This is a genomic window from Clostridium algoriphilum, from assembly GCF_020443705.1.
Taxonomy (GTDB): Bacteria; Bacillota; Clostridia; order Clostridiales; family Clostridiaceae; genus Clostridium_AD; species Clostridium_AD algoriphilum.
Window position 1 is genome coordinate 1 of the sequence record NZ_JAIZZK010000032.1, and the last position, 43,781, is coordinate 43,781.

General features: G+C 31.7%; 37 protein-coding genes, 1 other RNA gene and 1 riboswitch. Of the genes, 8 read left to right on the forward strand and 30 right to left on the reverse strand.

Annotation, left to right across the window (positions count from 1 at the left end):
* Nucleotides 1-399: 399 nt before the first annotated feature.
* The 5 genes from LGK95_RS22520 (at nucleotide 400) to LGK95_RS17865 (ending at nucleotide 5,029) form a co-directional block, all read left to right on the forward strand.
* Nucleotides 400-522 (forward strand): hypothetical protein, encoded by a 123-nt coding sequence (locus tag LGK95_RS22520; RefSeq protein ID WP_264174598.1) that lies wholly within the window; start codon nucleotides 400-402, stop codon nucleotides 520-522.
* Between the two features lie 33 nt (nucleotides 523-555).
* A complete protein-coding gene (locus LGK95_RS17850; protein ID WP_319001940.1) occupies nucleotides 556-1,521 on the forward strand; it encodes a LacI family DNA-binding transcriptional regulator in 966 nt (321 codons plus the stop codon).
* 228 nt (nucleotides 1,522-1,749) lie between these two features.
* Nucleotides 1,750-3,171, forward strand: coding sequence for a PTS transporter subunit EIIC (locus tag LGK95_RS17855; protein WP_226126270.1), 1,422 nt, complete (start codon nucleotides 1,750-1,752; stop codon nucleotides 3,169-3,171).
* Nucleotides 3,164-4,633, forward strand: coding sequence for a glycoside hydrolase family 32 protein (locus LGK95_RS17860; protein ID WP_226126271.1), 1,470 nt, complete (start codon nucleotides 3,164-3,166; stop codon nucleotides 4,631-4,633). Before LGK95_RS17855 ends, LGK95_RS17860 begins: the two co-directional genes overlap by 8 nt.
* A gap of 90 nt (nucleotides 4,634-4,723) precedes the next feature.
* Entirely contained in the window at nucleotides 4,724-5,029 is a 306-nt protein-coding gene (locus LGK95_RS17865) for a hypothetical protein (RefSeq protein ID WP_226126272.1), read from the forward strand.
* A gap of 184 nt (nucleotides 5,030-5,213) precedes the next feature.
* Here the strand turns inward: LGK95_RS17865 and ssrA are convergent.
* From ssrA to LGK95_RS17900, 7 genes are all read right to left on the reverse strand, one after another.
* Nucleotides 5,214-5,565, reverse strand: a transfer-messenger RNA (tmRNA) gene (gene ssrA, locus LGK95_RS17870).
* Nucleotides 5,566-5,780: 215 nt separating this feature from the next.
* Nucleotides 5,781-6,248 carry an SsrA-binding protein SmpB gene (smpB, locus tag LGK95_RS17875; protein WP_226126273.1) on the reverse strand — a complete coding sequence of 156 codons (468 nt, stop codon included), beginning with the start codon at nucleotides 6,246-6,248 and terminating at the stop codon, nucleotides 5,781-5,783.
* Between the two features lie 214 nt (nucleotides 6,249-6,462).
* Nucleotides 6,463-8,673: a ribonuclease R gene (gene rnr / locus LGK95_RS17880; RefSeq protein ID WP_226126274.1), complete on the reverse strand. Its 2,211-nt coding sequence runs from the start codon at nucleotides 8,671-8,673 to the stop codon at nucleotides 6,463-6,465.
* Between the two features lie 493 nt (nucleotides 8,674-9,166).
* On the reverse strand, nucleotides 9,167-9,883 hold the full coding sequence (locus LGK95_RS17885) for a pseudouridine synthase (RefSeq protein WP_226126275.1): 717 nt from the start codon (nucleotides 9,881-9,883) through the stop codon (nucleotides 9,167-9,169).
* A gap of 113 nt (nucleotides 9,884-9,996) precedes the next feature.
* Nucleotides 9,997-12,003: a triple tyrosine motif-containing protein gene (locus tag LGK95_RS17890; RefSeq protein WP_226126276.1), complete on the reverse strand. Its 2,007-nt coding sequence runs from the start codon at nucleotides 12,001-12,003 to the stop codon at nucleotides 9,997-9,999.
* A 312-nt stretch (nucleotides 12,004-12,315) separates the two neighbouring features.
* Nucleotides 12,316-12,756: a YaiI/YqxD family protein gene (locus LGK95_RS17895; RefSeq protein WP_226126277.1), complete on the reverse strand. Its 441-nt coding sequence runs from the start codon at nucleotides 12,754-12,756 to the stop codon at nucleotides 12,316-12,318.
* A gap of 4 nt (nucleotides 12,757-12,760) precedes the next feature.
* Nucleotides 12,761-14,110, reverse strand: a complete 1,350-nt coding sequence (locus LGK95_RS17900; RefSeq protein ID WP_226126278.1) for a glucose-6-phosphate isomerase — start codon at nucleotides 14,108-14,110, stop codon at nucleotides 12,761-12,763.
* 276 nt (nucleotides 14,111-14,386) lie between these two features.
* On the opposite strand from LGK95_RS17900, the gene LGK95_RS17905 reads away from it, so the two are divergent.
* Nucleotides 14,387-15,667, forward strand: coding sequence for a glycosyl hydrolase family 18 protein (locus tag LGK95_RS17905; RefSeq protein ID WP_226126279.1), 1,281 nt, complete (start codon nucleotides 14,387-14,389; stop codon nucleotides 15,665-15,667).
* A gap of 214 nt (nucleotides 15,668-15,881) precedes the next feature.
* Here the strand turns inward: LGK95_RS17905 and LGK95_RS17910 are convergent, their stop codons facing one another.
* The 6 genes from LGK95_RS17910 to LGK95_RS17935 all read right to left on the reverse strand — a co-directional run bounded on the left by LGK95_RS17910 (nucleotide 15,882) and on the right by LGK95_RS17935 (nucleotide 22,860).
* Nucleotides 15,882-16,400 (reverse strand): hypothetical protein, encoded by a 519-nt coding sequence (locus LGK95_RS17910; protein ID WP_226126280.1) that lies wholly within the window; start codon nucleotides 16,398-16,400, stop codon nucleotides 15,882-15,884.
* 317 nt (nucleotides 16,401-16,717) lie between these two features.
* Entirely contained in the window at nucleotides 16,718-16,978 is a 261-nt protein-coding gene (locus LGK95_RS17915; protein WP_226126281.1) for a hypothetical protein, read from the reverse strand.
* Between the two features lie 460 nt (nucleotides 16,979-17,438).
* On the reverse strand, nucleotides 17,439-18,968 hold the full coding sequence (gene guaA, locus LGK95_RS17920) for a glutamine-hydrolyzing GMP synthase (protein ID WP_226126305.1): 1,530 nt from the start codon (nucleotides 18,966-18,968) through the stop codon (nucleotides 17,439-17,441).
* A gap of 35 nt (nucleotides 18,969-19,003) precedes the next feature.
* A complete protein-coding gene (guaB, locus tag LGK95_RS17925; protein ID WP_226126282.1) occupies nucleotides 19,004-20,458 on the reverse strand; it encodes an IMP dehydrogenase in 1,455 nt (484 codons plus the stop codon).
* Nucleotides 20,459-20,614: 156 nt separating this feature from the next.
* Nucleotides 20,615-20,712, reverse strand: a riboswitch (purine riboswitch).
* Nucleotides 20,713-20,879: 167 nt separating this feature from the next.
* Nucleotides 20,880-22,505, reverse strand: coding sequence for a chaperonin GroEL (gene groL / locus LGK95_RS17930; protein WP_226126283.1), 1,626 nt, complete (start codon nucleotides 22,503-22,505; stop codon nucleotides 20,880-20,882).
* Between the two features lie 67 nt (nucleotides 22,506-22,572).
* Nucleotides 22,573-22,860 carry a co-chaperone GroES gene (locus LGK95_RS17935; RefSeq protein ID WP_226126284.1) on the reverse strand — a complete coding sequence of 96 codons (288 nt, stop codon included), beginning with the start codon at nucleotides 22,858-22,860 and terminating at the stop codon, nucleotides 22,573-22,575.
* A 313-nt stretch (nucleotides 22,861-23,173) separates the two neighbouring features.
* Here LGK95_RS17935 and LGK95_RS17940 point away from each other — a divergent pair, with 313 nt between their 5' ends.
* Complete coding sequence (locus LGK95_RS17940) at nucleotides 23,174-23,851, forward strand: TIGR01906 family membrane protein (protein WP_226126285.1); 678 nt, start codon at nucleotides 23,174-23,176, stop codon at nucleotides 23,849-23,851.
* 32 nt (nucleotides 23,852-23,883) lie between these two features.
* Here LGK95_RS17940 and LGK95_RS17945 read toward each other — a convergent pair whose 3' ends face one another.
* The 13 genes from LGK95_RS17945 to LGK95_RS18005 all read right to left on the reverse strand — a co-directional run bounded on the left by LGK95_RS17945 (nucleotide 23,884) and on the right by LGK95_RS18005 (nucleotide 36,870).
* Nucleotides 23,884-24,597 carry a TVP38/TMEM64 family protein gene (locus tag LGK95_RS17945; protein ID WP_226126286.1) on the reverse strand — a complete coding sequence of 238 codons (714 nt, stop codon included), beginning with the start codon at nucleotides 24,595-24,597 and terminating at the stop codon, nucleotides 23,884-23,886.
* Between the two features lie 70 nt (nucleotides 24,598-24,667).
* The gene (locus tag LGK95_RS17950; protein WP_226126287.1) at nucleotides 24,668-25,549 is read right to left on the reverse strand and encodes a DNA-3-methyladenine glycosylase family protein; all 882 of its coding nucleotides are present in this window, start codon (nucleotides 25,547-25,549) and stop codon (nucleotides 24,668-24,670) included.
* Between the two features lie 20 nt (nucleotides 25,550-25,569).
* Nucleotides 25,570-25,983, reverse strand: a complete 414-nt coding sequence (locus tag LGK95_RS17955; RefSeq protein WP_226126288.1) for a C-GCAxxG-C-C family (seleno)protein — start codon at nucleotides 25,981-25,983, stop codon at nucleotides 25,570-25,572.
* 213 nt (nucleotides 25,984-26,196) lie between these two features.
* On the reverse strand, nucleotides 26,197-27,237 hold the full coding sequence (gene gap, locus LGK95_RS17960) for a type I glyceraldehyde-3-phosphate dehydrogenase (protein ID WP_226126289.1): 1,041 nt from the start codon (nucleotides 27,235-27,237) through the stop codon (nucleotides 26,197-26,199).
* 323 nt (nucleotides 27,238-27,560) lie between these two features.
* Nucleotides 27,561-28,943: an NADPH-dependent glutamate synthase gene (gene gltA, locus LGK95_RS17965; protein WP_226126290.1), complete on the reverse strand. Its 1,383-nt coding sequence runs from the start codon at nucleotides 28,941-28,943 to the stop codon at nucleotides 27,561-27,563.
* On the reverse strand, nucleotides 28,943-29,815 hold the full coding sequence (locus LGK95_RS17970) for a sulfide/dihydroorotate dehydrogenase-like FAD/NAD-binding protein (protein ID WP_226126291.1): 873 nt from the start codon (nucleotides 29,813-29,815) through the stop codon (nucleotides 28,943-28,945). Before LGK95_RS17970 ends, gltA begins: the two co-directional genes overlap by 1 nt.
* 135 nt (nucleotides 29,816-29,950) lie before the next feature.
* A complete protein-coding gene (locus LGK95_RS17975) occupies nucleotides 29,951-31,117 on the reverse strand; it encodes an iron-containing alcohol dehydrogenase (RefSeq protein WP_226126292.1) in 1,167 nt (388 codons plus the stop codon).
* 119 nt (nucleotides 31,118-31,236) lie between these two features.
* On the reverse strand, nucleotides 31,237-32,082 hold the full coding sequence (locus tag LGK95_RS17980) for a 3-hydroxybutyryl-CoA dehydrogenase (protein ID WP_226126293.1): 846 nt from the start codon (nucleotides 32,080-32,082) through the stop codon (nucleotides 31,237-31,239).
* Between the two features lie 141 nt (nucleotides 32,083-32,223).
* On the reverse strand, nucleotides 32,224-33,231 hold the full coding sequence (locus tag LGK95_RS17985; protein ID WP_226126294.1) for an electron transfer flavoprotein subunit alpha/FixB family protein: 1,008 nt from the start codon (nucleotides 33,229-33,231) through the stop codon (nucleotides 32,224-32,226).
* A 19-nt stretch (nucleotides 33,232-33,250) separates the two neighbouring features.
* On the reverse strand, nucleotides 33,251-34,033 hold the full coding sequence (locus LGK95_RS17990; protein WP_226126295.1) for an electron transfer flavoprotein subunit beta/FixA family protein: 783 nt from the start codon (nucleotides 34,031-34,033) through the stop codon (nucleotides 33,251-33,253).
* Between the two features lie 13 nt (nucleotides 34,034-34,046).
* Entirely contained in the window at nucleotides 34,047-35,186 is a 1,140-nt protein-coding gene (locus LGK95_RS17995) for an acyl-CoA dehydrogenase (protein WP_226126296.1), read from the reverse strand.
* A gap of 75 nt (nucleotides 35,187-35,261) precedes the next feature.
* A complete protein-coding gene (locus LGK95_RS18000; RefSeq protein ID WP_226126297.1) occupies nucleotides 35,262-36,041 on the reverse strand; it encodes a short-chain-enoyl-CoA hydratase in 780 nt (259 codons plus the stop codon).
* A gap of 190 nt (nucleotides 36,042-36,231) precedes the next feature.
* On the reverse strand, nucleotides 36,232-36,870 hold the full coding sequence (locus LGK95_RS18005) for a redox-sensing transcriptional repressor Rex (protein WP_226126298.1): 639 nt from the start codon (nucleotides 36,868-36,870) through the stop codon (nucleotides 36,232-36,234).
* A 347-nt stretch (nucleotides 36,871-37,217) separates the two neighbouring features.
* On the opposite strand from LGK95_RS18005, the gene LGK95_RS18010 reads away from it, so the two are divergent.
* A complete protein-coding gene (locus LGK95_RS18010) occupies nucleotides 37,218-39,143 on the forward strand; it encodes an ABC-F family ATP-binding cassette domain-containing protein (RefSeq protein WP_226126299.1) in 1,926 nt (641 codons plus the stop codon).
* A gap of 111 nt (nucleotides 39,144-39,254) precedes the next feature.
* Here LGK95_RS18010 and LGK95_RS18015 read toward each other — a convergent pair whose 3' ends face one another.
* The 4 genes from LGK95_RS18015 to LGK95_RS18030 all read right to left on the reverse strand — a co-directional run bounded on the left by LGK95_RS18015 (nucleotide 39,255) and on the right by LGK95_RS18030 (nucleotide 43,649).
* Nucleotides 39,255-40,526 (reverse strand): M14 family metallopeptidase, encoded by a 1,272-nt coding sequence (locus LGK95_RS18015; RefSeq protein WP_226126300.1) that lies wholly within the window; start codon nucleotides 40,524-40,526, stop codon nucleotides 39,255-39,257.
* 95 nt (nucleotides 40,527-40,621) lie between these two features.
* Entirely contained in the window at nucleotides 40,622-41,875 is a 1,254-nt protein-coding gene (gene kamA / locus LGK95_RS18020; RefSeq protein ID WP_226126301.1) for a lysine 2,3-aminomutase, read from the reverse strand.
* Nucleotides 41,876-42,311: 436 nt separating this feature from the next.
* On the reverse strand, nucleotides 42,312-43,205 hold the full coding sequence (locus LGK95_RS18025; protein ID WP_226126302.1) for a GNAT family N-acetyltransferase: 894 nt from the start codon (nucleotides 43,203-43,205) through the stop codon (nucleotides 42,312-42,314).
* Nucleotides 43,206-43,397: 192 nt separating this feature from the next.
* On the reverse strand, nucleotides 43,398-43,649 hold the full coding sequence (locus tag LGK95_RS18030; RefSeq protein WP_226126303.1) for a cysteine-rich small domain-containing protein: 252 nt from the start codon (nucleotides 43,647-43,649) through the stop codon (nucleotides 43,398-43,400).
* Nucleotides 43,650-43,781: the final 132 nt, after the last annotated feature.

A 43,781-nucleotide genomic window follows, 5' to 3' on the forward strand; every position in this document is an offset into this window, starting at 1 on the left:
ACTAAAAACAAAACTGACACCATATGAAAAACGGTGTCAGCTTACGTAAATTCAAGATATTCTATGGTAGGGGTTTATTTTTAGTGTCCATTAACCATGGTTCAGTTCAATCCATAGGGGGTGTGCATTTATTTTAATTTAACCCAAAAGCTAATGGTCCGAGCATAATTTCACCTTGCACTTTCGCCAAAAAAACAACGAAAACCTTTGAATTTCAAGGGCTTTCCATTGTATCAAACTTGTTGTTCTTTTATGGTGGAGGCGTACCATCTCTAACAATATCACTGTCCATTGATAGAACAACATTATACAATGGTCTTCGACAGTTTCTAACGAGCATGTTAATATAAAAGTATGCAATGGAAGTTACCTTCTTGATATAGATTTTATATCATATCTTTGAATCCCTTTGTTGCTATGAGAATTGTCGTTAGTAATAGTTATGATAATATGAAATATGAAAGAGATATTAAAATGATGATAAAAGATAGTAAGATTAAAAATAAATATACTAGTGATTGAAAAGAGGAATAAACTATGGCAAATATGAATGATGTGGCAAAGCGAGCAAAGGTTTCTAGAGGAACCGTTTCAAATTATATTAATAATGTGAGCATAAAAGAAGCTTCCCGTATTAAGGTAGAAGAAGCTATTAAAGAATTAGCCTATATCCCTAATGTAGCTGCGCGAGAATTTAAAACAAATAAATCTAGTAATGTGGTGTTTATTTTGCCCACTGTCTGGAATCCATTTTTTTCAGAGTTAACTTACCAATTGCAAATGAAATTAAAACAAAAAGGAATGAAATTGATATTATGTAACTCCCAAGATGACTATCGTGCAGAAATAGAATATCTTGAAATCGCCCAACAAAACAAAGTTTTTGGTATTATTTCAATATCTTACAGTGATATTATGCCTTATCTAACTTCTAAAATACCATATGTCGCTATTGAGCGTTACTATAATGACGATATTCCGTATGTGACAAGTGACAATGAGGGTGGGGGGAAAATGGCTGTAAACGAACTAATAAAAAAAGGTTGTCAAAAACTTCTTCACATAACGAGACAAGTGGATGGTAATAATGCTTTGATAGCTAGAAAAAAAGGTTTTGAAGAAGCTTGTAAAGAACAAAAGGAGGATTATGAGATATTTAGTCCAAAGACTTCTTCTGCAGCATTCCACGAGGATATAGCCATATTTTTGAAAGAAGCGTTTATAAAAGAAAAACAATTTGATGGTATTTTTTGTGCTACAGATCGTTATGCAAGTTATTGTCAAGATGCATTGATGGATATGGGAATTGCTATTCCAGAGGATGTTCAACTAATTGGTTTTGATGGATCTCAAAGCTATGCAACAGAAAAGTTGAAAATCTCAACTATTCGTCAACCTGTTGAGAAAATTGCAGAAGAAGCGGTTAATCTTCTAATTGCTGTTGTTAATAAAGATAAACAAAAGACTAGTATAGTCCTCCCTGTAACATTTCTTGATTTAAAAACTACTAAATCTAACTAAAATATTTATGGAAAGTTATAAAGATTGGTTGATGATTTGATTATCAGACAATCTTTTTTTGAGCTATTTTTTAAACTTAAGAAAAATGACTTCTGTATAAAAAGACTTCTGTAAAAACGATTTCAAAATAAATGAATTCGTTTTCAAAAAAACATTGTATTTTGGAAAAATTTATATTATAATGAAATTAATGGAACGTTCCAATAAATAATATTAAGGAGTGTAGATATGGATTACAACAAAATTGCAAGAGAAGTTTTAGAAAATGTTGGAGATAGAGATAATATCGCAAGCGCTGCTCATTGTGTTACTAGACTTCGCCTCGTGTTAAAAGATACATCAACATATGATAAAACAGTTCTTGAAAACATTGAAGGAGTAAAGGGTGTTTTCTTTAATAGTGGTCAATTGCAGGTCGTTTTTGGAACTGGTTTAGTCGACCAGGTTTATGCGGCATTTGTTGAAGAAGCAGGTATCAAAGAATCTTCTTTAGAAGACGTTAAAACAGAAGGTAAGAAAAATGTTGGAAAATTACAAGAAATGTTTAAAGCTTTTTCAGATATTTTTGTTGCGTTGATTCCAGGAATTGTTGGTTGTGCCATGATATTAGGCCTTCGTGCAATTCTTATGACGAGTGGATTATTTGGTTTAGAATCAACTTTAGCTGATACTTACAAATGGGCTAGTGATCTATCTTCATTTTTTAATATTATTGCAACCGGTTTAAATTTCTTACCCGTATTTATTATGTATTCAGCCACAAAAAGATTTGGTGGAAATCCAGTTTTAGGTATTATTATCGGGATAGTCCTTATTCATCCTGAATTAGGAAATCGTTTTGATTATTTACAAGGGAAATTGCCCGATGTAAATTATTGGAACTTTTTAGGAATCAATATTCCTGAAGTAGCCTTCCAAGGTGGTGTTTTCCCAGCTATCCTAACTTCTCTATTCTTAGCAAAGTTTGAAAAGTTCCTTACTAAACGAGTACCTCAGATATTATCCTTTATTCTAGTACCAACGTTAACAATTATTGCGTCAGCAGGTGCACTCTTCTTAGTTTTTGGACCTTTAGGAGATGTTATTGCATCAGGTTTAGGATTTATTATTGAGTTATTGTATACAAAAGGTGGAATCGTGGGAGCGTTTGTTTTTGCCGCAGTTTTACAGCCACTCGTAATCACAGGCACACATCATGCCATTGGAGGCATAGAAGCTCAATTGATTGCCAGTACAGGGTTTAATTATATACAACCTTTGTGGGCAGTATCGATTATTTCTCAAGGTGGAGCTTGCGTAGGTATGTTTTTATTAGCAAAGAAAAAATCAAAAAGAAGAGAAATAGCGATATCTAGTTTTGTGCCAACACTGGTAGGTGTTTCAGAACCCGCTATTTTCGCCGTAAACATAAAAGATTCGATTATCCCCTTTGTTTGTGCGGTACTTGGTGCAGGTTTTGGTGGAGCTTATATGAGAATTTTTGGCGTAAAGGCCCTTGGTTTCGGATTAACGGGTATTCCAGGTGTGACTATTGTAAATCCTCCTGTTATGATTCATTACATTATTGGAAATATAGTCGCCTTTACATTGACTATCATTTTGCTATTAATTTACGATAAATTAAAAGGAGTGCCAGGAGCACATGAATAAGAGAAGTTATAAAAATGAAATAGAATTCCAAACATTTGAGCCTTACACCTATTTACAAGACAAACATATATCTTATTTAAAACAATTAGAAAATTTCGTGCAAAAAAGTCCTTTTTTACCTCACTATCATCTTTATCCAAAAACAGGATTGATGAATGACCCCAATGGTATTGCTTATTTTAATAAGCAATACCAGTTTTTCTATCAATGGTTTCCATTTGAACCAAATCACGGCATGAAACATTGGGGACATTGTAAGTCAAGTAATTTGGTTCATTGGGAAGATAAAGGAATTGCACTTATTCCGGATCAAGAGTATGAAAAGAATGGCTGCTACTCTGGTAATTCCATTGAAAAAGACGATCTATTGTATCTATTTTATACCGCAAATTATAAAACACCTCAAGGTAAAATTCCTAAACAGGCAGTGTCCATTATGGATAAAGCAGGTGTTATTCAAAAGTCAAAAAATAACCCGATTATTGATGGAGCACCAGAAGGAATGTCAGGAGAAATACGAGATCCATTTGTGTTTGAACGAGACGGAAGTTATTATATGTTGTTAGGGGCAAAAGATGAGCATGAGGTAGGTCAGTTATTGCTTTATACTAGTCAGGATTTAATTGATTGGGTATATCAAGGAATCATTTACCTTCCAATTGATAAAGGTTATATGCTGGAATGTCCAAGTCTCATTCAAGTTGAAGGAAAAGATGTATTAATTATTTCATCGATGGGACTTGAAAAAGAAGAAACTCGTTATCAAAATCAATTTTCTACGGTATACTTGGTTGGAAAATTAGATTTAGTAAATAAAGTTTTTTATGAGGAATATAGTGATGAAGTGGATTCAGGATTTGATTTTTATGCTACGCAATCATTTTATGGTAAGAATAATGTTCCAATGATGGTGGCTTGGTTTGGATGTGGGGAACAAGAACTTCCTTCCGATAAAGATATGTGGAAACATGGATTAACTATGCCATATGAACTAAAATTAAAACAAAATCGGTTAACTCATTTCGTTGTTCCTGAGTTACTGGAACAATTTAAAAAGAAACAACTGTTCCATAATGCAAAGATAACGACAGAGTCTAATACCTATCACCTTACTTTTGAAGTTTCTGATCATCAAGATGAGATGTCAATTCAATTTGGTTATTCAAAGGACTATTGGAAATTACAATTCGATTTTAAGCAGGACCAAATTTCTGTGGATCGATCTAATTTGGACATTCCTGTGGATGTACAAAATGGGGAAATTAGAAAAGCCACAGGATTAAATAAAAATAGATATCAAGTTGATGTATTTGTTGATAATAGTTTTGTAGAAATCTTTATCAATGAAGGTGAAAAATCATTTGCTTTTCGTACCTTTAACATGACGACCCAACACCATGACGTCATCTTTGACTGGGAAGCTATAGGTGAAATTGGTTACTATCAAGCAGTTAAGTCCTAAAATCAGGGTTAGAATGGGTTCTGGATGAACAACTAAAAAAGGTAATAAGGGCAAAAATTTTGAATAAGTTTCTGAAAGGAGTTTACAGTGATGAAAAAGAAATTGATGATTTTAACCTTATCGGTTGTAATCGTCCTTACTACATTGATACTTATGACGAACTATTCATTTGCCACTACCTACGGTGAAAAATACCGTGGACAATTTCATTTTAGTCCATCTTCTGGTTGGATAGGAGATGTATGTGGTTCTCTTTATTATCAAGGTAAGTATCATATGTTTTGGTGGGGGAAGGCAACATCCACAGACTTAGTTCATTATGATGAGGAAACTTTGAACGCAATGACAGGCGAGCCGCAAGGAATTCAATATTGGACTGGAAGCACTGTGGTCTAATGATTCATAAAATTTAATCAATCTAAACAAATTTCTTTTACTGTACCATTTACCATATTGTTCTGAAAATTCTTTTGCTATCTCTGAAAAGCAAGCTTACTTGTGGATCTTTATCATAACTCTACTCCTCTACTTCAAAGCATAAGAAAACCCTCGACTAAAATTAATTAGTCGAGGGTTTTACTGGTGGAGGCGAGGGGTGTCGAACCCCTGTCCGAAAGCAGCAACACCTAGGCGTCTACGAGCGTAGTCAATAATTTAACATTCCCTCTACTTAACCCCTACTGACCGGGTTTAAGTTTTAGTAGCTTCATAATTTCCGTTTCCAGGTCAAAGCTTTCCCGGACTCGGTTCACCGCTGTCGGCGCCCTATCCTAAGTCGCGGTAATCAAAGGTAAGACGTAGCAGACTAAGCTGCTAGTGCTAAATTATCGTTTGCGTTTAAATTGTTCCTATAGTTTTTTACGCGGGTCCATAGGTTCCCTCGGCTCGCTTCCTCGATGCAACGTACCCACGTCGAAACCAAGTACGCCCCCATATTGTCAAAAGATTTAATTCAAATCCTTTGCTTAGCAATAATATACAAAAACTATTGCATATATACTATAAAATATATATTTGTTTAATTTAAAATCAATTACGATATCAATTATTATTTTATTACTATCTACTGGGTATAGACATAATGATACACCATATTATATGCTTTTTCAAGTACTAATATTATCAGGTTTTAGTGTATTATTTCTTGTTATCTCATTCTTTCTTTTATTTGTCTATCCATGTCTCTCTTAGCATCTTTTTCAAGCAATGCATCTCTTTTATCGTAGTCCTTCTTACCTCTAACAACCCCAAGATTAACTTTTACTTTGGTATTCTTAAGATAAAGTGACAATGGAACTAGTGTATAACCCTTTTGAGCAGTAAATCCTACTAGTTTATTTATTTGCTCCTTATGAAGCAATACCTTTCTAACTCTTAATGGATCAGTATTAAATTGATTTCCATTTTCATAATGGCTTATATGCATATTTTTAATAAATACTTCACCATTTATAACATCAGCGTAACTATCTTTTAAATTCGCTTTTCCAGCCCTAATAGACTTAACCTCTGTTCCAACAAGCGCTATTCCAGCTTCCATTGCTTCTTCTATAAAATAATCATGTCTCGCTTTTCTATTTTCAACTAATGTTTTATTACCTGTTACTTTTGCCATAATTTCACCTGCTTTATTCTTATTAAATAGTATAAGAAATTCAAATTATTATACTATATATAACATATATTATTATACTATACTATACCTTCTTTTTCAATAATGCATGTTATATTTTAACATTAAATTCCCAAAATATAATAAATGGAAGAGGTAATTACACCTCTTCTCATTTATGCTTTTTTTATTATAAGACATAGTCTTCCTCTTTTGTCTAATCTTCTTTTATAAGTTTATCTAGATCACTAGCTGAGTATTCTTCTTCTATTTCCTCATTGTCTTTCTTTTCTTCCTCGACTTCCTTTTCATCGACCCCTTCAACCATTTCAAAATAAATTTCATGAGAGGTTAAATCAACTTTACTAACTACAATCTTTACCTCTTCTCCTAATTTATACGTTTTATTAGTTCTCTCACCAATAAGCGTTAAGTGTCTTTCATCAAAGACATAATAGTCATCATCGAGGCTAGTCATATGGACTAATCCCTCTATAGTATTAGGGAGTTCCACAAACAAACCGAAATTAGTTACTGAAGAAATAATGCCATTAAATTCTTCTCCAATCCTCTCACTCATGTATTCTGCTTTCTTTAAGTCATCAACATCTCTTTCAGCTTCCATGGCTACTCTTTCCATATCTGATGATTGTTTTGATGCTACTTCTACTTCCTTTTGTAATCTTTCCGTTCTTGCTTCACTTAACCCTCCATTTATAACCTCTTTAATTATCCTGTGGATCATTAAGTCAGGGTATCTTCTAATTGGTGACGTAAAGTGACAGTAATACTTGGCTGCTAAGCCAAAATGCCCAACACATTCTGGAGAATATTTTGCTTTCATCATAGAACGTAGTAATAAAGTACTTACCACCATCTCTTCTTTTTTCCCTTTAACTTTCTTTAGTATATCCTGAAGCATTCTAGGATGTACTTCATTTCCCCACTTTACCGCATATCCTAAGTTATGTGCAAATTCACTAAAGCGCATTAATTTTTCTTCATCCGGGTCCTCATGAATTCTATACACAAATGGCACGTTTAGCCAGAACATATGCTCAGCGATAGTTTCATTTGCTGTTAACATGAACTCCTCAATAACTCTATTTGCAATACCTCTTTCATAAGGTACAATATCTACAGGTTTTCCAAATTCATTTAATATTATCTTACATTCATCAAAGTCAAAATCTATAGCTCCTCTTCCCATTCTCTTTTTATTAAGAATAGAACATAACTCTTCCATATGTTTAAAGTCTTCATACAAGTAATCATACTTTTTAATTGTTTCTTCATCTTTATCTTTTAAAATTTTAGTAACATCAGTATAAGTCATTCTCTCATTAGTTTTTATAATACTTTCTACTATCTCATGATCTATACTTTTGCCGTTTTTATCAATTTCCATAATACAACTAAGTGCCAATCTTTCCACTTTAGGATTTAGACTACAAACACCATTAGATAATTTTTTAGGTAGCATTGGTATAACCCTATCAATTAGATATACTGAGGTTGCTCTTTTAAAAGCTTCTTTGTCTAAGGTATTTTTCTCTTTAACATAGTGAGAAACATCTGCTATGTGGACCCCTAATCGATAGTTGCCATTAGCTAATACTTCAATAGACACAGCATCATCTAAATCTTTAGCGTCCTCTCCATCTATAGTTACCATTCGTAAGTCTCTTAAATCTGTTCTTCGCTTGTATTCTTCTTCTGGAATTTCTTCATTTATATTGGCAGCATATGCTTCTACATTTGGTGGAAATTCTTCTGGCAACTTATGTTTTTTAATTATGGCTAATATATCAATGCCAGTATCCCCTTTGTTTCCAAGGATTTCAATAATTTTTCCTTCAGGGTTTCTTCTTTGTTCTGGCCACTGAGTTATTTCAGCTATTACTATCTGACCTGTTTTAGCACCGCTTCTTTCTGATTTAGGAATAAATATGTCCTGAGCTATTCTCTTATCATCAGCTACTACAAATCCAAAGTTACTACTATCCTGATAAATTCCTATTATTGTTTTATTAGATCTTTCTATTACTTTTGCAATCTCGCCTTCACATTTTTTACCTTTATTTTCTTCTTTTAAAACTTTCGCAAGAACTTTATCACCATTCATTGCTCCATTTACGTTATCTGCGGGGATAAATATATCCGGTCTTTCTATTTCTGCTATTACAAATCCAAACCCTCTTTGGTGACCTTGGAATTTACCAACTACAAGACCCATCCTCTCTGGGATACCATAATATTCAGTTTTGGTTTTAACTATATCACCATCTATCTCCATCTCGGCTAATACTGCTGCAAAACCTTTAATATCTTTCTTTCTAATATCAAACACTCTACAAAGTTCTCCTATATTCATAGGTTTGTATGCTTCCTCTGTCATAAAGCTCATTAAGTTTTCTTTTATCTTCATCAAGTTTCCTCCTACATATTTTTATATTATATTTTTTATATTTCCCTAAAAAATATTTATTTTCACTTTATTTTTTTCTCATTATTATGTTAATCTTTTCTTGTGTTTCTATAATTGCTCACTTTATTATAATCTAAAAAATACATCTAGTATATACTATGTACTTATATACTTCCCTATATCCAATAAAAGATGCCCACATTAAATAGTTCTATTTAATGTGGGCATCTTTGTCGAAACATGATATATAAAAATTTCTTCACAGAAATCGACTTTTTTATACAAAATAAAACAGCCCTTGGGGTCGGGCTGCTCTATAATAAATAAAAAGGGGGCTATTTATCTCTTTATTTATCTTTGCATCTTAATTATATTAAATTTGATTAATGTTTGCAAGTGTTTCCACTAATTTGGTTGTAAATAATTTTTAAAATAAGGATGTTTTATTCATGTTTTATTTACTCTTACCTATTTTACGATATTTTTGTCTAAATTAAATTTCTTTTAATAAACTTATCTCTTGTTCCGACAATTCTCTGCATTGTCCTTCAAGTAAATCCTCATCTAATTTCAATGGACCAAAGCTAACTCTTCTTAAAAATACAACTTTCTTATCAATACTCTCAAACATTCTTTTTACTTGATGGAATTTACCCTCTTGAATAGTAATCAATACTTCAGATCCATTTTCATCTGCATTTATTATATCTAATATAGCCGGCATACATTTATATCCATCATCTATTACAACACCTTTCTTAAAGGTATTTACATTCCCTGCATCTACAAATTTATTAATTTCAGCATAATATACTTTATTAACATGATTTTTAGGTGCTATTAATTTATGATTTAATTCACCATCATTAGTAATTAGAAGTAATCCTACTGTGTCTTTATCCAACCTACCTATAGGAAATGGATCAAACGCATGATATTCATGATCTATTAAATCTATTACAGTTTCATCATGTTTATCTACAGTCGCAGAAACCACACCAGCAGGTTTGTTCATAATTAGGTATATATATTTTCTATAATTAATTTCTTCTCCTGATACCTTTATTACGGCTTTATCTGGGTCAACCTTCGTAGCACTATCTGACGCTATAACTCCATCTATCTCTACAAGGCCTTTTTTAAGTAATGCCTTTACTTCTTTCCTTGTTCCATGACCTAAATTAGACAATATTTTATCTATTCTTTCCATATCTATTCATCTCCTCAGCTATTTCTAAAACTTCATATACAATATATACAATATATAAAATATATAAAATCCTTGACTCATAAAAAAAACAGCCTTTAAAAGCTGTTTTATATTTATTCTTTTACTTCTATCTCTATTATATCATAATCTTCATATGAAATACTCTTATAAGAGCTTTTTGATAATACTAGCATTTTGTAATTACCTTTAGTAAACGGCATAAAAATATAATCATTTTTTATGCTAAATTTTTGTACTAAGCTCCAGTCGCCTTTTTCCATAAGATAGAACTCATATAAGACTTCCTTACCACCCATACTTTGCGCAACAAGTGTTATCGTTTCATTAACCCTAAAGTTTGATGCTCCACACAAAATTTTTGTGTCTGTTATTGGTAGTGTTTCATGTACATGTATTTTTATCTCTCTTTTACTATCATATTCAACTGTACTCATTTTACTTTTTGCTAATAGCTCTATTACATATCTCCCACTACATTTAGGTTTTATTTCATAACTCTTATGTTCAACAAAATCTGTTTGTTCTACTAAATGACCATCTATTTTTAAAACAAAATTTACAAGAGTATCCTTTGTATTTTCAGATATAACTTGGAGAGAAATTGTATCTCCCACCATAAAGTAATCTTTTGTAGGCATTAGAACGTAGTCTATTTGGGCAGGAATACATTCTAAGGCTTGGATATATACTACTGCATGACTATCATAATCCCTTTTAGAGTACTTATCCTTTACCCTTACTTCCAATTTGAATTTGCCTTTTTCCTCTGGCGTGAAATTCACAAAATCTCGCATTCCAAATTCAATTTTCTCTTTTTCTTTATCATTTTGAGAAACTATAAAACTATATCTTAATGAAGTTCCCCCTGTTGCTTTAACTTTAACATTTACAGTTTCACCTATAAGTACAATATCTTTCGTGTCTACTACTATATCCTCAATAACCACATTTACATTACCAATATCATCAATTATAAAATTCAAGTTATTTTTTTTCTCATAATCACCTTGAAAAGATGAATCTTTAACACATAAATTTACTTTATATTCGCCTGCTTCTTTTGGTGTCCATAAATAGCTATTATCTCTAGTATAACCAAAATCCTCTGGGCATTCTCCATCGATCTTAAATTTATACAATAGTTCTTTCCCGCCTCTCGCAATACATTTAAAAACAATAGGAGTATCACATAACTGCGGCGAACTTAAATCACTAGTAAAACTCCGTATAGTTATTTCATCATAAGGGTTTACACTATAATGAATTAATGCTCTATCATCAAATTCATGAAGTGAATACATATCCTTTGCCATGCATAATAGCTTATAATCACCTTTATTTTTTTCAACATAACTAATTAGTTTCTTAGTTGAATAATCTTGTATACATATAGCATTTCCATTAGAATCAATTTTAACAAATTTGTATAAAACCATTCTATTATCCTCATAGTTTGCCTCTACCTCGAAAACTAGTTCTGCTTCTTCTAATATATCCTCAGTTAAGCATTTAAAACTAACAATTTCTAAAGATTGAATGGCTTGTACATTAAATGGCAATTTCATAAAGTCATCAAATGTATTTTCCGAGTCTATGTTTCTACATTCTACCAAAAACTCTTGCTTCCCAGAATATTTTGAAGCCCAGGTTAATTTGTTCTCTGGTGTATAATCTTTTATAAGTAACCAATTTTCATGCTCGCGCACCCAATATCTATACATAATAGGATTTTTTATGGCGTCAACCGTTAAGGTAATTTTTTCACCTATCATTATTTCTGTTTTATCTATGTAAATATCATTTATTAACTTCTCTTCAATCTCTCCTACTATATAATCTATTTTTGACATAAAATCAAAGGGCTTGTTACTTTCTTTTCTTTTAGCTTGTACCATTATTGAGTACTTACCATCTGTCTCTGGTTTCCACATAGCTTCACTAGCTCCACTTAATTTCTTCAAAGTAGTCCACGTTCCATCCATTCCTACAAGAAATTTATAGTTTAAATTATCTTCTAATTTATTTTCAACACTTATTTCAATTTCTTTATATTTTTCCTTAGGATTCTCTAAGCTAAACATTATGTTCATTTCATTCATATAAATTCACCTACCTTTATAAATAAGCTAAACAATACAAAAGTATTATTAAAAAATTAGCCTCTATACTGTTATATTATACTATAATTCCATTATTTGTAACAGTGTATGCTTCAATTTTTTTCTTTTATTTATAGACATAATTTTTTATCATTTTAATTTAATATAGTAATATATTGTATATTATAGTTTTTTATAGTATTAAATATAGTATTATAAATTTAATACTGATTCAAACTTATGAAAATAGACTAGTAACAACGTTACTAGTCTATTTTATATATTCTATGTCTAACAAAAATCTTCTTTATATTAGCTTTGCGCTTTTAGAATAAGCCTAATTAAACTGTTATAAAGCTTATCATCGTCTTCGTTTGTTCGTTTTTTAGGACCAAAGGTTTTGCCCCCACTCCGTCTTAACTTACTAGACAAATGCCTTTCAAATAACAATTTATCAATATTGCCATCATCATATATATGCCCTTTAGGTCCCATCGCATACGCGCCTTTGGCTAAAACCATAGCAGCTACCCCAAAATCTTGAGTTATTACTATATCTTTAGATTTTGCCTCATTAGCTACTTTCATATCAACACTTTGAAACCCACTATCAACATACCTTATTGAAGCATAATCACTATTTAAAACATGATTAATATCACAATACATAATAAGCTCTATAGAGTTTTCCTTAGCTGCTTTTTCTATAAGATGTTTACCAGGGCATCCATCTGCATCTACAATAATTCTCATTTATCTAAAGTCTTTTTTCAAGTTCTGCTTTGAGTTCTTCGTAACCTGATTTTCCAAGAAGAGCAAACATATTTTTCTTGTACGCTTCAACACCTGGTTGATCAAAAGGATTTACACCTGACAAGTATCCACTAATTGCACAAGACTTTTCAAAGAAATAAGCCATATGTCCAAAATTATATGCTGTTAATGCTGGTACATTTAAAATTATATTAGGTACATCCCCGTCATTATGAGCAAGTACTGTTCCTTGAAAAGCTTTTTTATTTACAAAATCCATAGTTTTTCCTGCTAAAAAGTTCAATCCATCTAAATCTTTATTGTCCTTTTCTACTACAAATTCTGTTCTTGGCTTTTCAACATTTATAACTGTTTCAAATATATTTCTTACGCCTTCTTGAATATACTGTCCCATAGAGTGTAAATCTGTAGAGAAATTAACTGCTGCTGGGAATATTCCCTTTTGATCTTTTCCTTCACTTTCGCCATAAAGTTGTTTCCACCACTCACCGAAATATTGAAGTGCTGGCTCATAGTTAACTAAAATCTCCGTAACCTTGCCTTTTCTATATAGTGCATTTCTAGCTGCTGCATATTTATAACAATCATTTTTATTTAAATCTTCATTGCTGTAAGCTATTCTTGCATCCGCTGCGCCCTTCATCATTTCATCGATATCAATACCCGCTGCTGCAATTGGAAGCAGTCCTACAGCTGTTAACACTGTGAATCTCCCTCCTACATCATCCGGAATAACAAATGTTTCATAACCTTCTGCGTCTGCTGAATTTTTTAGAGCTCCTCTTGCTTTATCAGTGGTAGCAAAAATTCTTTCTTTTGCTCCTTCTTTACCATATTTCTTTTCTAATAAACCTTTGAATATTCTAAAAGCAATAGCTGGTTCAGTAGTAGTTCCTGATTTTGATATTACAATTATAGAAACATCTTTACCCTCAATTGTATCAATTAAATCAGCCATGTATGTTGAACTTATATTATTTCCAGCAAAATATATTGCTGGTGATTTTCTTTTTTCGCTTGAAAGACTGTTATGAAAACTATGACATAACATTTCTATAGCCGCTCTAGATCCTAGGTAAGATCCACCTATTCCTATTACAATCAAGACTTCCGAATTACTTCTTATCTTTTTTGCAGCCTTCTTAATTTTTTCAAATTCCATTTTATCATAATTTAGGGGAAGGTCTATCCATCCTAAGAAATCATTACCAGCACCTGTTTTATCTGTAAGCATTTTATGTGCGGCAGATACCATTGGTTGAAAATTAGAAATCTCATGCTCAGCCAAATATGGAATTGTTTTGCTCAAATCTAAAGATAAAATCTTTTCCATTAATATTCCTCCTTGTATACTATAAAGCAAATATTTAATAATTGTTTTGCTTTTGTATTCATCTGTTGTCGATAATAATTATAAACCAACTTCTACGCTTAAGTTACTATTAAAACAACATAAAATAATTTTAGTTTATTAAAGATAATAAATCAAGTTTTTTAATAAAATTTGTTATTTATAACATATTTTGTTGTAAATAAATAAATATAATACGTACTCCCTAGTATTCTGTTGCATATATTAAAATATATTACTATATGAGGCGTGATTTTTTTGATTATACATGTTGTAAAAAAAGGTGAAAATTTATATGAGATATCCAAATTATATGGAATTTCATATAATAAGATTGCTTCTGACAATGAACTTACAAACCCAACTCAACTTGTGGTAGGCCAAACACTTGTTATATTACAAGGTACTCGAAAACACAAAATCCTTGCTGGTCAATCACTATACATGATAGCTAAAATGTATGGCGTAACTATTGCAAACTTGTATGCAGCAAATCCTATTTTTAATAGTTCTATTATAATTTACCCTGGGGAAATTATTAATATACCCTCCTCGACTCAAAAATTAGGTTCTCTTGAAGTTAATGCTTATGCTCTTCCTGGTACTAATATGGATGTTCTTGCAAAAACTCTTCCAAACCTCACATATCTGAGTATCTTTAGTTATCAAGTGCAAGAGAATGGATCTCTAAAAGGCATTAATGATGTTCCTTTAATACAAGCTGCTAGGAGGGCTAGAGTAGCTCCTATGATGGTAATTACAAATTTAAGAGAGGGTGGTGGCTTTGATAGCGCATTAGCTCATACCATACTTACGAATGAAAATATACAAAATACATTATTAGATAACATAATTAATACATTGAAAACTAAAAATTACTACGGTTTAGATATAGATTTGGAATACATCTATCCCGAAGATAGAGAAAACTATAACAATTTTCTGCGTAAAACCGTAAATAAATTGAAACCTTTAGGCTATCCTGTTACTACGGCATTAGCTCCTAAACCATCTGGTGATATAAAAGGGTTGCTTTATGAAGCTCATGATTACCCAGTCCATGGAGCTCTTGTAAATCACGTTATACTAATGACCTATGAGTGGGGCTATACCGCTGGTCCACCACTTGCAGTATCTCCAATTAATGAAGTAAGAAAAATTCTTAACTACGCAGTAACTGTAATTCCAAGTAAAAAGATTTTCATGGGAATACCTAATTATGGTTACGATTGGACCTTGCCTTACGTAAAAGGCACTTCAGCAACAGCACTCGGTAATGTAGAAGCAGTAAATCTTGCACTGAAGGTAAATGCAGCTATTCAATATGACTATACCTCTCAAGCTCCATTTTTCAACTATTATGATTCTGCTGGTAAAAAACATGTAGTTTGGTTTGAAGATGCAAGGAGCATGAACGTGAAACTTAGAACTGCTAATGAATATAATTTAGGTGGAGTTAGTTATTGGACAATCGGTAAATACTTCCCTCAAGCTTGGCTAGTTCAAAATTCACTATACGATATAAAGAAATTGCTTTAATTTGAGTTTTTCTATATAAAATGAATGAGATCTGAAATATGGTCAATACTTTAAATATACCAACCTTACAATAATAAAATATATGCTTTATAAAAATACTGCACTGGGTTCCCCCTAAGTGCAGTATTTTTATTATCCCAAATCAATGTGCTATATTAGAATTTTATAAAAATCGTAACCACTTTGATATCTAATATAGAACTACTCGTCGAAGTCACATATTTTCATTAAAATTTTCTATCACATTATATCTGTTTATTATTAATTGCCATATTGTAAATATAGCAGTCTGTAATTTTATTAACGTATTTATTGGGTATTTATGTGTTCTCAAAAAAGATAAATATATATTCTTGAAATCAGGTGAAAATGTATTTTCAAGCTTTCTATACTCTTCTTCATTAAAATTATACTTAAGATTATGAGAATATGAATTTCTTATATGATTCACTTCCATAACTGTTTCAAATATATCAAGCGGAAGCAGCCCTAATGAAAATACTAATTTTGCCAACTGATTAAATGCCAACTTATCACATTCTAAAATTTCTGGATTCTTAAGGTGCTTCTTTAGCCTTTCTCTCAACGCATATTCTATATAAAGATTCCCTTTTAATATAATCTGCATTGGATTTTCAGAATTTATATCTAAGTGAAACTTTTCTAATTTGTTTTTAAATTCTAACACGTTATCTTCCATTTTTTTTAACTCAGTTTTATTCATTTCTTTCATCAATGATTCCTCCCTTAATAACTGATTTTTTAATCTGCACTGTTTACCGTGTTTAATCTAAGGCTATAATTAAGCTTAAATTATAAAATTTAAATTAACTTATATTGTATATTATAACATGTTTTTTTCATTACAACATCACTTATTATTAGAAATAAAATAAAGACTACCAATCAAGGTAGCCTCTTATATATTACTAATTATTAATTTTGTATGTCTGTTAATCTTGTATTTTCAAAATACAAGAAATTTATAGATCGCCATAGACCCATTGTTAACTTCAATTTTATCATTAGTTTATTTATTCTTTAAAAATTTTATTTCAATACCTTTAACATGGATTCCAGTATAGCAATACCTTCTTCTTTATATACCACTGACAACACGAATAGCTTTCTAACGGCTTCCATTGCCTTCTCTATGCTCTCTTTATTTTTAGTATTAATATAATACCAGTAGTTACCATCATTGCTTCTTAACTCTTTCATGTCCTTGCTAGGATGTTCATTTAGATTCCAGTAGCTTTTATTAGGTTGCTTTGTTAAATCATCAAGATGTTTTTTACCTGTTAATGGCATTCTAATTCCCCCTATTTTTTATTTTGTAATTGAATTTATAATTCATTTACTTTAGTAGCTTGGGAATGTCATGCAGATGACTGAATTAATAAAACTCCTTCTCCACATTTCTAAATTTGGAGTCTTCTATCTCTACACTATTATAAAATAAATCACTAAGTATAGATTCTATTATATATTATTCGACATAAATAATACATAAGCCAATAGTATATATATATAGTTAGCTATTGTTAGCCATTAGCTTAATCGTATATTAAGCTCGTCATCTGTTAGAATTTCTTTAAATGCCTCCTAAAACTTTACTTAAGGTATTTTAAAACTTTCTAAACTGTATCCTCGGTAAATACAAAAAAAGTAGTTATGAAGTACTAATTTAATAGCAACCTTCATAACCACTTTTAATTAACTTATCATATTTATATATCTAGGCTCTTCAATGGTTTCAGACCTAAACGACCTATTCCCACTCAATAGTCGAAGGTGGCTTTGAAGTTATATCATAAACAATTCTGTTTACTCCCTTAACTTCATTAACAATTCTCCTTGAAACCTTATCTAATACATCATATGGTATTCTAGACCAATCAGAAGTCATTCCATCAGAACTAGTTACAGCCCTTAGAGCAACTGTATGACAATATGTTCTCTCATCTCCCATAACTCCAACGGATTGGATGTTAGGTAGACATGCAAAGTATTGCCATATTTCACTCTCAAGTCCTGCTTTAGCTATTTCATCTCTGAATATTGCATCTGCTTCACTAGTTATAAATAATTTTTCAGGTGTTATTTCTCCAAGCACTCTTATAGCGAGTCCTGGTCCTGGGAATGGTTGTCTCCATACTAGGTAATGAGGAATTCCAATTTCTTCTCCAACTGCTCTAACTTCATCTTTAAATAATTCTCTTAAAGGCTCTATTAGTTTGAAGTGCATATCTTCTGGAAGTCCTCCAACATTATGGTGACTTTTTATAGTAGCAGAAGTAGAAGTACCACTTTCAACTACATCTGGATATATTGTGCCCTGAACAAGGAAATCTAATTGTCCAAGTTTATTAGATTCTTCTTCAAAAACTCTTATAAATTCTTCTCCAATTATCTTTCTCTTTGTCTCTGGATCACTTATTCCTTTAAGCTTACCTAAGAATCTGTCCTGAACATTAACTCTTATTATGTTCATTTTAAATTCGCCCTTGAACATTTTTTCAACTTGATCTCCTTCATCTTTTCTTAAAAGACCATGATCTACAAATACGCAAGTTAACTGATCTCCTATTGCTTTATGTACAAGCACTGCAGCAACTGAAGAATCTACACCACCAGAAAGAGCACAAAGCACTTTTTTGTCTCCAACTATTTCTTTTATAGCTTTAATTTTTTCTTCTGCAAATGATGACATTGACCAATCACCCTTAACTTCGCATACATCATATAGGAACTTTCTAAGCATTGCTTCGCCAAAAAGAGTATGTTTTACTTCTGGGTGAAACTGAACTCCATAGAGTTTTTTAGAAACATTAGCCATAGCTGCTACAGGACAATCTTTAGTAGTTGCAATTATCTCAAATCCTTTTGGAGCTTTTGAGATATGATCTGTATGACTCATCCAACATTGATTTTCTTCTATTCCTGTAAAAATAATAGCATCTTTATGTAAATCAACTTCTATTTTTCCATATTCGCGAACATTAGGTGTTATAACTTCTCCACCGTAAGCTTGTGCCATTAATTGAGCACCATAGCATATCCCTAAAATAGGAATACCTAACTCAAATATTCCTTTTTCCATTTTTGGAGCACCCTCTGCATATACACTGTTAGGTCCACCGGTAAATATTATTCCCTTTGGATTCATATTTTTTATTTCTTCAACAGTGCGTGTATATGGTATTATTTCGCAGTAAACATTATTTTCTCTAACTCTTCTTGCAATAAGCTGATTATATTGACCACCAAAATCAACTACTAAAACTAATTCTCTATTAATCAATGTTTTTCCTCCTGTATATTTAAGCCTTATAATTAGCTATTTACACTATAATTTGGTGCTTCCTTTGTAATTGATACATCATGTGGATGACTTTCTCTAAGTCCTGCTGAAGACTGAACAACAAAGGTTGAAGTCTCAAACAATTTCTCTAGTGTTTCAGAGCCTAAATACCCCATTCCAGAACGTATACCACCTATCATCTGAAATATAGTGTCTATAACACTGCCTTTAAATGGTATTCTTCCTTCTACGCCTTCTGGAACTAGTTTTTTATTTCCTTCTTGAAAATATCTGTCCTTACTTCCACAAGCCATAGCACTTAGAGAACCCATACCTCTATATACCTTATAACTTCTTCCTTGATATATTTCCATTTCACCTGGAGATTCTTCACAACCTGCAAACATAGAACCCATCATTACCACTTTAGCACCTGCTGCTAATGCCTTAACTATGTCTCCTGAGTATTTAATACCGCCATCTGCTATAACAGGTACTCCATATTTATTTCCTTCTTCAACACAGTCCATAACCGCTGTAAGTTGTGGAACACCTACTCCTGCTACAACTCTTGTAGTACAAATTGATCCAGGACCTATTCCAACTTTTACACAATCTGCACCTGCTTCAATTAAATCTTTAGTCGCTGCAGCAGTTGCAATATTTCCTGCAATTATCTGAAGTTCCGGGTAAACAGATTTAATTTTACGTACAGCATCTAGTACTCCTAAAGAATGTCCATGAGCTGTATCTATAGTTATTACATCTACTGAAGACTTTACGAGTGCCGCTACACGTTCCATCATGTTTGAAGTTACACCAACAGTTGCACCACATAATAATCTTCCTCTAGAGTCTTTAGCTGCATCAGGAAATTTTATAGTTTTCTCTATATCTTTTATAGTTATAAGTCCCCTTAAATAATTTTCTCTATCTACTAAAGGTAACTTTTCTATTTTATGTTTTTTAAGAATATCCTTGGCTTCCTGCATATTTGTTCCTTCTGGTGCAGTAATAAGATTTTTACTCGTCATTATATCTTTAATTTTCTTACTATAATCAGTTTCAAAAACTATGTCCCTGTTAGTAATTATTCCAACTAACTTACCGTCTATCGTTATTGGTACTCCTGATATTCTATATTTACTCATTAGTTCTAAAGCATCTTCTAAAATATTATCTGGATGTAAAAAGAAAGGATCCGTAATTACACCATTTTCTTGTCTTTTAACTCTGTCGACTTCAATGGCTTGGTCCTCAATACTCATGTTCTTATGTATAATCCCTATTCCGCCCTCTCTAGCCATAGCAATAGCCATTCTAGACTCAGTAACAGTGTCCATTGCAGCACTCATTAGAGGTATATTAAGTTTAATTTTTTTTGTAAGGTATGTAACTAGACTAACATCTTTAGGTAATATTTCAGACTTGTTTGGAACTAGCAATACATCGTCAAAGGTATACGCTTTTTTTAATATTTTTGCCATTATTCAACACCCTTTCACAATTCTATTTTAAGTATATTCTTTTTATAGTTAACATAAAAATATTTATATATACAGCATTTTAAAATAAGGTATAAAGTATAAAAAGGCATACTAATCCTACCTTATCTAAAGTAAAATTAGCATGCACAAAAATAGGTTCACACTAAGATTACTCATAGTCGGAAATTTGCGGCTTCCGGTAGATACTCCTTGCCATATTCAAGGGATATATGAGTTACACATTGTTTTCATATTATTATCATGATAGTTAATGTTTAATGATTTGTCAATGGATAATTCTTAATGTGACATATTTAGATAAAAAAAGTTAACTAGAGTAGACCCTAGCTAACTTTTACTTTTCTATATATATGTTATTTTAATAAATTTCTATATATAGCAATTATTACTTAAATTACTCTTAGTACATTCCATCCATTCCCATTCCTGGTGCGCCCATTGGTGCTGGATTTTTTTCAGGAATATCTGCAACTGCTACTTCTGTTGTTAAGAATGTCGCTGCAACAGATGCTGCATTTTGAAGTGCTGATCTTACAACCTTAGTTGGATCAACAATCCCTGCTTTATTCATATTAACTAATACTCCGTGCAAAGCATCATATCCAACTTCCCCAGCGCTCTCTCTTACTTTTTCTATTATAACTGAAGGTTCTGCTCCGGCGTTTGTAACTATTTGCCTTAATGGTTCTTCTAGAGCTCTTGTTATTATGTTAATCCCAACTTGAACATCTGGTATGTTTGATGTTAATTTGGCAATCTCTACAATAGCATTAATATAACATGTTCCACCGCCAGGAACGATTCCCTCTTCAACAGCTGCTTTTGTAGCCGCAAGAGCATCTTCTATTCTGAGTTTCTTTTCTTTTAACTCAGTTTCAGTAGCAGCTCCAACTTTAATTACAGCTACTCCACCAGCGAGTTTAGCAAGTCTTTCTTGTAATTTTTCTTTATCAAAATCTGATGTAGTATCTTCAATTTGTTTTTTAATTTGAGATACCCTATCTTTGATTGTAATCTTGTCACCCTTACCATTAACTATGGTAGTATTTTCTTTAGTTATTTTAACACTTTCTGCTCTTCCAAGCATTTCTAAAGTAACATCTTTTAATTCTCTTCCTAATTCTTCACATACAACTTCTCCACCAGTTAGGATAGCTATATCTTGAAGCATTTCTTTTCTTCTATCACCAAAACCTGGAGCTTTAACAGCTACGCAAGTGAAAGTTCCTCTTAGTTTATTAACAACTAATGTAGCTAATGCTTCACCTTCAATATCTTCAGCAACTATTAATAATTTTCTTCCTTGTTGAACAATTTGCTCAAGTATTGGAAGTATGTCTTGTATGCTAGTAATTTTCTTATCTGTTATTAAAATATAAGCTTCTTCAAGGTTTGCTTCCATTTTTTCTGAATCTGTAACCATATAAGGACTTAGATATCCTCTGTCGAACTGCATTCCTTCAACAACATCTAACTCTGTTCCCATAGATTTTGATTCTTCTACAGTTATAACACCTTCATTACCTACTCTTTCCATAGCATCAGCAATTAGAGCTCCTGTTACTTCATCACTAGCTGATATAGATGCAACTCTAGCTATATCTTCCTTACCATTAACTGGTTTAGAAGTTTTTTTAATTTCTTCAACTGCTTTATCAACAGCCATTTTTATACCAGTTCTTATTAACATTGGATTTGCTCCAGCTGTAACATTTTTTAATCCTTCTCTTATTATAGCTTGAGCAAGTAATGTAGCTGTAGTTGTTCCATCTCCTGCTACATCATTTGTCTTTGTAGCAACTTCTTTAACAAGCTGTGCTCCCATATTTTCAAATGCATCTTCTAATTCTATTTCTCTAGCTATAGTAACACCATCGTTGGTTATTAATGGTGATCCAAATTTCTTATCTAAAATAACATTTCTACCTTTTGGTCCTAATGTGATTTTAACGGTATTTGCAAGTTTATCTACACCTCTTTGCATAGATCTTCTTGCTTCTTCTCCAAACAATACATTTTTAGCCATTCAAAACCCTCCTATACGCTGACAATTAAATAAAAACTTATTTAATTGTTATTACGCTTAATTAAAATTATTTTTCAATTATAGCTAACAATTCTTCTTGTTTTAATATGATATACTCAATACCATCATATTTTATTTCACTTCCTGAATATTTAGAAAATAATACTACATCTCCTACTTTAACTTCCATTTTAATTTCTTTTCCATCTTCAACTTTTCCTGGTCCTACTGCAACTACTTCCGCCTCTTGTGGTTTTTCCTTTGAAGCTCCTGCAAGTAGTATTCCACTTTTTGTAGTTTCTTCTGCTTCTAATCTTTTTATTAATACTCTATCACTAAGTGGTCTAATGTTCATTTAAACCCCTCCTCATATATTTTTATTGCTTTTGTTAGCACTCAACACTTTTGAGTGCTAACATGATCTATACCTTACATGATAATTTATATTTGGTATAATATCAAGTTTATATATTCCATATATTATCCCATTTATAGTTAAATAAACATTATACGTCTATTAAGCACTCATTTTTATCGTTTTTCTCTAATTTACTATAATTTACTATAATTATTTAATATTGTTTCATTTTAATTATTTATATTATACATTTTGATAACTATTGAATATATTTCTAATTATTGTTAAAATTACTATCAGAGGTGATTTTATGAATACTAGAAATAAATTGAATATCAATTGTTTCTCTCTAAATTCTTTTTTTAAGTTTTCATTTAAAACATTTTTTATTATATGTTTTACTTTTTCTTTTATTGTTTTAAGTGTATATTTTACTTTGCTTTTTAAGCCATTATACTATATGGATATTAATATATTAAATATTGAGCAATCAACCAATATAAATAAAAATGAACTTAAGGCTAATTACAATTATGTAATAACATATTTAACTCAGAATAAATTGACAGAATTTAATCTTCCAACACTACAATCCTCTGATCATGGTAAAATTCACTTTAAAGAAGTTAAAATTATATTTGATAAACTTAAGGTAATGCTAGTTTTATCCATATTAATTAGTGCTATTGGTATAATAATAAATAAGAGACGTAAAACAATAAAGTACCTGTTAACTAGTTCCAATTTTCTTATTATTATACCTATAGTTTTACTTATACCTTTTTTAATTGATTTTGATAAAAGCTTCACAACATTTCATCATATTTTCTTCAATAATGATTATTGGTTATTTGATATTCAATCTGACCCAATAATAACAATTTTACCGCAAACTTTTTTCTTTCATTGCGCCATATTAATAATTATTTTAATAATTATAAGCAGTACTATATTGAGATGTATATATATAAAGTTACACTCTTTATAATATTTATTCAGGAAGATTTATTTTAGTAACTTTTAATAAATCTTTCTCTTTCTAACCATATTCTTAATTATAATATTGCCTTTAAAAATTCCTAGAACAAATAATATACTCATAATTATCCCTATAATAATTAAACTCGTTAAATCTTTAGCGTATATTTTTTCTCCAAAGTAAGATGAAATAAATATACATGGAATTCTACCTATTGTTGAATATATAAAGAAATCTTTAAGCGATATATTAGATACACCACATATATATGTTAGTGCATCTTTAGGTATTCCTGGAATTAAATAAAACATGAATATAACAACCTTTTTACTTCCCACTTCCAATATTTTCTTAAAAAATTTAACTTCCTTCTTTAAGATTAATTTATCTACAAAAGGCTTACCATAATTGTTAGCAATAAAATAAACCATTAAACTTCCTAAGGTAATACCCACTAGAGATATTATTCCGCCGAGATACGCACCAAAAATATATCCTCCAGCAACTTGTATAAATTCCCCTGGGATAAAAAAAGCAACTACTTGTAAAATCTGCATGAGAATAAAAACCAAAATACTAAAATTACCATAGGAAAGAACAACTTCTTTTAATATATTTGGATTCATTAGTATATAAGAGAACTTGAAATAATATTCATATCCAATATATATGAAAAACAACAATGCTGCTAATGCTATTATATGTTGTTTATGTTTTGATCCCTTCACCATAATAAAATTCCATATTCTTTTCATAGTTTTTCATCCTCTTCATCTTATATTATGCAATAGTCATTAATGCTTAGCTTGCTTAATTTCTATTAATTTATTCTATTTTAATATTATTTTCTCTTGCATAATAAAATAAATACTGTTGTGCAAATCCTGCAAAATTTTCAAATTTGTCTCTAGCAAAAGCTCTTATTTTAGGCAGTGACACATCTGGTGCCAAGTAAAAAAATTGCATTGCCCTTTTAACCCATACGTCCACTGGAAAAGCAGAATATTTTTGCATAGAAAATAACATAATGCAATCCGAAACCTTTGGACCTATACCATTAAGTTTTTTTAATTCTTCATGGCAGATATCATCATCTTGAGATTTAATAAATTCAAGATTTACTTCACCGGTATATATTCTATGTACTGAATCTTTTACATATCTAGATCTAAACCCTAGACTACAACTTTGAATATCTTCTATAGACGCTTTCTCTAAATCAGCGGCCGTCGGAAAAGTATAATACATTTCGCCTTTATATTCTATTTCTTTACCCCACTTTTTGCTTAAATTGTTTATAGCTCTTTTTATCATTGGAATTCTATTGTTTGAAGAAATTATAAAAGATATAGTAAGTTCAAAAGGTTCCTGCTGAAGTAATCTAATGCCATGACCAAAATTAACAGATCGTTTAAGAAGAGGATCCTTTTGAAACTCATCTTTAATAGCTGTATAATTTCTTTTAAGATCAAAATAATCACACCAAAAATCATTGAATTCTTCCTCATTTATATTATATATTTTTACATCAGTATCCTTCTTTTCTACCTCTACTACCTTACCGTATGCTACTCCTATGTAATTCCCATTAGTTTGTTTGTTCCATCTAAAACATTGCCCACATTCAAATATATGGTCTAATTCAAAGTTCTCTACACTCTTTATAATGATACCTTCATTAAATAATTCAATTCCTTTATAATCCATAATTTTTCCTCTCCATAAGTTTAATTATTAACTTGTAATTCACGCTTTACAATTTCATCCAATATTTCAGCAGCAGTTTCAATCATTACCCTGCAACCAATGTCTTCTGTTTTATATTTTGCTTTAAGCATAGCACAATTATTCGCACCTAATTTTGCATCAAATTTTTGAAAGAGTTCCGTGCATAGCTTTTTAACTCTATCTCCTTCATGTGCTCTTTCCTTGGTGAACAGTATACCTATAACTGCCAAAGAAGCTGTAATTGCTCCACATACACTCTCTATAGCCATTCCACCACCAAATGAAGACATAGCCTTAAAAGTTTCACTAGTCAGATGCATATTATATTCATCACTAGCTGCATAAATTAATACCTCAGCGCAACTATAATCATATTCTTTAGTGTAATATTTATTAATATTATTCATTAACATATATATTCCTCCTAGCATTTATTTTTATTATAACAAAATCTTTTGATTTCTAACAAGTTTTTTATTTTAAGTACTCATTAGTAAAATTGTATTTCCGCTTAATATTAATATGCCAGTTCAAAAAACTAACAGGGACAGCTCTCAATTATAACTACTTAATTAGTTAATAATTGATTACCATCCCTTGTTTTTACACGGTAATAATGCCTTGCATTATACTACCATTCTCATATTCTTTTCATTACTCATTTTACTTGCCACAAGATTTACTAGGTCTACTGTTCGAGCTGAGTATCCCCATTCATTATCATACCATGCTAGTACTTTTAAAATATTCTTACCAATAACCATGGTCGAAAGTCCATCAACTATAGATGATCTATTATCCCCCTTATAATCGATAGATACTAATGGCTTTTCTGAGTAACCGAGTATTCCTTTAAGTTCATGTTGTGCTGCATACTTAAATGCATTGTTTACTTCTTCTACTGTTATCTCTTTTGACATTTCACAAACTAGCTCTGTGATAGAAACAGTAGCTGTAGGTACCCTTAGAGCTGAACCATTAATTCTGCCTTCAAGACTCGGAATTACTTTTGCGAGTGCTTTTGCAGCCCCAGTACTTGTAGGAATTATTGATTCCCCAGCTGCCCTTGCCCGCCTAAGATCTTTATGAGTTTTATCTAATATTTTCTGATCGTTCGTATAGGAGTGTATTGTAGTCATGCTTCCTTTAACTATACCGAATTGTTCGTTTAACACTTTAGTAAAAGGTGCAAGACAATTGGTAGTACAAGATGCATTAGAAATAATATTATGTTTTTGATGATTATATTTTTCATCATTTACTCCCATAACAATTGTTATATCCTCATTCTCTGCTGGTGAAGTAATTACTACTTTTTTAGCTCCTGCTGCAATATGTTGCATAGCCTGTTCTCTTTTTTTATATGCACCTGTTGATTCAATAACTATATCTATGCCAAGTTCCTTCCAAGGCAAATTCTTAGGTTCTTTTTCATTAAATACTTTAATTTCTTTGCCATTTATTATTAACGAGTTACCTTTTGTTTCTACGCTACCTTTAAATGTTCCATAACAAGAATCATAGGTAAACAGATGTGCAAGTGTCTCTACATCTGCTCTTGCATTTATAGCTACTATATCTGCCCCGTCATATAAACTTTCTTGTGCAATTCTTAATACGACTCTTCCTATTCTACCAAATCCATTTACAGCTACTTTTATACACACATTAGCTCCTCCAATATACTTTTTTTAATGTATTATGTCATACTACCAATTGAACAATTTTAGGTTTACCTTTACATATAATTACATTATTTACAGCATCCTTCCATATATTTAATCGTTTACATTTAATGCACTATACTATTTATACCAATGTAACATACTTTTGTCAAAGATGCATACGTTTACAGTATTCCAAATTTGTAATTCTATATGCAGTTTGCTACTTAATACTCATTTTTCCTTTGCTTCTTTAAAAATACGAATGTTCGTATTAAAATACCTCCATGAACAAATGCTCACAGAGGTATTTCAACTATATATTATTATTTTGTTAACATTTCATTTATAGATTTAGCAGCTTTCTTTCCTGCTTCCATAGCTAGTATAACTGTAGCTGCTCCTGAAACTGCATCTCCACCAGCATATACCTTATCTATAGAAGTTAAACCAGTTTCATCTTCTGCAATAATACATTTCTTTTTATTAATACTCAAACCTTCTGTTGTTAAAGGAATCAATGGGTTTGGTGATGTTCCTAGAGACATTATAACTGTGTCTACATCAAGTGTAAACTCTGAACCTTTAATAGCTATAGGTCTACGTCTACCTGAAGCATCCGGCTCACCAAGTTCCATTTTTATACACTTCATACCGATAACATTTCCTTTTTCATCTCCAAGGATTTCTACTGGATTTACTAATAAATCCATTATAACTCCTTCTTCAATTGCATGATGCACTTCTTCAGCTCTTGCTGGAAGTTCTTCTAGTGATCTCCTGTATACTATGTGACCTTCTGCTCCTAATCTAACTGCTGTACGCACAGAGTCCATAGCAACGTTCCCTCCACCTACAACTGCAACCTTAGTGCCTACTCTTATAGGGGTTTGATATCCTTCTTTATATGCTTTCATTAAATTGTTTCTAGTTAGGAATTCATTAGCTGAGAATACACCATTCAAATTTTCACCTGGTATTCCCATAAACATTGGAAGTCCTGCACCTGAACCAATAAATACAGCTTTAAAACTTTCATCTTCCATTAATTGATTTATTGTAACAGTTCTGCCTACAATTACATTTGTTTCTAACTTAACTCCTAAGCTCTTAACATTTTCAACTTCATGTTTAACAACTGTTTCCTTAGGTAATCTAAATTGTGGGATTCCGTATACTAAAACTCCACCAGCTTCATGAAGTGCTTCAAAAATAGTTACATCATATCCTTCTTTAGCTAAATCTCCTGCACAAGTAAGTCCTGATGGACCACTTCCGATTACTGCTACCTTAATGCCTTTTTTAGGTTTAGTTTCTGAGATATCTACACTATGCACTCTTGAATAGTCACCAACAAATCTTTCAAGTTTACCAATAGCTATAGCGTCTCCCTTTATCCCTAATATACATTTGCTTTCACATTGAGTCTCTTGTGGGCAAACTCTTCCACAGACAGCTGGTAATGCACTGTATTTTGCTACTACCTTAACTGCTTCTACAAACTCTTTATTTTTAACATGCTGAATAAATCCTGGAATATCTATTGCTACTGGACATTTAGTAACACACATTGGTTTTTTACAATTTAAACATCTTGATGCTTCCTCAACTGCTTCTTCTTCTGTATATCCTAGACATACTTCTTCAAAATTAGTTGCTCTTACTTTTGGGTCTTGTTCTGCTATTGGGACTCTCTGTTTCATACTCATTATTTTGTACCCCCTTCTAAACCGCAGCCAGGTTTAATGCCTTCAGTTTTAGCGCCTTCTTGCGTTTTGTACATTGTTTGTCTTCTCATTGCTTCTGCAAAATCAACCTTATGGCCATCAAATTCTGGTCCATCAACGCATGCAAATTTAGTCTCGCCGCCAACTGTAAGTCTGCAACCTCCACACATTCCTGTTCCATCAACCATTATAGGGTTCATACTAACAATTGTTGCTATTTTAAGTTCTTCTGTTAGCTTACAAACAAATTTCATCATTATCATTGGTCCAATTGCAACAACCAAATCGTAACCCTTGCCATCAACTTGAACTAATTCCTTTAATTTATTTGTAACAAGTCCATTATATCCATAAGAACCATCATCAGTACATGGATATACATTACCTGCTACTTTTTTCATTTCGTCTTCCATAATTATATGATCTTTAGACTTTGCGCCTATTATTACATCTGCCTTTACGCCTTGCTCACTTAACCATTTAACTTGTGGATAAACTGGTGCTGTTCCTAGTCCACCAGCTACAAACACAATTTTCTTCTTTTTTAAATCTTCTATGCTTTCACTCATTAATTCTGTTGCTTGTCCAAGTGGTCCCACAAAATCTTCAAATGAATCGCCAATTTCGTAGTGTTCCATTTCTTTTGTTGAACAACCTATAGTTTGTACCACTATAGTAACTGTACCCTTCTCAGCATCAAAGTCACTTATTGTTAAGGGTAATCTTTCACCTTTTTCATCCATTTTTATAATTATAAACTGTCCTGGTTTTGCTGATTTAGCTACTCTTGGTGCCTCAATATCCATTAAAAATATTTGAGGTGCTAATGCTCTTTTTCCTACGATTTTATACATTTTTCTGCCTCCATATTCATCTATGATTATTATCTATTTATTAGCTCCTAAATTAATATAGACAGATAGAAAAGAGCATAAAACATTAATGCTATTAACTACCTGTCCTTTCATCTTATGTGAATGCGCTTAAGGTTAAAAATTAACTTTTTCGCCTGTGAATGTACAAGTTAATAATTTTTTCATCTCATCGACGTTTATTGGTCTTGGATTAGACCCTGTACATGCATCTTTTAAAGCATTCTCAGCTATAAAATCTACATTTGCATCAAACTCTTCTTTAGTCATTCCGTTTTGTTTAAAAGAGAATGGTATATTCATAGTTTTGTTTAAATCTCTTATCATATCAGTTAATGAATCAATTAATTCATCATCTGTATTACCATTTAATTTTAATGTTCTAGCAATTGTAGCATATCTACTTCCACAAGATTTCTTGTTGAAATCTATAACATATGGAAGAAGTATTGCATTTGCTAACCCATGAGGTACATGGAATACTCCACCTATTTTATGTGCCATGCTATGAGCTATTCCTAGTAATGCGTTTGAAAATGCCATTCCAGCAAGGCATTGTGCCATATGCATTTCATTTCTTGCTTCTACATTACCTTCAAATGACTTTACTAGATTTTCTTTAATCATAGTTATAGCTTGCATTGCAAGTGGGTCTGAAAAACTAGAATGACGCCCTGCTACATAAGCCTCAAATGCATGTGTTAATGCATCCATACCTGTATGTGATGTTAATTTAGGTGGCATTGTTTGTGCGAGTGCTGGATCAACTATTGCAATATCTGGAGTTAGATTGAAATCTGCCAAAGGATATTTTATTTTTGCTTTATAGTCAGTAATTACTGAAAAGGCTGTAACTTCAGTAGCTGTTCCACTAGTTGATGGTATAGCTATAAATTTAGCCTTTTGTCTTAAATCTGGAATACCAAATGGTATAACAGCTTGTTCAAAAGTGAATTCTGGATATTCATAGAAAATCCACATAGCCTTTGCTGCATCAATTGGTGAACCCCCACCGATTGATACTATCCAATCAGGCTCGAATTCTCTCATTACTGCAGCACCGCTCATAACTGTATCCACTGATGGGTCTGGTTCCACTCCAGTAATATGTTTAACTTCGATTCCGGCTTCATTTAAATAAGCTTCAACCTTATCCAAAAATCCGAATCTTTTCATGGACCCACCGCCAGTAACTATTACTGCCTTTTTACCTTTTAAAGTTTTTAACATTTCTAAGGAATTTTCCCCAAAATAAATATCTCTTGGCAACGTAAATCTATTCATTATATATCCCCCCATTCATAAAATATAGTAGTATATATATTTGTTAAAAGAGAGCATTACAACCTCATATAGTTATACTGCTCTCTATGTTCATTTCCTAAATATATGGGATAAATATGTTATCTTGAGTAACCAAAGAATCCTCTTTTAGTTTTTCTTCCTAAGAATCCACCTCTAACATATTTTCTCAAAAGACTATGAGCTCTGTATTTAGAATCTCCAGTTTCTTTATATAAAACATCCATGATAGCTATACATACATCTAGTCCTATAAGATCACCTAGTGCTAAAGGTCCCATTGGGTGATTAGCTCCTAGCATCATTGCTTTATCTATATCTTCTGCAGTTGCGATTCCTTCTGCAAGTATTCCTACAGCTTCGTTAATCATTGGTATTAATATTCTGTTTACAACAAAACCTGGAGCTTCAGCAATTTCTACTGGATCTTTTCCAACAGCTATAGATATTTCCTTTACTGTTTGGAAAGTCTTATCAGAAGTACCCATTCCTTTAATTACTTCTACAAGTTTCATCATTGTTGCTGGGTTAAAGAAATGCATTCCTATTACCTTATCAGGTCTTTTAGTAGCATTACCTATTTCTGTTATAGAAAGTGAAGATGTGTTTGATGCAAAAATAGTTTCTGGTTTACAGATTTCGTCTAATTCACCAAAAGTTTTCTTTTTAATATTCATATCTTCAACAGATGCTTCAATTATTAAATCACAGTCTGCTGCATCACTAAAATTATTAGTTCCTGATATTTTTGAAAGTATTGCAACTTTTGTTTCTTCTGTAATTCTTTCTTTTTTAACTAATTTATCTAGATTTTTTGTGATTCCTGCAATTCCTTTATCAAAACTATCATTTCTTCCTTTTAATATAACTTCATATCCTTTAGTAGCAAATGTTTGAACTATACCTGCTCCCATTGTGCCAGTTCCAATTACAAATATCTTTTCCATAATAACACGCTCCTCATTGTTTTATTTTGGTAAAAATCGAATTAGTGGCTCTTTTTTTAAAACTTGGTCTAATACTAAAGTTTAGCATTAGACCAAGTTCTTATAGCAAGCTCATTATATTAAATTCACTTGGTCTAAATATTATTTTGCTTTTACTTCATTAATTTTAGCTACCATTTCAGGGATAATCTTAGAGTAATCCCCAGCTATTGCTAAATTAGCAACTTTCATGATAGGTGCTGATGCATCTTTGTTTATAGCTATTATATAATCAGATTCTGACATTCCAGCTAAATGCTGAATTGCTCCTGAAATTCCGCAAGCTATATATACATTAGGTCTAACTGTTTTTCCTGTTTGACCTACTTGAAGTGATTTATCAACCCAGCCATTTTCAACTGCGGCTCTTGATCCTCCAACAACTCCACCAAGAACATCTGCAAGTGTTTCTAGTATTGCGAAGTTTTCTTTAGCTCCAACTCCACGACCACCAGATACGATTATGTTAGCATCTGCGATATCAGCTAAAACTTGAGCAACTTTTACAACTTCTATAGTATTAGTTCTGATATCTGCTTGTGTTAAGTTCACAGTAATTTTTTCAACTGGGCAAGTTCTCTTTGCATCTCTTTCTAATTTCTCAAAAACTCCTGGTCTTACAGTAGCCATTTGTGGTCTATGATCTCCACAAACTATTGTAGCCATTAAGTTTCCTCCAAATGCTGGTCTTGTCATCATTAAATTGTTGTTTTCTGGATCTATATCTAATGAAGTACAATCAGCAACTAATCCTGTTGTAAGTCTTGCTGATAATCTAGGACCTAAATCTCTTCCTAAATAACTAGCTCCTACAAATATTATTGAAGGTTTTCTCTCATTTGCAAGTTCAGTTATAACTTTTGCATATCCATCAGTTGAAAAATGATTTAATAATGGGCTCTCAGCAACTATTACTTTATCTGCGCCAAATGCTACCAATTCTTTAACCATATCATCTGTTTTATCACCAAGAAGTACAGCTGTTAATTCCATTCCTAGCTTAGTTGCTATTCTACTTCCTTCGCCTAAAAGTTCTAATGCTATTTTTTGAAGTTTTCCGTCTCTTTGCTCAGCAAAGACCCAGACTCCGTTGTAATCTGCTATATTCATGTTAAATCCCTCCTACATCTTAAATAAAGTGGTTTTCCTTTAATTTTGAAACTACAAATTGAGCAGCCTCTTTAGGTGGCAATTCTACTAATTCTGCCTGGCCTTTAGCTTCTTTAGTCATAGATTTCTTAACCTTTGTTGGTGAACCTTTTAGTCCAAGAAGTTCTTTGTTTGCTCCAATATCATCTGCACTCCAAACTTTCACTTCTTTATTTGCATACATTTCATAAATGTTCTTTATGTTCATATATCTTGGCTCATTTAACTCTTTTATAGCAGTTAAAAGTACAGGAGTCTTAACTTCTATGTTTTCATATCCATCTTCCCATGCTTTTTGAACTTTTAATCCGCCAGCAATTATATCAACTTTTTCAACATAAGTTATTTGTGGAATTTTTAAAAGTTCTGCTATTTCTGGTCCAACTTGCGCTGTATCTCCATCAATAGCTTGCCTTCCAGCAAAAATTACATCATAGTCTAATTTTTTTATTGCTGCTACTAATGCATTAGATGTAGCTAATGTATCTGCTCCTGCAAATGCTCTATCAGATACTAATATTGCTTCATCAGCGCCCATTGCTAAAGATTCTCTTAAAGCTTTTTCAGCCTGTGGGGGTCCCATGCTTACAACTGTTACATGTGCACCATCGGTATCTTTTAATCTTAAAGCTTCTTCCAAAGCATTTTTATCATCTGGATTTATGATTGATGGAACTCCTTCTCTTATAAGTGTTCCTGTTTTTGCATCTATTTTAACTTCATTTGTGTCTGGAACTTGTTTTAAACATACAACTATATTCATTCCTTAATCCCTCCTACTTTAATAAGTTTGCAGCAATAACCATTTTTTGAACTTGTGAAGTTCCTTCATAAATCTCAGTTATCTTAGCATCTCTCATCATTCTTTCTATTGGGTATTCTTTCGTATATCCATATCCACCAAATATTTGAACAGCTTTAGTTGTAACTTCCATAGCTGTTTCTGCAGCATATAATTTTGCTCTAGCAGCTTCAACGCTATATGGAAGACCATTGCTCTTATTAAATGCTGCTTTATATACTAAAAGTTTAGCGCATTCTACTCTGACATCTAAATCAGCCATCATCCATTGTAACCCTTGGAATGCTGAAAGTGGTTTTCCAAATTGTTTTCTTTCTTTCATGTATTTTCTAGCTTCTTCTAAAGCACCTTCTGCAATTCCTAAAGCTTGAGCTGCTATACCAATTCTTCCTCCGTCAAGAGTTTTCATTGCCATACCAAAGCCTTTTCCTTCTTTTCCAAGTAGGTTTTCTTTTGGAACTATGCAGTTAGTAAATACAAGTTCTGTAGTTGATGATGCTCTTATTCCCATTTTGTCTTCATGTTTACCAATTGAGAATCCTTCAAACTCTTTTTCAACTATGAAACAAGAAATTCCTCTAGTTCCTTTACTCTTATCAGTCATAGCCGCTACAACAAATACATCAGCTACTCCACCGTTTGTTATAAATATTTTCGAACCATTTAATACATAATGATCGCCATCTAAAACTGCTGTAGTTTGTTGCTCTGAAGCATCTGTTCCTGCATTAGGTTCAGTTAAACCAAAAGCTCCTAATTTCTCACCTTTTGCAAGTGGTACTAAATATTTCATCTTTTGTTCTTCTGTACCAAACGCATCTATTGGTCCAGCACATAATGAAGTATGAGCTGAAACTATAACTCCTGTAGTTGCACATGCTTTGGATAATTCCTCAACAGTGATAGCGTAAGATAAATAATCTCCGCCTGCTCCACCATATTTAGTTGCAAATGGAATACCAAGCATATGGTATCTAGCCATCTTTTCTACATTTTCTGTAGGAAATCTTTCTGTTACATCAATATCCGCAGCTATAGGTTCAACTTCGTTTATTGTAAACTCACTTACCATTTGTCTTACAAATTCTTGTTCTTTCGTCAATGTAAAATTCATGTACTTTCCTCCTCGCTATTCTCTGAGACACCTATCAAAGGTAGCTTGCCTCACTTTTTTACTAATATACTATTTTTACTTATTCATAAAACATTTTTCTGTTTTTTGAACAAATGCTATCATTCCATTTTTTTGATCTTCGGTCGAAAAACACTCTCCAAATAATTCTGATTCATACGAAAGTGCAGTATCGATATCTATTTGTATTCCCTTGTTTATTGCGGCTTTACAAAAGCTAACAGCAATAGGTGCTTGTGCTGCGATTGTGTTTGCGAGTACTTTAGCTTCGGCTAGTAGATTTTCAGGCTCGAAAACTTTGTTTACAAGTCCGATTCTAAGTGCCTCTTCTGCTCCAATAATTTTTGCTGTGTAAATTAATTCTTTCGCCATTCCAAGACCTACAAGTCTAGTAAGTCTTTGAGTGCCTCCAAAACCAGGAGTTATTCCGAGCCCTACCTCAGGTTGTCCAAATTTTGCTTTTGACGAAGCTATTCTAATATCACAAGCCATAGAAAGCTCACATCCTCCGCCGAGTGCAAAACCGTTTACTGCAGCTATTATAGGTTTTTCTAAAGTTTCTAACTTTCTAAAAACTTTATTCCCTAAAATACCAAATTTTCTTCCACTCATTACATCTAGATCTTTCATTTCAGTGATATCGGCACCTGCCACAAAAGCTTTGCCTTCACCTGTTAAGATCACTGCGTAGATTTCGTCATCTTTAGCAATTTCATCAATTGCTAAATCGAGCTCTTTTAATGTTTCTGAGTTTAATGCATTTAGAGCTTTTGGTCTACTAATTGTAAGTACTGCAACTTTGCCTTCTTTTAGAAGGACAATATTTCTGTATTCCACAACACCACTCCTTACGAATAAATTCATTCATTAAATATTTGTTAATTATATAACAATTAACCCTAAGATTTGCTAAGGCTCTTTGCTTCAACTCCATTATATATCTTTCTAATGGATATATCAACAGAAATCATTTTTTTATAACATAAATTTTCTATAATTAAATTGAAATAAACGTACCTAGTTAACTTTATGTATATGACCTATCATTCATCAAACAACTAAGTGTTAAAAGACTTTCACTTAAATGGACATTCTCTACAATTATATCTTCAGGTACCTGTAAATCTAAAGGTGCAAAATTCCATATCCCTTTAACGCCATTTGCTACCATCATGTCAGTAACTGTTTGTGCACTATTTACTGATACACAAATTACTCCGATGTCAATTGGAGTCACTTTTAGAAAACTTACTAATTCATCTATGTCTATTACTTCAACATCTCTAATCCTTAATCCTATTAATTTTGGATTAACATCAAAAATACCCGCTAAGTTAAAGTCTAGCCTTTGAAATCTAGTATGATTGGCAATAGCTTGCCCAATATTGCCAGCACCAATTATTATCATCTTATACTCTTTTGATAATCCTAGTATACCGCTAATTTCGTTTAATAACTCCTTAACATTATATCCATATCCCTGTTGTCCAAAATCTCCGAAACAGTTCAAGTCTTGTCTGATTTGAGATGCTGTAAACCCAATTCTCTCCCCTAACTCTTTTGAGGATATTCTATCTACATCATTTCTTAAAAGTTCCCTTAAATATCTATGGTATTTAGGCAGCCTTCTAATAACCGCCATTGATATCTTCTTTTTTCTTTCCACAATTTACACTCCTCTGCAACCTACACTAATTTCATACTATCAATCTTAACACACAATTATAAATTTTCACCACTTTTTCTTATAAATTTATTAATTTTTAGTTAATAGTTCTTACAGAATTTTCGCCATTTTAGTCCTTTTTTATGCAGTTATTAAAAATAATGCTATATATATTTACTTTTCACTACAAAAATTTATATATAAATAGTACAATAATATAGAAACATTCTTTAGTTAATATTTATGACTGTTAAGTATTGTTTCTTTAATTATTAAATTAGAAGAATTATTACTATAAATATATTGCTTTATAACTTTGAAATTACGATACAGGGAAGGTGAAAATAATGATAGTTCTAAGTTGCAAGGATATTCACAAAAGTTATGGTATAGATGTTATTTTAGACAAAATAACTTTAAGTATAAATGAAGGTGAAAAAATCGGTTTTATAGGTGCCAATGGAGCTGGTAAATCTACACTTTTTAAAATACTAACATCTCAATTGGATCATGATAGTGGTGAGCTATTTATAGATAAAAGTAAAAGGGTAGGGTACTTGTCGCAAGATCTGTCACTAGATTTAAGTAATACCATTTACGAGGAAACACTGCAAGTGTTCAGCAATCTTTTAAGCCTTGAAAAAAGCCTTAAAGATTTGGAAACGAAAATGCGTGAACCATATGTTGCTTCAAAGAAGGAATATCATGATAAAGTAATTAAAGAATATACATTAAGTTCAGACCTTTATAATAATAGGGGTGGCTACACATATAAGGCTGAAATAAGTAGAATTCTTAAAGGTCTTGGTTTTATGGAAGAAGATTATGATAAGCCAATAAGCATATTAAGTGGAGGCCAAAAAACAAGAGTTGCATTATGTAAGTTGCTACTTAATAATCCTGATGTCCTATTACTCGATGAACCGACTAACCACCTGGACTTAGATGCTATAGAATGGTTAGAAGATTATTTAAAATCATATAAAGGAACTATGTTTATAATATCCCATGACAGGTTTTTTTTGGATGCTATAACTAATAAAACTTTTGAACTTAATAATGGTCATGTAGACTCCTATAATGGGAACTATACAACTTTTATCGACTTAAAGAAAAAGAATTATGCAATCCAATTAAAGGCATATAACTTGCAACAATCCGAAATTAAAAGACAAGAAGATATTATAACTAAATATAGATCCTTTAATAGAGAAAAAAGTGTAAAAGCTGCAGAAAGCAGACAAAAATCCTTGGATAAAATGAACCGCATTGATTCTCCAAATAGTGACCCCAGGGAAACAAAAATTAAATTTGAAACGGAAATAAAAAGTGGAAATGATGTTTTACATATAGAAAATTTATCAAAAAAATTTGGAGACAACATTTTATTTGAAAATTTATATTTAGATGTTAAGAGATCAGAAAAGATTGCTCTTATAGGCGAAAATGGTCGAGGTAAAACTACTCTTTTTAAAATTATAATGGATAAAATTTCTGGTGATACTGGCATAAAAATATTAGGTAAAAGTATTTTCGTGGGATACTACGACCAAGAACAATCAAATTTAAACGCTGAAAAAACCATAATAGATGAAGTCTGGGATGAATTTCCTAAACTTACTACTACAGAGCTTCGTACTTCATTAGCTGCATTTTTATTCCTTGGCGATGATGTATTTAAGGTTATTTCAACACTTAGTGGCGGTGAAAGATGTAGGATTAATCTTCTAAAAATTATGTTGTCTAAATCGAACTTCTTACTACTAGATGAACCAACAAACCATTTAGATATCATGTCACGTGAAGCCTTAGAAGATTCAATATTAGGGTATGACGGTACAGTGATTGTAATATCCCATGATAGGTATTTCTTAAATAAGGTAATTCATAAAATACTTGAATTAAATAAAGATGGACTCAAAGAGTATTTAGGTAATTATAATTATTACATAGAAAAGAAGAAAAACCCTCAACGTTTTCAAATAGAAGAAGATCAGGTTGGCATATCAAAAACTCAAGTTAATCTTGATAAAAAAAGGAAGAGAGATAGTGACAAACTAGAAAAGCAGAAGAAAATAGATCTAAAAACACTAGAAGATAAAATCTCATCTATGGAACAGGGATTAGAAAAATTGAATAATGACCTTTGCCTTGAAGAGGTATATTCAAGCCCTAGTCGAAGTGTTGAGACAAACAATCAAATTTTAAGCACTAAATCAGACCTTGAATATCTTTACTCAAACTGGGAATCCTTTTTATCTGAGATAGAATAAAAAACAGTTACAACTCATTCATTGTGAGTTGTAACTGTTCTTTAATAATGCCGGTCGTGAATACTCTACTATCAAAACAACCTACATGCCGAACCTTATTATTATAACTTTTTAAATCAATGCTCCTTCTAATAACACTTTAATGTTGTCTCTATAAATTTTGTTGAATTGATTAATTGGAACGGGATTTTCTCCAAGTCCAACCTCAATGGTATAACCAGGTCTTCTATATTTCTCTATAAACCAATCCTTATATCCTGCATAGCTTGTAATTCCAGAGGTTTCCCCAAGTTCATAACCACTTAATTGTGAAAATACTTCTGCTATCCTTTTTGCTTCTGAACTTGCTAAGTTTTGATAATTCCAATATATTAACTCCCCTTGGGTATGATATGCTATTACTAATCTAAAATCATTATTTCTTGTAAAGTCTGCTACAGCTCTAGACTCTGATTCAGATTCTGGTGAAGTACCTGAATATCTTGTGGGACCTGGTCCATATACTCCATAGCTTTCTTCTGCATCCTTTGATTCTTGCCACATAGCATCATAGTTATGATTGAGGTCTACACCTCGAATATTAGCACTCCATGTTTTAGAAAAATCTAAATTGCCATTGTTCCATTTAATTAAATCATTATAATATGGGTTACTTCTATTTAGTCCATTAAGTACTAGATCAACTCCATCCGGATTGACCATAGGCATTACATATATAGTGCTTTTACTCCATATGTCGCGGGCGTTATATCCATCTATATTTTGGCCTAATGCATATGCTTTAGCAAAGTTTTCAATAAACTTCATCAAAAGCACAGCAGTTATCCATTCTATAGCATGATGGGCACCATTATAAAACACTTTATTAGGTCCACTACCTAATTTCACGTAATAAAGCTCTTTCCCTAGCTCACTCCTGCCTGCACTAGCAACGTCAATAAATGGATACCTAGCCTTTAAACCATCCAAATTTTTTTTCATAATATCATAAGTATAATCAATATTTGTGTTAACTACATCTAAAGAGTATGGAATTGTAATTACCTCTCCAACCTTTAAATTACTAGCATTTACTTGCGGATTAGCGGTAATTATATTAGCAACTGTAGTGAAATATCTCTTCGCTATGAGATATATTGTATCACCCGATCTAATTCTATAAGTATCATATCCTAATAAAAATCTATTCATAAGTTTATAAGTATCGACGTTTACTACGCCTGTTATTGCTAGCCGGAAATATCTTTGAAATTTTCGCACTGCTTCTGCAGTTTTAGGTCCATAAATTCCGTCTATATCTCCCACATAATAACCTAATTTATTAAGTAGTGATTGTATTTCCATTACTGCTGTTCCTGTTGATCCTATTTTTAGGGTTTGCAAGTTTACCCTCCTAAAATTTCTTATAATACCATTTTATGAAATTGTATTATAAATGTTACAGTAATAAATGATAAAACCACTTATATAATTTTAATTTACTCTTGCTTTCCTCTTAAACCTCTTTCAAGCCCAACTGGTTCCATAGACATTTTCTCATTATTTAATAGACCTGCTACTCCTACTCTGTGAACCTTTTTCTTTCCTTCACAAACATCACAGTGACAGCCCGAATTATATCTCGTTGGTTGCTCATAAGTAGTTATAACTCCTTCAAAGTTTCTAAGTACTATTTTTTCAGGACTTTGAGATATAATATATCCTGGCATAACTGGAATTTTACCACCACCACCTGGAGCATCAACTACAAACGTAGGTACACAAAATCCTGAAGTATGCCCTCTTAATCCTTCAATAATTTCTATTCCTTTAGATACTGGTGTTCTAAAGTGCTCAAGTCCCATTGAAAGATCACATTGATAGATGTAGTAAGGCCTAACTCTAATTTTAACGAGTTCGTGTACTAACTCCATCATTATATGTGTGCAATCATTAACTCCTCTCAAAAGAACAGATTGGTTGCCTAATGGCACTCCTGCATTTGCTAGTCTCTCACATGCAAACTTTGCTTCTTCTGTAATTTCATTCGGATGATTAAAGTGGGTATTTACCCAAATTGGATGGTATTTTTTTAACATGTCAACTAATTCTTTAGTAATTCTTTGCGGAAGAACTACCGGTACTCTTGAACCGATTCTTATTATTTCAACATGTGGTATTTCTCTTAATTTCTTAATTATGTATTCTAATTTATCATCTGAAACAAGTAAGGCATCTCCACCTGATAATAATACATCTCTAACTTGAGGAGTATCTCTTATGTAATCAATTGCTTTATCTATTTTTTCCATTGGCATAGAATTATCATTTTGCCCTGCAAATCTTCTTCTAGTGCAATGCCTACAGTACATTGAGCACATATCAGTTATTAATAGCAGAACTCTATCAGGGTATCTATGAGTTAACCCTGGAACTGGAGAATCTGTATCTTCATGTAGTGGATCTAATAAGTCAGCATCCGCCTTATGTAATTCAAAAGCTGTTGGTATAGCTTGTTTTCTTATTGGATCATATGGATCATTAGGATCTATTAGCGCTAAATAATATGGAGTTATGGCCATTCTTAACGTTTGAAGACATTTTTTAGCTCCCTCTTCTTCTTCCTGCGTTAATGGTATGTATTTTTTTAGTTGTTCTACAGTTTCAATTCTATTTGTAACTTGCCATTCCCAGTCGTTCCACTGCTCATCTGTTACATCCTTAAATAATTCAAATCTTCTATTAACTTTCATGTTAATTCCTCCATCGCATAGTTATTTGTAATTTCATCATTTAGTAAATATACTAGATATTCTCCCCTATACTATAATCAATTAATACACTTAGAGTAACTTTATTAATTGATTATAGTAATTTAACGTTACTATTTTATTTTTTAATGCTTATGTTAATTCTATCTAAAACAAAAAAGGCGCCGAATTTTCAGTGCCTTAATAAACAGAAATAATCAAACTATTAATGTAATCAAGAATAATTTTCTCATTATATAAATAGCTCTTCATAAAATTTTTATGCCATTTCTCCCTAATTATAGACTTTAACTAATTGAATTGCAACCTTTTTTCAGAAAATTGTAATTTGTTTCAAATAATAGTAAAATTAAAACAATTCAATAAAATTTTTACTATGTTTATAAATTAAGTATAACCACTTCTGCATTTACCCTTTTTAAATTGGCTTCTCAAACCAATACGAAAACACTTTTTCTTCTTTAAATCCATATCTTTTATACATAGTTGCAGCGATGTTATTTGATGTAATCACTAATAATTTTATTTCATCTAACTCGTCTTCATATAGTCTTTTAATGCATTTAGCTAACAATTTTTTACCTAGTCCTTTATTTTGGTAACTAGGTGCAATTCCTAGAGTATCAATCCATCCTATGTTTTGATGTATTGAAAGCTCATATATACCACATGGTATATTGTGTACAAAACTTATTCCAATTAAATCTTCATTGTTCGCATATTGAACTATATAATCTTTAACTTCAATTTCATTTATAGCTGTTCCATTTGGACTACTCTCAAATGCTCCATTATGAATGTTCAAGTATTCGGTAGAATTTAAAATATCAAGTGCTATAAGTTGCATATCATTGCTTACTTCCAATCCCATGTTTTCACCTTTTTTATAGTTCATAACTACTACATCATAAATATGTGTAAATTCAATTTTTTTAAGATATGGAATAAGCTGTTTTTCATTTTCACGGATACCGACTTTTAGAATTCTTCCACTGCAAATATTGCAAATATCAACTATCTCTTTTAACAATAAACATAATGATGTTTCTACACCTTCATTTTCAATGCAAATATCTGTAACATATGCCTCACCCTTAATGCTAATTTCTTTAGTTATTACAGCCATGCTACCCTTAATTTGGCTCTTATCAAATAGAATAAAAATATTATTCCCCTCATTAAAAATATCGCTTTCATATGTTCTAATCATCTCTAAATAAGTTTTGTTATAAGTTAAATCCTTGCTCTTAATAAAGTTATAAAGTTCCTTTCTTTTTAAATTAGATAACACCTTAAATTTCTTAATTGTCATTTACTTATCTCCTTTAGTCACTTAAAATAAGTACTACAGTTTTTCTCTATCCATAAATTCGTATTGAATTAAATGATTATGAAAAGAAGCAAAATATTTATATATAGGCTTAATAATACATTTGTTAAGCATTTATAACCAAAAGGCTATCAAAATGTTTTTCACCTTTTGATAGCCTTAATTTGATAATTATTATTTTCTTTTTGTCTGATTTACTTCTTTTATCTTGTTTACTACATAATCGTAACCATTTTCAGAGTGCGGAATGGTGCAAGCTGAGCAATCTTTAATACCATCTACAAACTTTCCATTCCCACCACACTGTTCTAGAAAATATAGTGGACAATAGCAAAATAAACAATTAAATTTTTCATCATTTTTAACTTTATGGCACGGATAATATTCACAATCCTTATGTTTAAAAAATTTATAATTATTTGTCATTTTTAACTCTCCTTAATTAAATTGATAGTGTTAACACTATCTTTGTTTTATTTATTTGAATCCTTGCATTAGCAAGGGTTTAAGCTACTTTTATAATAAAAAAAACAATGACCCCCTCTATTTGTTATAATT

Bases quoted from the DNA above. Each gene is read 5' to 3' on its own strand.
- LGK95_RS17855 (WP_226126270.1), top strand. From the start codon at position 1,750: ATGGATTACAACAAAATTGCAAGAGAAGTTTTAGAAAATGTTGGAGAT.
- LGK95_RS17860 (WP_226126271.1), top strand. From the start codon at position 3,164: ATGAATAAGAGAAGTTATAAAAATGAAATAGAATTCCAAACATTTGAG.
- LGK95_RS17865 (WP_226126272.1), top strand. From the start codon at position 4,724: ATGAAAAAGAAATTGATGATTTTAACCTTATCGGTTGTAATCGTCCTT.
- smpB (WP_226126273.1), bottom strand. From the start codon at position 6,248: ATGGCAAAAGTAACAGGTAATAAAACATTAGTTGAAAATAGAAAAGCG.
- rnr (WP_226126274.1), bottom strand. From the start codon at position 8,673: ATGAAGATAAAAGAAAACTTAATGAGCTTTATGACAGAGGAAGCATAC.
- LGK95_RS17885 (WP_226126275.1), bottom strand. From the start codon at position 9,883: ATGGAAAGAATAGATAAAATATTGTCTAATTTAGGTCATGGAACAAGG.
- LGK95_RS17890 (WP_226126276.1), bottom strand. From the start codon at position 12,003: ATGAATGAAATGAACATAATGTTTAGCTTAGAGAATCCTAAGGAAAAA.
- LGK95_RS17895 (WP_226126277.1), bottom strand. From the start codon at position 12,756: ATGAGAATTATTGTAGATGCAGATGGATGCCCTGGTAAACATCTTATA.
- LGK95_RS17900 (WP_226126278.1), bottom strand. From the start codon at position 14,110: ATGGAAAAGATTTTATCTTTAGATTTGAGCAAAACAATTCCATATTTG.
- LGK95_RS17910 (WP_226126280.1), bottom strand. From the start codon at position 16,400: ATGAAAGAAATGAATAAAACTGAGTTAAAAAAAATGGAAGATAACGTG.
- LGK95_RS17915 (WP_226126281.1), bottom strand. From the start codon at position 16,978: ATGCCATTAACAGGTAAAAAACATCTTGATGATTTAACAAAGCAACCT.
- guaB (WP_226126282.1), bottom strand. From the start codon at position 20,458: ATGGCAAAAATATTAAAAAAAGCGTATACCTTTGACGATGTATTGCTA.
- groL (WP_226126283.1), bottom strand. From the start codon at position 22,505: ATGGCTAAAAATGTATTGTTTGGAGAAGAAGCAAGAAGATCTATGCAA.
- LGK95_RS17935 (WP_226126284.1), bottom strand. From the start codon at position 22,860: ATGAACATTAGACCACTTAGTGATAGAGTATTAATAAAAAGATTAGAA.
- LGK95_RS17940 (WP_226126285.1), top strand. From the start codon at position 23,174: ATGAATACTAGAAATAAATTGAATATCAATTGTTTCTCTCTAAATTCT.
- LGK95_RS17945 (WP_226126286.1), bottom strand. From the start codon at position 24,597: ATGAAAAGAATATGGAATTTTATTATGGTGAAGGGATCAAAACATAAA.
- LGK95_RS17950 (WP_226126287.1), bottom strand. From the start codon at position 25,549: ATGGATTATAAAGGAATTGAATTATTTAATGAAGGTATCATTATAAAG.
- LGK95_RS17955 (WP_226126288.1), bottom strand. From the start codon at position 25,983: ATGTTAATGAATAATATTAATAAATATTACACTAAAGAATATGATTAT.
- gltA (WP_226126290.1), bottom strand. From the start codon at position 28,943: ATGAGTATGAAACAGAGAGTCCCAATAGCAGAACAAGACCCAAAAGTA.
- LGK95_RS17970 (WP_226126291.1), bottom strand. From the start codon at position 29,815: ATGTATAAAATCGTAGGAAAAAGAGCATTAGCACCTCAAATATTTTTA.
- LGK95_RS17975 (WP_226126292.1), bottom strand. From the start codon at position 31,117: ATGAATAGATTTACGTTGCCAAGAGATATTTATTTTGGGGAAAATTCC.
- LGK95_RS17980 (WP_226126293.1), bottom strand. From the start codon at position 32,082: ATGGAAAAGATATTTGTAATTGGAACTGGCACAATGGGAGCAGGTATA.
- LGK95_RS17985 (WP_226126294.1), bottom strand. From the start codon at position 33,231: ATGAATATAGCAGATTACAACGGAGTCTGGGTCTTTGCTGAGCAAAGA.
- LGK95_RS17990 (WP_226126295.1), bottom strand. From the start codon at position 34,033: ATGAATATAGTTGTATGTTTAAAACAAGTTCCAGACACAAATGAAGTT.
- LGK95_RS17995 (WP_226126296.1), bottom strand. From the start codon at position 35,186: ATGAATTTTACATTGACGAAAGAACAAGAATTTGTAAGACAAATGGTA.
- LGK95_RS18010 (WP_226126299.1), top strand. From the start codon at position 37,218: ATGATAGTTCTAAGTTGCAAGGATATTCACAAAAGTTATGGTATAGAT.
- kamA (WP_226126301.1), bottom strand. From the start codon at position 41,875: ATGAAAGTTAATAGAAGATTTGAATTATTTAAGGATGTAACAGATGAG.
- LGK95_RS18025 (WP_226126302.1), bottom strand. From the start codon at position 43,205: ATGACAATTAAGAAATTTAAGGTGTTATCTAATTTAAAAAGAAAGGAA.
- LGK95_RS18030 (WP_226126303.1), bottom strand. From the start codon at position 43,649: ATGACAAATAATTATAAATTTTTTAAACATAAGGATTGTGAATATTAT.